Source organism: Ideonella azotifigens (assembly GCF_021043325.1).
GTDB lineage: Bacteria > Pseudomonadota > Gammaproteobacteria > Burkholderiales > Burkholderiaceae_C > Ideonella > Ideonella azotifigens.
Window position 1 is genome coordinate 170,256 of record NZ_JAJNKD010000006.1, and the last position, 55,233, is coordinate 225,488.

The following is a 55,233-nucleotide window of genomic DNA, read 5'->3' on the forward strand; positions in this document are numbered from 1 at the left end:
GGGCCTGGCGACCACCACGGTCTGGACCTGCGACCTGTCACACGACTACGTCAGCATCAACGCGGATTACCGCAGCTGATTGAGTCGGGCAGTCGTTGGACTTTTCAAGGTGAAATCGCGGTTTGCCGATTCACCTTGAAATCAGTCACGCTTGAGCTTGGCGCTCAGTAGGCTGCTGTCGCCGGCGTGTCCATCTCGCCGCGGTATTCCACCTTGCCGCGCAGCTTGGCCCGCGGGTGCACGTCCAGCAGGGCGTCGTAGATAGCGTCGCCGAGCAGGGTCGCGGAGCCGGTGATTTCCAGGGTCTTGCGGGCGATCACGGTGCCGCGCACGATGCCTTCGATCAGCACGTGGTCGGCTTCGATCTGCGTGGCTTCGACGACGCCTGTGGGGCCGACGTGCACGGTGCCGCCTTGCTGCAGCTGGATCGGGCCCTTGAGCGTGCCGTCGATGCGCAGTCCCAGGTCCTTCGTGGTGCTGAAGGTGCCTTCGAAGACGGCGCCTTCGGCGATCAGGCTGGAGATCGCGTTCAGCGGTTCCACCGGCACCAGGCGGGGCGTGAAGCTGGCGGTGTTCGGATTCTGGTCTGCGCCGTTCATGGCTCACTCACTTCTGCAAAGGTCGGGGATTCTGGCCACGGGCATTGTGCCCGCGGGGCTGGTAGAGGCTGCGTCCAAACGAAACCTGGGCGACTTGCCAGACGAGCGAAGGTTTGCTCGCTCAAGGCCAGTGCACTCCGTTCTTCCACCACAGCGTGAGCAGCACCGCAGCCGGCACGAAGCCCCACAGCAGCGCGCGGCGCAGCACGAATGCGGCCCAGCGCCAGGCAATGCGACGGCGTGCGATGGGCGCGGCGCGCTGCGAGGCGCGGGCCAGCGCGGCGCGGCGCAGCGCTTCGGGCGAGCGCAGCGCGGCCGGCGGGCCGGACTCGCCGCTGGGCGTCGGGTTGGACATGATGGGCGATGGTGCTCAGCGGCTCACGGCAGGTCGACCAGGCGTTCGACGCGTGCATTCAGCTCCGCGCCATTGACCTGCAGCTGACCGTAGCGCACCTGGCCGCTGACGACCGCGCTGGCGTGCAGCGTGACGCGTCCACTGGCCTGCAGCAGGCCGTCTGCATGGCCCAGCACCGACAGGCTGCGCGCCTGCAACTTGCCCTGCAGCCGGCCGCTCTCGGTGATGATGACGTGGCCTTCGCCCTGCGCCGGCGTGGCGTCCAGCCGGCCGCGCCAGACGCCCGCCACCGTCAACGAGCCGGCGATGCGGGCCTGGCCCTCGAACTCCCAGTCGGCGCCCAGCAGCGAGTGCTGGCCGGTTGGTCGGCTGTCGGGTGCCGGGTGCAGCACCTGGGCCGCGCTCAGCGTGGGCAGCGCGCGCATGTCGGGCAGCGCAGGCCCAAGCGGGATGCGCGGCAGGGAGTCAGAGTCGCTCATGCTGGAAGTGCTGGTGAAATTGAAGAGCGGCGCTCAGGCCGTGGTGTCGAGCACCGGCAGCGAGCGTTCGTGCTTGAGGGTGCGGAACGGGCCTTGCAGCACGCCGCCGTCGTAGAGTCGCAGCCGCGAGGCGCTGAGCGAGCCGGTGCAGATGCCGGTGCTGGCCACGTGCACCGTGCCCTGGCATTCGACCTGGGTGGTTGCGTCCGCCTCGTCGGCCACGCCGCCCAGGTGGCCCAGCACGTACAGGTCGCCGAGCACGCGGAACTTGCCCTGCAGTTGCCCGGTGTGCCAGATCACCAGCTTGCCGGCGATCTCGCCGCTGCCGCGCAGCGTGCCTTGCAGCAGCAGCCCGCCCTTGAACAGCAGCTCGCCGTTGAGCATCGTGCCTTCGGCCACGCGGTTGATGATGTTCATGGCCACCGGGTCGATGACCAGGCTGTCGTGGCCGCTGGGGAAACTGCTTTCCTGGAAGACGCTTGTCATGCTGTTCAGCTTTTCATCCACCAGATGCAGGCTCCGGCGACCGTGCCGCCAACGAGCAAGCTCCAGGCCACCAGCCCGGCGACCAGGACCTTGCGCCGCAGCGCGATCAAGCCTGGCAGCGCCAACGGCTGACCAGCCACGGCGCGTGTCGGGTCGCGGCTCAGCAGCGTGCGCCCGGCCAGGCCGATCAAGCGCGCCTTTTCGCCCAGGGCGCCAATGCGCACACCACGGTCCGAGACCTGGCGCACCGACGCGCTGCGCCCCATGTCCACCAGCGTGGGCAGGCCGACGATGTGCTCGGTGAAGAAGCGGTCGAAGTCGGCATCGGGCAAGGACATGGGCGCGATTATCGCCAAGCCGGTGCCGCCAAATTCAATCAACGCACTTCGCATTTGCTTGCGCAGATTCATTCGTTCCGCATCTGCATGTCGCTCGCGAGACTCGCCTTCCCACAAACAATCCAAGGGTCAGTGCAGTGCGGAAGTCAAAAGCAGTCCGGGGAACCCATCGCCGGTCGATGATCGGTTTGGCCATGGTCGGGGTTCTGGGCGCACTGGCCATCCTGCCAGGCTGCAACGATGATGACGACAACAGCGAGACGCTGAGCCTGCCCAAGCAGCCGAACGTGGTTTTCATCATGGCCGACGACCTGGGCTACTCCGACGTGCACGCCTTCGGCGGCGAGATCGAGACGCCCAACCTCGACGCACTGGCCGCCAGCGGCCGCCTGCTGACCAACCACCACACCGGCACCGTCTGCGCGATCACCCGCTCGATGCTGATCTCCGGCACCGACCACCACCTCGTTGGCGAAGGCACGATGGGCGCGCCCAGCGACGAGCGCAAGGGCCTGCCCGGCTATGAGGGCTACCTGAACGACCGCGCGCTGTCAGTCGCGCAGTTGCTGAAGGATGCGGGTTATCACACCTACATGGCCGGCAAGTGGCACCTGGGCTCGAACGTGGCCAATGTGGACGCACCGGTCGCCCTGGGCACCATCGGCCAGACGCCGGACCAATGGGGCTTCGAGAGCAGCTACGCCTTGCTGGGCGGCGCGGCCAACAACCACTTCGGCCATGAAGCGGCCGGCTCGAAGAACTACACCGAGAACGGCGCCTATGTGCAGCCCGGGCAACCTGGGCAGCCGGGCGGCGCCGGCGGCTCGCCCGAGGTCTTCTACTCGACGGACTTCTACACCCAGCGCCTGATCGGCTACATCGACGCCCACAAGGGCGACGGCAAGCCCTTCTTCGCCTACGCGGCCTACACCGCGCCGCACTGGCCGCTGCAAGTGCCCGAACCCTACCTCAGCAAGTACAAAGGCAAGTACGACGCAGGTTACGAAGCAGTGCGTGCCGCCCGCATCCAGCGCCAGAAGGACCTGGGCCTGATCCCCAAGGACTTCACGCCGTTTGCCGGTGAGGCGGAGACGCTCACGGTCTCGGCGCCCAGCGCCAACAACGGCACGGCCAGCGCCAGGTACATCAGCGCGGTGCACAGCGTGGCCGACGGCTACACCGACTACGGCCAGGGCCACTACAACAAGAAGTGGAGCAGCCTGAGCGACCTGGAGAAGAAGGCCCAGGCGCGCTACATGGAGATCTACGCCGGCATGGTCGACAACCTCGACCACAACATCGGCCTGCTGGTCCAGCACCTGAAGGACATCGGCCAGTACGAGAACACGGTGATCATCTTCCAGTCGGACAACGGCGCCGAAGGCTGGCCCATCGGCACCAACGCCGGCGGCGGCTTCCCCGCGAACGCCGCCAGCCTGGACCCCAAACCGGTCGACGAGGCCAATGCGGTCGAGCCTGTCTATTCGACGCTGGGCACCGACAACGGCCTGGCCGCTGCCAAGCGCCTGCAATACGGCCAGCGCTGGGCCGAGGTCAGCGCCACGCCGTTCCGCCAGACCAAGGGCTATATGGGCGAAGGCGGTGTCGGCACGCCGCTGATCGTGCACCTGCCTGGCCAGAAGAAGGCCGCGGCCAACAGCACTGTCTTCACCCACGTGACCGACATCACCGCCACCATCCTGGCCGCCGCCGGTGTCACGCCGCCCAGCACGCCCGCGCCGGCCGCGATCAACGTGCTGACCGGTGTCGACGCCAACAAGGGCAAGGTCGTCTACGACAACCGCTACGTCTACCCGGTGAGCGGCAAGTCGCTGGTTGACGTGCTGCTGGGCAAGAGTACGGCCTCGGTGCGCACCGATGCTTTTGGCGACGAGTCCTACGGCCGCGCCTACCTGACCAGTGCCGACGGCAAGTGGAAGGCCTTGTGGACCGAGCCGCCGTTTGGCCCGCTGGACGGCCACTGGGAGCTCTACGACCTGAGCGCCGACCGCGGAGAGAACAAGGACCTCTCGGTCACCAACCCGGCGCAGCTGGACCAACTGATCCAGCAGTGGAGCAGCTACATGGGCAACGTCGGCGGCGTGGAACCGCTGCGCCCCGCCGGCTATTACTGAGCAGGGCAGCCAGATGTTGTGGCGACAGGCCGGCGCCAGGCGCGCTGGCGCCGGCTTCGTGCTGGTGATGGCGGGCCTGCTGGCCTGGTACACGGCGGCGGCGCACAAGGCGCCGCTGGACAGCGCGCGTGGCGTGCCGCTGCCGGTGCTGGGCAGCGAGCAGGCTTGCGAGGCCTACCGCGGCCTGCCCCCCGGTTGGCGCCAGGATGCGCATGCCGGCATGGTGGCGCTGCCCGCAGGCCGCTTCCAGTTCGGCAGCACCCAGGGCTACCCGGACGAGCGGCCGGCGTCCGCAGCGCCGGTGCGCATGGCCGGCTTCTGGATTGACCAGACCGAGGTGACGGTGGCCCAGTTCGCGGCCTTTGTCGCGGCGACCGGCTATGTCACCGAGGCCGAACGCCAGGGCGGCGGCGTGGTGTTTTCGGTGCCCACGCCCGAGCAGTTGCAGCAACGGCCGCTGGCCTGGTGGCAATTCGTCGCCGGTGCGGACTGGCGCCATCCCGGCGGCCCTGGCAGCGACCAGGCCGGCCGCGACGCGCTGCCGGTCAGCTTCGTGACCCAGGCCGACGCACTGGCCTATGCGCACTGGCTGGGCCGTGACCTGCCGACCGAGGCCGAGTGGGAATACGCCGCCAAGGCCGGCCAGCAAGGCGACACGCTGGACGATGCGCCGCGTGACGCGACGGGCAAGCCAACAGCCAACTACTGGCAAGGCAGCTTCCCCATCCTGAACCTGCACGAGGACGGCCATGAAGGCCTGGCCCCGGTCGGCTGCTACCCGGCCAACGCCTGGGGCCTGCACGACACCATCGGCAACGTCTGGGAATGGACACGCGATGCCTACAGCGGGCCGCACCAGCCGCACATGAATGGCGATACGGCGGCGGTGGTGGGCGCGCAGCACACACCTGCCCAGCCAATGGTCATCAAGGGTGGTTCCTTTCTCTGCGCACCGGACTTCTGCGTGCGCTACCGGGCTTCGGCGCGCGAGTCGCAAGAGGCCGACCTGGCGACGGCGCACATCGGTTTCCGCACGGTGCTGCGCACGCCATGAGCCTCGACCGCCGGCTCTTTCTGAGCGCGAGCATGGCCTCGTTGGCGAGCGCCGCATGGCCTGCCGCGCCGCTGCGCATCGGTACCGTGCCCGGTCCGCAGGCCGAAGTGCTGGGCCTCGTGCGCGACCTCGCCCCGCAGGGCCTGCAACTGCAGCTGGAGGTGCGCGAACACGGCCGCGCGCTGAATGCCGACCTGGCACGCGGCGCGCTGGACGCCGTCAGCTTCGAAGACGGCGTGGCCTTTGCCGCCGACCCGCTGCGCGGCCAGCTGGCCAGTGCCTCCGCCACGCTGACGCTGCCGATGGCCCTCTACTCGCGCCGCTTGCGCAGCCTGCGCCAACTGGCCCAGGGCGACACGCTGGTGCTGCCACGCGATCAGGCAGGCCTCAGCCGAGGCTTGCTGCTGCTGCACAACCACGGCGTGATCACGCTGCGCGATGACAGCGGGCTGCACGCCAAGCTGGCTGACGTGGTCGTCAACCGGCTGGCATTGCGGCTGCAGACGCAGCCTGCCGCGAAGCTGTTTGCGGCGCTGGATCGCGCGGCGCTGGTGGTCATCGGCGCCGAAGACGCGATGGCCGCCGGGCTGCAGCCGGCCCGCGACAGCCTGGGCCTGGAAGACGCCCGCAGCCCCTATGCCGGCGTGCTCGCGGTGCGCCGGCAGGACAAGGATTCACCGTGGGTGGCGCAACTGGTCGCGGCTTATCACGCCGAACCGGTCAAGGCCTTCTTGCTGAGCCGCTACCAAGGTTCGGTGCGTCGCCCCTGGTGATCCGCGGTTGAGGCCACGATGACCCGCGTCGCGTTCCACTGCAGCGCCTGCGGCAAGTGCTGCAACACGCCGCCGGCGATGACGGTGCCGGAGTTGCTGGCGCACGAGGACTTGTTCATCGGCGCGTTGGCGCTGCACCCGGTGCGGCGCGTGCGCGCGGGTGACGCGCTGCCGGCCGGGCAGGCCCGCCACCGGGTTGATGCGGCAGATGCCGCTGCGATCTCCGTGCTCAACCAGGCGTTGCTGCACCCGGCCGCGCCCGGCACTGCGCTCAGTCACTGGCGCCTGGCCACGCAAGGGCTGGACTACGCCTCGCGCGGCGCCTGCCCTGCGCTGCAGGCGGACGGCCTGTGCCGCGTGCACGGCGAGCGCCAGCCCGGCGCCTGTCGGGCAGTGCCGCTGGAGCCGCTGTGGCCGGACAGATTGCAGCAGGTGGTGCTGCTGCAGCGGCGCGAAGAAGCCGGTTTCCTCGGCACCGACTGCCTGACGCTGGCCGATGAAGGCCCGCGCGAGGACTTGCTGTGCGACGGCCAGTCCTTGCCCCGCGACGCCGACCGCCGCGCGCTCGCCGACCAGCGCGCCGCCTTGCTGGCCGACCGGCTGCACTGGGGCGACGCGGTGTTCGCCGACCTGGGGCCGGCACTGGGCCGGCAAGGCGCGCCAGCGGCTGGCTACCTCACGCTGCCGATGGCGCCTGTGCTGATGGCGCTGGCCGCGGCTTCGCCGCGCTGCCGCGCGCGCTGCCAGCGCTATGCGCAGCGCCAGCGGGTGCTGATCGAAACGCAGGTGACGCTGGCGCTGGCCCGCCGCTGCAGCGAGGACCGCGCGACCACCGAGGAACTGCGCCGCTTCGTGCGGGCCTACGAGGCCTTCGGAGCCTGGGCCAGCCAGTCTCGGGACACGGCAGGTGTGAACGCTGCCGCCACCGAGGCTTACCTCGGGCTGGCGGTCTGAAGCGGGCCGCTGCTCACTGCCGGGCGACCGTCATGCCGCTGGCTTCCCATTCGGGCAGGCCGCCGCGGAACCAGTACACCGTTTTCATGCCCTTGCTGATCGCCGCGCGGCTGGCCTTGTACGACTTCCAGCATTCCGGGCCGTTGCAGGCGAAGATGGTGGGCTTGCTCAGGTCCAGCTTGGCCAGGCCGGAGAAGTCGTCCTGCTTGGCGTCGAAGGCAATGTCCTTCAGGCTTTTCTCGACATAGGGAATCAGCACCGCGCCGGGGATGTGCTTGGCGCCGTATTCCTTGTCGTTGCGGGCGTCCACCAGCACGGCGCCCTGGGCCACCAATTCCTGTACCTCATTGGCGTGCACCAGCGTTGCGCCGGGCAGCGACAGCGGCGTGAACACGCCCAGCTCGGCCACCGATTTGTATTCCCTCAGGTCGTCATGCACGGTGACCGGCTTGAGCCCCATGGCCGGCGCGCTGTTCGCAAACCAGGCCGTCATCTTGGTGCGCATCTCCGGCGGCAGCTCCTTCTTCACCACCACCGACAGGCCGCCGGGCACCGGCGTCGAGGTGGCCAGCACCTTGGCCATGCCGGGGTTGCCATTGGCCCATTCGTCCCAGTCGCTCTGGCGCACCACCGTCAGGTCGGACGCGCCGATGGCCAGCGCCGTCAGCCCTGCCTGCGGATAGCGCTCGTAGCGCACGTCGGACAGGTCCTTCAGCGACAGGCCGTTGGCATTCAGCATGCCGCGCGCCATGTAGGTGTAGATCGAATCCTGCTGCGGCAGGTAGATGCGGGCGCCGCGCGCGTTCTTGGCAGAGGCCAGGCTGTTGCGGCCTATCAGCAGGTACTGCTCGGCCCGGTCGGTCGAGCCAACCAGCTCGTAGCCATGCTGCAGCGCCGACGCCGCGACCTGCGGCGGCGCGACGAAGACGTCGTAGCCGGCGCTGCGCGTGGCGCGCATGACGTCGGCCAGGTCTTCGCTGGCGCTGACCGTCACGGGGCTGCCGACCAGCTTGCCCAGGCTGGTTGCCATGCCGGTGCGCGACAGCATCATGCCGTCCTTCTTCGACGTGGGCTCCAGGGCAATGATGGCCGTGAGTGCAGGGGATTCAGCGGCCCTGACGGCGCCCGACAGGGCCAGCACGCAGACCGCAACCAACGACAGGATCTTGTTCATTCTTGAGTCATTTCCAGTGTCATGAGGGACGGCCCGGACCGGACTTCGCGGCGTTCCGTTCAGGCCGTGGCGATGAAACTCATATCCATAGGCGGAAGGATGTTAAGCGTAAGTTCCGTGTCATATTTCACGGAACCTAGGGGGCCGTGCCGGGATGAGGCGTTGGCGCCACGCCGGGCCTTTCAGGCCCGCAGGCCCGCAGGCGCCGGGTGCACGAGCCGCGCGGCCGGCCTGCTAGCATCGCCGACCGCCCTTGCGCCAGGCCGTGACCCGGCTGCGTGGGGTCAGAGGCCGGCTGCGACAGCCCGCCGACAAAAAGACAGGTGAGGCGGCCCATGAGGTCCTGGTGGAACAACTTTCGCGAGCGCCTGCGACTCGCGCCCGACGACTTGCTGCGAGACCGGATCTACCGCCGGCTCTGGTCCTCGATCCTGATCAGCTCGCTGGGCGGCCAGGTCACGATGCTGGCCCTGCCGCTCACCGCCGCGGTGCTGCTGCACGCCACGCCGACCCAGATGGGCACGCTGACGACGATGGAGCTGTTGCCCTTCATCCTGTTTTCGCTGCCCTCGGGCGTGTGGCTGGACCGGGTGCGCAAGCTGCCGGTCTACATCGCGGGTGAACTGACGCTGGCGGCCGCCGTGGCCACCGTGCCCATCGCCTGGTGGCTGGGCTGGCTGGGCATGCCCTGGATGTACATGGTGGGGTTTTTCATCGGCCTGGTGCACACGACGGCGGGCTCGGCCTCGCAGATCGTGCTGACCCAGGTCGTGCCGCGTGAGCGCCTGGTCGAAGCGCATGCCAAGAACGCGCTGGCCAGCTCCGGTGCCGAAGTCGCGGGCCCGGGCGTGGCGGGGGCCTTGATCCGCGTGCTGGGCGCGCCGGTGGCCTTGCTGGTGGACGCTGTGCTGCTGGTCGGCTCGTCGTGGATCCTGCGGGGCCTGAAGGTCGAGGAGCAGCGCGGCAGCACGCCGCCTGGCCGCTTCTGGGCCGACCTGCGCGCCGGCCTGCAGTTCGTCTGGCGCCAGCGTTTGCTGATCACGCTGGCCAGCTGCGTGGGCCTGTGGCAGATGTGCCATCAGGCGGCGACGGTGGTGCAGATCCTGTTCGCCACCCGCACGCTGGGCATGAGCGAGCATGCGGTGGGGCTGAGCTACGTGGGCCTGGGCGTGGGCACGGTCACCGCCAGCCTGCTGGGCGGGCGCATCAGCCAGAAGCTGGGGCCGGGGCCTTGCCTGGTGACAGGTTTTGCCGGCACCGCGGCCGGCTGGCTGCTGCTGGCGGTGGCACCGGTCGGGCCCTGGGGCGTGGCGTGTTTCGCGCTGATGCTGAGCTGCTTTGGCGTCGGCGCGATCCTGATCTTCATCAACTTCATCTCGCTGCGCCAGGCCGTGACGCCCGAGCCGCTGCTGGGCCGCATGACCAGCACCATGCGCTGGCTGATCCTGCTGCCCGCAGCACCGGGCGCAATGATCGGCGGCTGGCTGGGCGAGCACATGGGTTTGCGCTGGTCGCTGGGCTTTGCCGGCATCGGCTGCTCGCTGCTGGCGCTGGTCGCCTGGCAGCTGCCCATCATCCGCGGCGTGCGGGAGCTGCCGCGGGCGGTGCATGTGTCAGGTACCGAGGTGGTGGAGGAGGGCACGGTCTGAGGCCGCGCCCCCTCGGTCACCTGTGCCTCAGGGCTGGATGCGAAACACCGTGCCGGAGGCCCCGGCCGGGCCGTGCCAAGTGGTGCCGTAGAGGCTGCCATCGGGCGCGGGGGTAAGCCGGTCGTAAGGGGCGTAGCCGGCCGGGCTGGTGGTGTCGAAGCTGTGCAGCTGGGTGAAGCTGCCGTCCAGCGCCACGCGGTAGACCGTGCCCACGTCGGCGCTGCCACCTGTGCCGCCGTGCAGCGTGACGCCGTACAGCGCGCCGTCCGCCCCTTGCGCCAGCCCCCCGTTGGGCCAGGCGCCGTCGCTCGCCGCGCCCGAGAAGGCATGCAGCAGCGTGAACTGGCCGGCCGGCGTGTAGCGGTAGACGGTGCCACCGCCCAGCGGCCCGCCCTGCGTGGTCACGCCGTAGAAGTTGCCGTCGGCCGCCAGCAGCAGTTCGCCGGTCGGGAACGCACCATGCGTGGCGCGCTGGAAGCCCAGCAGGCGCTGGTAGCCGCTGCCGTCCTGCCGGATGCGAAACAGCGTGCCTTCGTTGCCGGCGGTGTCCGAGCTGATGCCGCTGTTGGCGGTGCCGTAGAGCAGGCCGTCGGCGCCCAGCGTGAGGCCAGCGGTGGGGAAGACAGCGTCGCGCGGGCTGCGGAAGGTGATGACCTTGACCAGGCCGGCGCCGGCGCTGTAGCGGAACAGCGTGCCGCGGCCGCCCCGGCCGCCGCCCTGGTTGGTGATGCCGTAGAAGCTGCCGTCGGCGGTCTGCAGCAGCGGGCTGGGGAAGACGCCGGTGGCATCGGCGCTGAAGACGGCGTTGAGCTGGAAGCCGCTGCCATCGGTGCTGATGCTGTAGAGCGCACCGCTGCTGTTTTCGCCGCCGCCGCCGCTGGCGCTGCCCCAGATCCGGCCATCGCTGGCCAGCATGGGGCCGGGGCCTGGCTCGGAGGCGTCGGTCGCGCTGACGTAGCTGAACTCGTGCAGCAGGCTGAAAGCCCCGTCCGGTGCCAACCGGTAGAGGATGCCGGCGCGGTTGGCGCCGCCGCTGAAGCAGGTGCCGTAGAGGCTGCCGTCAGCGGTGCGCAGCAGCGAGCCTTGCGGCAGGTTGCACTGGCCGGCGTCGAAGCTGTGGGCCACGCTGAGCGTGGCGGCCGGCGCTGCGGCCGAGCACAGCACGGCGAGCATGGCCGCGCCGAATTTGAAGCAAGCGTGAGACATGGGGTTTCTCAAGGGACGATGCGGAAGATCGCGCCACCGGCGTATTCGTCGCTGGCTGAGTGGTTGGTGACGCCGTACAAGGCGCCATCAGCCCCCAGCGTCAACCCGCCGGTGGGCTCGAAGCCCACCGCATCGGTGGCGTTGAAACTGCGCACCAGGCTGAAGCTGCCGTCCAGTGCCATGCGGTAGACGGTGCCGCCGTTGCTGGTGCGGTTGGTGCCACCGAAGCGGCTGGTGCCGTAGAGCGCGCCATCGGCGCCCTGGGTCAGCGAGCTGTTGGCTTGTTCGGCATCGCCGGTGCCGCCGGTGAAGGTGTGCATCACCGTCAGCCCGTCGCTGCTGCGCCAGCGGTAGATCACGCCTTTGCCGGCCGCGCCGTCGGTGGTGTTGACGCCATAGACCGTGCCGTCGGCCAGCACCGTGACGCCATAGCGCGGCTGTGCGCCCGAGGTGGTGCGCTTGAACAGGGCCAGTTGCTGGAAGCCGCTGCCGTCGCGGTTCATGCGGAAAAGCTCGCCGTTGCCGCCGCGGTGCGGGTCGGCAGCGGCACCGTAAAGCATGCCGTCCGGGCCCAGGGTCAGGCCGTTGGTGGGGCTGATCGGGCCAAGCGCGGTGGTGTAGCGCGCCAGCGTGGTCTGCGTGCCGCTGCTGGTGCTGAAGCTGTACGCGGTGCCGTGGCTCTTGCCTCCGCCGCCTTCGTAGTTGTTGCCATAGAGCACGCCAGCGCTGTCGATCGCCAGGTTACCCTCCGGGCCGCTGCCTGTGGTCGGCGTGTCGAAGCTGAAAGCCAGCGCGAAAGTGCCGCCGGTGGTGAGTGAGTAGACCGTCCCGACGCCCAGTTCGCCGCCTTCGTGGGTGGCGCCCCACAGCTTGCCATCCGGCGCCATCACCAGGGTGCTGATGGGCAGCTTGCCGTCCTCCGACTGAAACGAATTGTCGAACTCGTGCAGGAGGATGAACTGGCCATCCGGGTTGAGCCGGTAGGCGATGCCGGAGCCATTCACGCCGCCGCCGTAGCAGGTGCCATACAGCGTGCCGTCTGGTTGCCGCAGCGGGTTGCCCAAGGGCTGGTTGCAGGTGCCTGGCACGAATGCGTGCAGGACCTCGATGGTGGCCGCCTGGGCCAGCGGCGCGGTGAGCACAGCGCACAGCGCGGCCACGGCTGTCAGGGGAGATGCGAGGCGGAGCGTTGGAGTCTTGGACATGTTGCCTTCCTGGGGCTTGGGTGCGGACGCCGAGGGCGTCTCAAGGAAGGCCGCGCAGGCAAGGCGGTTGCAGGGCGGCCGAAGGGGGCTGCTGCCGGCCTGAACAAGCGCGTGGCATTGGCGGTGAGTCAATGCGCAGGCTTGTGTTTGTCTCCTGGCGCATTTGGTTATGAGCTTGATGCTCGCAAGCTTGCGCCGCGCCCGCAAGCGCCCTGCGGCCTTCAGTCAGGGGATTGCGCGTCGGGATTCGTCAATCGGATTGACGATCTTTCGGGCCCAAACGGTCGACCGCATCCGTCACCAGGCTGTCCAGCCCCACAGCAAAAAGCTCGGACGCACGCGCCGCGTCGTTCACCGTGTAGACCATTGCCGCCCAGCCGGCTTCGTGCAGCTGCGCGACCAGGGCTGGCGTCATCAGCTTGTGGTTGATGATGACGGCGCAGCAGCCCAGCGCGCGGGCGGTGTCGGCCCAGCCGGCCCAGAGTTCATCCAGCAGCAGGCCACGCGGCAGGTGTGGAGCGGTTTGCATCGCACCTTCCAGCGCGGGCACCTCGAACGAGCTGAGCAGAAGCTGGCCCGGGTGCGCGGCCCACAGCTTGGTGGCCTCGGCGGCCACGGCGCGGCCGGTGGCCAGCTCGGTACCGGGGCTGGGCTTGATCTCCAGGTCCAGCCATGCGCCATGCGCCTGCAGCAGCGTGGCGACCTGGGCCAGCGTGGGCAGCGGCTCACCGGCGAAGGGCGCGCTGTGCCAGCTGCCGGCGTCCAGCGCCTGCAGTTGTGCCCAGGGCAGTTCGCCGGCCACGCCGCGGCCGTTGCTGGTGCGTTCCAGCGTGTCGTCGTGCAGCAGGAAGGCGGTTCCGTCAGAGGAAAGCTTGACGTCGCATTCGAAGGCCCGCCAGCCGCGCGCCAGGCCGTCGCGGAAGGCGGCCAGTGTGTTCTCGGGCGCCAGCTTGCCGGCACCGCGGTGGGCAATCCAGCGGGGGAAGGCGGGAAAACGGGGCAGGGCGGCTGGGTCTGCAGGGTGTGGCATGGGGCGCCAGCATGCCATGGCCAGGCAAGCAGCCATGCGCAAACGACGAAGGCTGGGGCGGTTTGCCGCGCCCGTGTCGCCCCTGCGGCTTCTGTTGGACTGCAATAATCCGGTTCCACGTGCCCCAGCCAGGCGCGGGGCGGCCCGCCGGTCGCTTCGCGATGCCTGCCCGCCATGAACGCGCCGCTCCCCCTTTCCTCAGTTCCTACCGTGCCTGCCGCGCATCATCCCGATGCGGCCGCCCCCCGCCTGCGCGAGATCCCGTACAACTACACCTCGCTGTCCGACCGGGAAATCGTCTTGCGCCTGCTGGGCGCCCGCGCCTGGGAGGTGCTCAACAGGCTGCGCGAAGAGCGCCGCACCGGCCGCTCCGCCCGCATGCTGTACGAGGTGCTGGGCGACATCTGGGTGGTGCAGCGCAACCCCTACCTGGAAGACGACCTGCTGGACAACGCCAAGCGGCGGGGCCTGCTGATCGCGGCCCTGCACCACCGGCTGACCGAGGTCGAAAAGCGCCGCACGCCGGACGCGGACGCGACGCGCGATGCCTTTGTCGGCGAACTGCTGGCGCAGGCGCGCGAGGCGGTGGACCGGTTCGCGCAGCGCTTCGACCATGTCGGCGCCTTGCGCATCCGCAGCCGCAAGCTGCTGGGCCGCCACACCGCCAAGGACAACATCAAGTTCGACGGCCTGTCGCGCGTGTCCCATGTGACCGACGCGACCGACTGGCGCGTCGAATATCCGTTCGTGGTGCTCACGCCGGACACCGAGGCCGAGATGGCCGGGCTGGTGGCCAGCTGCGTCGAACTGGGGCTGACCATCATCCCGCGCGGCGGTGGCACCGGCTACACCGGCGGCGCGGTGCCGCTGACCTGGAAGAGCGCGGTGATCAACACCGAGAAGCTCGAACAGATGACCGAGGTCGAGCTGGTGCCGCTGCCCGGGCTGGCGCAGCCGGTGGCCACCGTCTGGACCGGGGCCGGCGTGGTCACGCAGCGTGTGGCCGATGCGGCCGAACGCGCGGGCTATGTGTTCGCGGTCGACCCGACCTCGGCCGAGGCCTCCTGCGTGGGCGGCAACGTGGCGATGAACGCCGGCGGCAAGAAGGCCGTGCTGTGGGGCACCGCGCTGGACAACCTGGCCTCCTGGCGCATGGTCACGCCGGACGCCAAGTGGCTGGAAGTGATCCGCCTGGACCACAACCTCGGCAAGATCCATGACGTGCCGGTCGCGCGCTTCGAGCTGCGTTATTTCGAGGCCGACGGCAAGACGCCGATCCGCACCGAGCTACTGGAAATTCCCGGCCGCATCTTCCGCAAGGAAGGCCTGGGCAAGGACGTCACCGACAAGTTCCTGGCCGGCCTGCCCGGCATCCAGAAGGAAGGCTGCGACGGCCTGATCACCAGCGCACGCTGGATCGTGCACCGCATGCCGGCGCATGTGCGCACCGTCTGCCTGGAGTTCTTCGGCAACCCGATCCAGTGCGTGCCGTCCATCGTCGAGATCAAGGACTTCATGTTCGGCGAGATGGCGCGCCCTGGTGGTGCCATCCTGGCGGGCCTGGAGCACCTGGACGACCGCTACCTGAAGGCGGTGGGCTACGCGACCAAGAGCAAGCGCGGCGGCCTGCCGAAGATGGTGCTGGTCGGCGACATCGTTGGCGACGACGCGGATGCCGTGGCACGTGCCACCAGCGAAGTGATCCGCCTGGCCAATGGCCGCTCGGGCGAAGGCTTCGTCGCGGTGAGCGCCGATGCGCGCAAGAAGTTCTGGCTGGACCGCAAGCGCACGGCCGCCATCTCCAAGCACACCAACGCGTTCAAGGTGAACGAGGACGTGGTGATTCCGCTGGAGCGCATGGGCGAGTACACGCTGGGCATCGAGCGCATCAACATCGAGCTCAGCCTGCGCAACAAGATCGCGCTGGCCGACAAGCTCGAAGACTTCTTCGCAGCCGGCAACCTGCCGCTGGGCAAGACCGACGACGCCAGCGAGATCCCCAGCGCCGAGCTGCTGGAAGACCGCGTGCAGCAGGCACTGACGCTGATCCGCGAAGTGCGCGCGCAGTGGGCGCACTGGATGCAGAACCTGGACGCGCCGCAGGAAGGCGGCCGCTCGTTTTTCGACCAGCTGCAGGATCATTCGCTGCGCGCTTCGTGGAAGACGCAGATCTTCAAGCCATTGCAAGACGCCTTTGGCGGCGCGGCCTTTGGCGCCATCCTCGACGAATGCAAGCGCATCCACAAGGAAGTGCTGCGCGGCCGCACCTGGGTGGCCCTGCACATGCATGCTGGCGACGGCAATGTGCACACCAACATCCCCGTCAACTCCGACAACTACGAGATGCTGCAGACCGCGCATGAGGCGGTGGCCCGCATCATGGTGCTGGCGCGCAGCCTGGATGGCGTGATCTCGGGTGAGCATGGCATTGGCATCACCAAGCTGGAGTTCCTGACCGACGACGAGCTGGCCAACTTCACGGCCTACAAGCAGCGCGTGGACCCGGAAGGCCGCTTCAACAAGGGCAAGCTGCTGCGCGGCGATGCGCTGACGCGCCTGGGCGACGACGTGCACGCGGCCGACCTGTCGCATGCCTACACGCCCAGCTTCGGGCTAATGGGGCATGAGTCGTTGATCATGCAGCAGAGCGACATTGGCGAGATCGCCAACTCGGTCAAGGACTGCCTGCGCTGCGGCAAGTGCAAGCCGGTGTGCGCCACGCACGTGCCGCGCGCCAACCTGCTGTACAGCCCGCGCAACAAGATCCTCGCGACCTCGCTGCTGGTCGAGGCCTTCCTGTACGAGGAGCAGACGCGCCGCGGCGTGTCCATCAAGCACTGGGAAGAGTTCGAGGACGTGGCCGACCATTGCACCGTCTGCCACAAGTGCCTCACGCCTTGCCCGGTCAACATCGACTTCGGCGACGTTTCGATGAACATGCGCAACCTGCTGCGCAAGATGGGCCAGAAGACCTTCAGGCCGGGTAATGCCGCGGCCATGTTCATGCTCAATGCGACCAACCCGCAGACCATCAAGCTGGCCCGCGGCGCGATGGTGGGCGTGGGCATGAAGGCCCAGCGCCTGGCGCATGACGTGCTGAAGCTGGCGGCCCGCAAGCAGACGAATGCACCGCCGGCCTCGGTGGGCACGGCTCCGATCAAGGAGCAGGTGATCCACTTCATCAACAAGAAGATGCCGGGCAACCTGCCCAAGAAGACGGCGCGTGCGCTGCTGGACATCGAAAACGCCGACTACGTGCCCATCATCCGCAACCCGGTGACGACCACGCAGGAAACCGAGGCAGTGTTCTATTTCCCTGGCTGCGGCTCGGAGCGCCTGTTCAGCCAGGTGGGCCTGGCCACGCAGGCCATGCTCTGGCACGCCGGCGTGCAGACCGTGCTGCCGCCCGGCTACCTGTGCTGCGGCTACCCGCAGCGCGGCTCCGGCCAGTTCGACAAGGCCGAGAAGATCATCACCGACAACCGGGTGCTGTTCCACCGCGTGGCCAACACGCTGAACTACCTGGACATCAAGACCGTGGTGGTCTCCTGCGGCACCTGCTACGACCAACTGCAGGGCTACCAGTTCGACAAGATCTTCCCCGGCTGCCGCATCATCGACATCCACGAATTCCTGCTGGAAAAGGGCATCCGGCTGGACACCTCCACGGGCGCCGGCTACCTCTACCACGACCCCTGCCACAGCCCGATGAAGCTGCAGGAGCCGATGAAGACGGTCAAGGCCCTTGTCGGCAACCAGGTGGTCAAGAGCGACCGCTGCTGCGGCGAGAGCGGCACGCTGGGCGTGAGCCGGCCGGACATCTCGACCCAGGTGCGCTTCCGCAAGGAAGAGGAGATCCGCAAGGTCGAGACCCAGCTGCGGGCCGATGGCACCGTGACGGCGGACCAGAACCTGAAGATCCTGACCTCCTGCCCGAGCTGCCTGCAAGGCTTGAGCCGTTACGGCGACGACCTGAAGAGCGGCCTGCTGGAAGCCGACTACATCGTCGTCGAGATGGCCCGCAAGATTCTCGGCGAGGACTGGATGCCCAAATACGTGGCGCGCGCCAACGCCGGTGGCATCGAACGGGTGCTGGTGTGAGCGCGGCGACACCTGCGCTGTTCCGTCACCCCGGCTGCGCGCTATGCGAGCCGGCGGCTGCCGGCACCGCGCTGCGCATTGCCGAAGACGCGCGGCTGCACGTGATCCGCGTGCTGGACGCGCCGGACTTCCCGGCCTTCTACCGCGTGATCTGGCACAGCCATGTCGCTGAATTCAGTGGCCTCAATGCGGCCGACCGCCTGCACTGCATGGACGTGGTCGCTGCATTGGAGCAGGCCTTGATCGAGACGCTGGCGCCAACCAAGGTCAACCTCGCCGCCCTGGGCAACATGGTGCCGCACCTGCACTGGCACGTGATCGCCCGCTTCGACTGGGATGCGCAGTTCCCGCAGCCGATCTGGGGTGCGAAGCAGCGCGAGGTGGCGGATGCTGCCGCACGCCTGGCCGTGCCGCTGGCGACGCTGGACGAGCGCGTGCGCGCGGCAGTCGCGCCGCTGCTCGGCCGCTGATCAGCCCCGCTGGCCCATCTCGGCCAGCACGGCCAGCACCTGCCGCGTGGCGGCATCCAGCCGCTCGGGCACACGGTGGGCCACGCCGAGGTGGCGCGTCAGCGGCGGGTCCAGCGGGCGCAGCTGCATCACTTCGGGCAAGGGCAGCGGCGTGTCGGCGCTGCGTTCCAGCGGCAGCACCGCCGCGCCATAACCGGCGCTGACCAGGCTCTTCATCGCCTCGGTGTAGTTCAGCTCGATGCGGGCCCGCGGCGCCAACCCGGCCGCGCCGAACCAGCCGGCCACCAGGCCGTGCATCATGGTTGTCTTGTCGTTGGCGACCAGCGGCTGCGCGGCGAGCCAGGCTGGCGTGACGACTTCCGGCGCCGGCCAGCGCGGCGGCAGGAAAGCCATCATCGGGTCGCTGCGCCAGGGCTGCAGCAGCAACTCGGGCAGCTCGGCCTGCGGCAACGCCACGATGCCGATGTCCAGCGTGCGCGCCCCCAGCCTGTCCATCGTGTCCAGCGAGCCGAGGATGGCAACCTCCACGTCTATGCCTGGATGCCGCTCGTTCAGCACCGCCAGCACGCGCGGCAGCAAATGCACCAGCACGCCGGTGGACGTGCCCAGCCGCACCTTGCCTTCGCGGCCTTCGGCAAAGCGCCGCACCTGGTCGACCGCATCGTCCGCCTCCTTCAGCAACTGCCGGCCGCGCTCGATCAAGGCCGCACCCGCCGCGCTCATGCGCACCTGCTTGCCGCCGCGTTCCAGCAGCGGCGCGCCCAGCCTCGCCTCCAGTTCGCTGACATGCAGGCTCACGGTGGGCGCGGCCAGGTGCAGCGCCTGCGCCGCAGCGGCGAAGGTGCCCAGGTCGGCAATGGTCACCAGCGTGCGCAACTGGTCCAGGTTCAGGCTTCGCATCAGATTTCCTGAATGGTTTGCTCAGTTCTTTCAACTTTTCAAATCTTAAGCCCGCCGCGAGCATGGTGAGCCGGCCTTCAAAGGCTTTTCAACGGAGCTCACCATGTCCACGCAGGCTTCCCGCATTGCCACCCAACCGTCCTTGATCGAGGCCTTGCGGCAGCGTGTGGCCGCGCTCTGGCGCCGGGCCCGGCAGCGGGCGGAAGCCGCCCGGGCCCATGCGCTGCTGCGGCAGATGAGCGCACGCGATCTGGCCGATCTCGGCATCGGGGCAGACCAGGTCGACTGGTTCTGCCATGGCCAGGATCGCTGAAGGCCGGCTACCCGGTTCTCACCGCCGCTGCTGGGCGGCGCGCGATTGCCCTTGCATTACGGGTTTCCACTGGCAAGCAAACGTTTGCGCAAACGTTTGCTTTCGGTACGATGGCGTCCGCTGACGATCCTGCACTGCCGGACCCCCGGGCGGACGGGCGATCAGCCAGGCACACCAAACACCGACCAAGGAGACACCATGTCCTTCACTCGCCGCTCCCTCCACATTGCCGCGGCCCTGGCCGTCACCGGCCTGCTCGCATCGCCCGCGATGGCGCAGGACAAGCCCAAGGTCGCGCTGGTCATGAAGTCGCTGGCCAACGAGTTCTTCCGCACCATGGAAGACGGCGCCAAGGCGCACCAGAAGGCCCATGCCGGCGAGTACACGCTGGTGACCAACGGCATCAAGAACGAGACCGACACGGCCGCGCAGATCAAGATGGTCGAGCAGGCCGTGGCCCAGAAGGTCAGCGCCATCGTCATCGCGCCGGCCGACTCCAAGGCCCTGGTGCCGGCCATCAAGGCCGCGGTGGACAAGGGCATCCTGGTGGTCAACATCGACAACCGGCTGGACACCGACGCGCTGAAGGAAAAGAGCCTGAACGTGCCTTTCGTGGGCCCGGACAACCGCATGGGTGCCAAGCTGGTGGGTGACTTCCTGGCCAAGTCGCTGAAGGCGGGCGACAAGGTCGGCATCGTCGAAGGCGTGTCCACCACCTTCAATGCACAGCAGCGCACGCTGGGCTTCCAGGACGCGATGAAGGCCGCCAACATCACCGTGGTCGGCGTGCAGTCCGGCCAGTGGGAGATCGAGAAGGGCAACACCGTGGCCGCAGGCATGCTGCGCGAGCACCCGGACCTCACCGCGCTGCTGGCCGGCAACGACAGCATGGCGCTGGGCGTGGTGGCGGCCGTGAAGGCCGCGGGCAAGACCGGCAAGGTGCAGGTCGTCGGCTACGACAACATCACCGCGGTCAAGCCGATGCTGGCCGACGGCCGCATGCTGGCCACGGCCGACCAGTACGCCGCCAAGCAGGCGGTGTTCGGCATCGAGCTGGCGCTGAAGGCGCTGGCCGCCAAGACGCCCCAGGCCCAGTTGCCCGCCGAGGCCAAGACCGAAGTGGTGCTGGTCACCAAGGGCAGCAAGTAAGCCAGCATTCCCTGCCATGTCCCAAGCGCCATCCACCATCGCCCCACTGCTCGAGATCGACGGCGTCGGCAAGGCCTACGGCGGCACACCGGTGCTGCACGCCTTGAGCCTCTCGCTGCACGCTGGCGAGGTGCTGGCGCTGACCGGCGAAAACGGCGCCGGCAAGAGCACCTTGTCCAAGCTGATCTGCGGGCTGGAGCGGCCCACGCTGGGCAGTCTGCGCCTGGCCGGCCAGCCCTATGCGCCGGCCACGCGGCAGGAGGCCGAGCGCCTGGGCGTGCGCATGGTGATGCAGGAGCTGGGCCTGGTCAGCACGCTGACCGTGGCCGAAAACCTGTTTCTCGGCCGCATGCCCAGCCGCGCCGGCTGGCTGCGCCGAGGCGCGCTGCATGCGGCGGCCAGGCAGCAGCTGGCCAAGATCGGGCTGGACGACATCGACCCGGCCACGCCGGTCTCGCGCCTGGGCATTGGCCAGCAGCAGATGGTGGAGATCGCCCGCAACCTGCAGGACGACACCCGCGTGCTGGTGCTGGACGAGCCGACGGCGATGCTCACGCCGCGCGAGACCAGCCGGCTGTTCGAGCAGATCGCGCGGCTCACCGCGCGTGGCGTTGCCATCGTCTACGTTTCTCACCGGCTCGAGGAACTGCGCCGCATTGCCGACCGTGTCGCCGTGCTGCGCGATGGCCGGTTGGTGGACTTGCGGGCCATGGCCGGCCTCAGCGAGGCCGACCTGGTGCAGCGCATGGTGGGCCGCTCGGTCAGCGAACTGGAGCACCGGCCGCGCCGCAGGGCTGGCGCTGTGCTGCTGCGCGCCGAAGGCCTGGGCCGCGGCACGGTGGTGCAGGGCGTGAGCCTGGAAGTGCGCGCCGGCGAGGTGTTCGGCATTGCCGGGCTGGTCGGCTCCGGCCGCACCGAGCTGCTGCGGCTGCTGTTTGGCGCCGACCGCGCGGATAGCGGCACGCTGGTGCTGAATGACGATGCGGGCGAGGTCCAGCGCCGCATTCCGCGCGGCTTTGCGTCGCCGGTGCAGGCGATTGCGGCCGGCATTGGCCTGGTCGCCGAAGACCGCAAGTCGCAAGGCCTGCTGCTGTCGCAGTCGATCCGCATCAACGCGACGCTGTCGGACCTGGCTGCCGTCTCGCGCGGTGGCTGGCTGCGCAGTGCGCACGAACACACGCTGGTGCGCGGCTTCATCGAGCGGCTGCGTGTGCGCTGCCGCGGCAGCGAGCAGCCGGTGGGCCAGCTCTCCGGTGGCAACCAGCAGAAGGTGGTGTTCGCCCGCTGGCTGCATCGCAGCACCCGTGTGCTGCTGCTGGACGAACCGACGCGTGGCGTGGACGTGGGCGCCCGTGCCGACCTTTACGCCGAGCTGGACCAGATGGCCTGCGACGGGCGCGGGCTGCTGATGGTCTCGTCCGACCTGCGCGAACTGATGGCCATGGCCGACCGCATCGGCGTGATGAGCGCCGGGCGCCTGGTGGCCGTGTTCGAACGTGGCGAATGGACCGAATCCTTGCTGCTCTCGGCCGCTTTCTCCAAGTCTTCCGAGCCCGGCAAGGCCGTGGCCACAGAATCCTCTGCTTCATGAACACCTCTGTGACTTCCCAAGCCGCCGCCGCCCCTGTCTGGCGCACCCAGCTGGGCACCTTCATCGGCCTGGCCGCGGTGCTGGTCGGCATGGTGGCGCTGTTCTCCTGGCTGTCCGAATACTTCTGGAGCCGCGAGACCTTTGTCACCATTGCCAACGAGATCCCGGCGCTGGCGGTGATGGCGGTGGGCATGACCTTCGTGCTGATCATTGCCGGCATCGACCTGTCGGTGGGCTCGGTGATGGCGCTGTCGGCCGCCACCTCGGCCGCCGCCATCCTGCAATGGCACTGGAGCGTGCCGGCGGCTGCCGTGCTGGCGCTGGCCACCGGGCTGCTGTGCGGCGCGGTCACCGGCGCGGTGTCGGTCGCCTGGCGGCTGCCGTCCTTCATCGTCTCGCTGGGCATGCTGGAAGCGGTGCGTGGCAGCGCCTACCTGGTGACGGACTCGCGCACGCAGTACGTGGGCGATGCGATTTCCTGGCTGGCCGCGCCCGTGCTCGACGGCGTGTCCTCGGCCTTCGTGCTGGCGGTGCTGATCGTCATCGTCGCTCAGCTGGTGCTGTCGCGCACGGTGTTCGGCCGCAGCATGGTCGGCATCGGCACCAACGAAGAGGCGATGCGACTGGCTGGCGTGGACCCGCGGCCGATCCGCATCGCGGTGTTCGCGCTGATCGGCCTTTTGGCGGGTCTGGCGGGGCTGATGCAGTCGGCCCGGCTGGAAGCGGCGGACCCGAATGCCGGCACAGGCGTGGAGCTGCAGGTCATTGCCGCGGTGGTGATCGGCGGCACCAGCCTGATGGGCGGGCGCGGCTCGGTCATCACCACCGCCTTTGGCGTGCTGATCATCGCGGTGCTGGAGGCAGGGCTGGCGCAGGTCGGCGCCAGCGAACCGAGCAAGCGCATCATCACCGGCGCGGTGATCGTGGCCGCCGTCATCGTCGACACGCTGCGGCAGCGCCGCGGTGCTGCCTGAACGGCCATGGCGACCATCAAGGACGTCGCCCGCCAGGCCCAGGTCTCGGTGACCACGGTGTCGCACGTCGTCAACGGCACGCGGCATGTCAGCCCCGAGAGCCGCGAGCGCGTGGAAGCAGCGATCCGCGAGCAGGGCTACGTGCCCAGCGCCATTGCGCGCAGCCTGAAGAGCAACAACACGCGCACGCTGGGCATGCTGATCCCGAACAGCTCGAACCCGTATTTCGCCGAGGTGGTGCACAGCGTGGAAGACCGCTGCTTTGGTGCCGGCTACAACCTGATCCTCTGCAACACCAAGGACGAGGCAAACCGCCAGGGCAGCTACCTGCAGGTGCTGGCCGAACGCCGCATCGACGGGCTGATCGTCGTCTCCACCGGCCGCGATGCGTCGCTGGCCCAGCAGCTCGCCGGGCTGTCCATTCCCACCGTGCTGGTGGACCGCGAGATCGAGGTCGGCGAGCAGCCTTGCGACCTGGTCGAGACGGCGCATCGCCAGGGCGGGTTGCTGGCCACGCAGCACCTGCTGGACCTGGGCCACCGGCGCATTGCCTGCATTGGCGGGCCCGAGGGCCTGGTGTCCAGCGAGCAGCGCATTGCCGGCTGGCGCGAGGCGCTGGCGCAGGCCGGCCTGGCCGCGCCCGAACTGCTCACGCACGGCCAGTTCACCAGCCAGGGCGGCTTCGAGGCCATGCAGGCGCTGCTGGCGCTGACGGCGCCGCCGAGCGCAGTGTTCGTCTGCAACGACCTGATGGCAATGGGCGCGCTGTGCGCCGCGCACGAGCGGCACCTGCGCGTGCCGGAGGCGCTGTCCATCGTCGGCTTCGACGACATCGAACTCGCCGCCTTCACCAGCCCGCCGCTGACCACCGTCTCGCAGCCCAAGCAGCGCATCGGCGCGCTGGCGGTGGACATGCTGCTGGAGCGCATCCACGGCAAGCGGCGCGAGCCGCGCAAGGTGCTGCTGCAGCCCGAGCTGCGGCTGCGCGGCTCGACGGCGGCCTTTCAGAATTCGGAATCCTTGACTGCATGAATGACGCTTTGACGAATCGACCTCGCATCGTGGTGGTCGGTAGCTTGAACATGGACCTGGTGCTGCGCGTGGCGCGGGCACCCGAGGCCGGTGAAACCGTGATGGCCGAGTCGCTGCACCACCTGCCCGGTGGCAAGGGTGGCAACCAGGCGGTGGCCTGCGCGCGGCTGGGGGGCGAGGTGCAGCTGTTCGGCCGCCTGGGCAACGACGGCCATGGCCAGGCGCTGCGCGCCGCGCTGCAGTCCGACGGCATCGATGTGATCGGTGTGCAGACCGATGCACAGGCGCCCACCGGCGTGGCCACCATCCTGGTCGACGACGCGGCGCAGAACCGCATCGTCGTCGCCGCCGGCGCCAACGGCCGCTTTGCGCTGGACGCGCCGGCGCTGTCGCTCGCCCTGTCGCAGGCCGACTGCCTGGTCGCGCAGCTGGAAGTGCCGCTGGCCGAAGTGTTGGCTGCGGCGCGGCTGGCGCAGGCCGCCGGCTGCCGCGTGCTGCTGAACCCGTCGCCGGTGCAGGCCTTGCCGGAGGCGATCTGGTCGCTGGTGGACACGCTGGTGGTCAACGAGACCGAAGCTGCGGCGCTGGGCGGCGGCGAGGTGGGCACGCTTGCCGAAGCTGCGCTGGCGGCGCAAAAGCTGCTCGGTCGCGGGCCAGCGCGCGTGGTGGTCACGCTGGGCGCAGCCGGGGCCGTGGCTGCGGACAGCGCCGGCTGCCGGCACCACCCCGGCATGGCCGTGCAGGCGGTGGACACCACCGCCGCGGGCGACACCTTCATGGGTGCGCTGGCCGTCGCGCTGGGCCAGGGCCAGTCGCTGGACGCTGCCGTGCAGCGCGGCATCCGCGCCGCGGCGCTGTGCGTCACCCGGGCAGGTGCCCAGCCTTCCATTCCCACCGCGGCCGAGGTCGATGCCTCGCCGCTGCCTTCGCCCTGGAGCCCACTGTGAAACGCACCGCCTTGCTGCATGCCGAGCTGTCCCACGCCATTGCCAGCCTGGGCCACGGCGACATGCTGGTGATCGGCGATGTCGGCCTGCCGATCCCGCCCGGCCCGCGCCGCATCGACCTGGCCTTGACGCCTGGCATCCCGGCCGTGGCCGACGTGTTGAAAGCGGTGCTGAGCGAGATGCAGCTCGAGCGTGCGGTGATCGCCAGCGAGGCCGTGGAGCGCGCGGGCGGCGACCTGCCGGCCTGGTGTGTCTTGCCCGTGAAGCCGGAAACGGTGACGCACGCGCACTTCAAGCAGCTGTGCCGGGAGGCGCGCGTGATGGTGCGCACGGGCGAATGCACGCCGTATGCCAACGTGCTGCTGATCGCTGGCGTGACGTTCTGACATTGGCTGGCGGCTAAACTGCCGGCTGTGTCTGCACCTACTCCCACCGCCCTCACATTGCACCAGGCCTCGCGCCAGCTGGAAATCAGCTTCGACGACGGCCAGGTCTTCCACATTCCGTTCGAGCTGATGCGCGTGATGTCGCCGTCAGCCGAGGTGCAGGGCCACGGCCCGGGCCAGGAGACGGTGCAGACCGGCAAGCGCGAGGTTGGCATCAGCGGCGTGGCGCCGGTCGGCCATTACGGCATTCAGCCCCAGTTCGACGATGGCCATGAATCGGGCATCTTCACCTGGGCCTACCTTTACGAGATGGGTTCGCAGCAGACTGCCTTCTGGGCCCGCTACGAGGCGCAGTTGAAGGCCAATGGCGTGGACCGCGACAGGCCGATGCCGCCCAAGCCTGGCAGCGCCTGCGCGTCGCATTGAACCGAGCTAACGAGAGTCCGCAAATGTCAGAAACCCACTTCGGCTTCCGCAAGGTCGACGAGGCCGAGAAGGCCGGCAAGGTCAAGGGCGTGTTCGATTCGGTCGCGTCCAAGTACGACGTGATGAACGACCTGATGTCCATGGGCATGCATCGCGCCTGGAAGGCCTACACGATTGCCGTGGCCAACCTGAAGCCGGGCGACAGCGCGCTGGACATTGCCGGCGGCACCGGCGACCTGGCTCGCGCGTTTGCCCGCCAGGTCGGCCCGACCGGCCTGGTGCTGCACACCGACATCAACGAAGCCATGCTGCGCACCGGCCGCGACCGGCTGCTGGACGAAGGCCTGGCGCTGCCGACGACGCTGTGCGACGCCGAGAAGCTGCCGTTCAAGCCCGGCACATTCGATCTCGTCAGCGTGGCCTTCGGCCTGCGCAACATGACGCACAAGGACCAGGCGCTGGCCGAGATGAACCGGGTGCTCAAGCCGGGCGGCCGGCTGCTGGTGCTGGAGTTCTCCAAGGTCGCCAAGCCGCTGCAAAAGCCGTATGACTGGTACTCCTTCAACATCCTGCCCAAGCTGGGCCAGTGGGTGGCCGGCGACGCGGAAAGCTACCGCTACCTGGCCGAGTCCATCCGCATGCACCCGGACCAGGCGACGCTGAAGGCGATGATGAAAACCGCCGGCTTCGGCCACGTGGACGTGCACAACATGACCGGCGGGCTGGTTGCCCTGCACGTCGGCATCAAGTGCTGAACTGAATGCCCACCATCCTGCTCACCGGTGCCACCGGCTACATCGCGTCCCACACCTGGCTGGCCTTGCTTGCCGCAGGTTATGACGTGGTCGGGCTGGACGACTTTTCCAACAGTTCGCCCGAGGTGCTGAAACGGCTGGCCGAGCTGTCCGGCCGCGAGCTGGTGTTTGTGCAGGCGGACGTGAACGACCGCGCGGCGCTGGACGCCGTGTTCGCCGCGCACGAGATCGCGGCGGTGATGCACTTCGCCGCTTTCAAGGCTGTGGGCGAATCGACCGCGCAGCCGCTGAAGTACTACGCGAACAACCTGGGTGGGTTGGTCAACATGCTGCAGGCCATGGGCCGGGCGGGCGTGAAGACCTTTGTGTTCAGCTCCAGCGCCACCGTCTATGGCGAGCCGCAGTTCCTGCCCTACACCGAGGCGCATCCGCTGGCGGCCATGAACGTTTACGGCCGCACCAAGCTGATGGGCGAGCAGATCCTGCGTGACCTGGAAGCCGCCGAGCCGGACTGGCGCATTGGCTGGCTGCGCTACTTCAACCCGGTGGGCGCGCACGAGAGCGGCCGCATTGGCGAGGACCCACAAGGCATCCCGAACAACCTGATGCCGTTCGTGCAGCAGGTGGCCGTGGGCCGGCGCGAATTCCTGTCGGTCTTCGGCGGCGACTACGACACGCCGGATGGCACCGGCGTGCGCGACTACCTGCATGTGATGGACCTGGCCGAAGGCCATGTCGCCGCGCTGCGCTACCTGCTGGAGAAGCAGGCCTCGGTGACGGTCAACCTGGGCACCGGCGTGGGCTATAGCGTGCTGGACCTGGTCAATGCCTTCAGCCGCGCGGCCGGCAAGCCCATCCCGTACAAGATCGTGGACCGCCGGCCGGGCGACCTGCCCAGCTACTACGCCGACGCCACGCTGGCCAAGTCGCTGCTGGGCTGGGAAGCCACACGCAGCCTGGATGACATGTGTGCCCACAGCTGGCGCTGGGCGTCTGGCAACCCTCGCGGATACGCCGCTTAAAAGGGGCGCGCTGGCGGATCGCGCGACCCCATGGCGCGCTGTCGATAGGCGCGCTTACCTACAATCCGCCGATGCCTGATCCCCTGACCGCCTTGAGCGACCTGGTGCTGCCCGCAGCCACCGCCCGATTTGTCTTGCTGGCCAACCATGTGCTGAGCGTTGCGCCGGTGGCGCCGGCCCGCCTGAAGGCGCATGCCGGCCGCGTGCTGCGGGTCGAGGTCGAGAACTGGCGCGGCCCCTTGCCGCCACCGCCGGCCCTGACGCTGCGGGTCAGCCCGGCCGGCTTGCTGGAAACGCTGGAAGAGGGCACCGAAGTGGCCGTGCCCGATCTGCGCCTGCGGGTCGACGCTTCGCAGCCGTTTGCCGCTGCCACCAGGCTGGCGCAGGGCGAGCTGCCGCCGCTGCAGATCGAAGGCGACGTGGCCTTTGCGGCCGACGTGAACTGGGTGATTGCCAACGTGCGTTGGGACATTGCCGCCGACCTTGAAAAAGTGGTTGGCGCTACGCTGGCCGAAGGCCTGTCGCGCGCCGGCACGCAGGTGCTGGGTGCCGCCCGCCAGGTGGTGAACGGCGTGGCCAGCGTGCTGCGCCGGCCCTGAGCGGCGGGCACGTCCAGATGCGGTATTTCGCCCGGCTGGTTTTCATCGTCGTCACGCTGCTGCGGCATGGCGTGGACGAACTGGTGCTGTCCGGCTTTCGCCATCGCTGGATCCGCAGCCTGTCGTGGGTCGTCACGCTGGGCCGCAATTTCGACCAACCGCGCGGTCAGCGTCTGAGGCTGGCGCTGGAATCGCTGGGCCCGATCTTCATCAAGTTCGGCCAGGTGCTCTCGACCCGGCCGGACCTGGTGCCGCCGGACATCACGCGCGAACTCTCGCTGCTGCAGGATCGCGTGCCGCCGTTCCCGGCCTCGCAGGCGCGGGCCTTTGTCGAGGCCGCGCTGGGAAAGCCGATCGAGGCGATCTTCAGCCACTTCGAGGCCGAGCCGGTGGCCAGTGCGTCCATCGCGCAGGTGCACTTCGCCACGCTGCACGACGGTCGCGAGGTCGCGGTCAAGGTGCTGCGCCCGGGCATGCGCGCGGTGATCGACGACGACCTGGCGCTGCTGCACACGCTGGCGCGCTGGGTCGAGCGCTTGTCGGCCGACGGCAAGCGGCTGCGGCCGCGCGAGGTGGTGGCCGAGTTCGACATGTACTTGCATGACGAACTGGACCTGGTCAATGAGGCTGCAAATGCCGCGCAACTGCGCCGCAACATGGCCGATCTGCCGCTGATCATGGTGCCCGAGATGCACTGGGACTGGTGCACCTCCACCGTGATCGTGATGGAGCGCATGCATGGCGTGCCCATCAGCCAGATCGCGCGGCTGCGCGAGGCCGGCGTGGACATCAGGAAGCTGGCGCGCGATGGCGTGACCATCTTCTTCACCCAGGTCTTTCGCGATGGCTTCTTCCATGCGGACATGCACCCCGGCAACATCCAGGTCAGCCTGGCGCCTGCCACCTTCGGCCGCTACGTGGCGCTGGACTTCGGCATCGTCGGCACGCTGACCGAGACCGACAAGGAATACCTGGCGCAGAACTTCATCGCGTTCTTCCGGCGCGACTACAAGCGTGTGGCCGAACTGCACGTCGAGTCCGGCTGGGTGCCGCCGGGTACGCGCATCGAGCAACTGGAGCAGGCCATCCGCGCGACCTGCGAGCCGCAGTTCGACCGGCCGCTGAAGGAGATCTCGCTGGGCCAGGTGCTGATGCGGCTGTTCCAGACCTCGCGCCGCTTCAATGTCGAGATCCAGCCGCAACTCGTGCTGCTGCAGAAGACGCTGCTGAATGTCGAAGGCCTGGGCCGCGAACTGGATCCGGACCTGGACCTGTGGTCCACCGCCAAGCCCTTTCTCGAACGCTGGATGAACGAGCAGGTCGGCTGGCGCGCGATCTGGCGCCGGCTGAAGGACGAGGCACCGCTGTACGCCAAGCTGCTGCCCGAACTGCCTCGCCTGCTGCACCACCGCCTGGCTGCGCCGCAGCAGCAGGACGCACCGCTGCTGGCCGCATTGCTGCGCGAGCAGCGCCGCACCAACCGGCTGCTGTCCATGCTGGCGTGGAGTGGCGCGGGTTTCCTGGGCGGCGTGGTGCTGGCCCGCTGGCTGCTGCACTACGGCTTCTATTGAGCGGCGCTTCGCCTTCTTGAGTGCCGCGCGTCAGCCTTGCCTGACATGAGGACCCGCTGACGGCCTACCCCCAAGAGCGGTGGGGCGATGTGCAATGCATGCATCACCACTCATCTCAAGGGATGCCCAGATGCTCGGCACCATCCTCCTCGTTGTCCTGATCCTGCTGCTGCTCGGCGCACTCCCGACCTGGCCGCACAGCCGAGGCTGGGGCTACTACCCCAGCGGCGGCCTGGGCCTGGTCGTCGTCATCCTGATCGTGCTGTTGCTGATGGGCAGGATATAGCGCTCGATTGGCTCTGACCGCGCCAATGAAAAACGCCACCCCAAGGGTGGCGTTTTTTCATTGCTGAAGGAGGCGGCTTACTTGCCAGCCTTGAAGCGCGTGAACAGCCGGGTCTGCACGCGGCGGATGTCCTGCGGCACGCTGTCGGGCGCGGTCATCTTGGCCATGTCGGTGGGGCTGAGGAACACGCTGGGGTTGTCGGCCACGTCCTTCTTGACGAACTTCAGCGAGGCCTTGTTCGGGTTCGCGTAAAAGACCTGGTTGGTCAGCGAAGCGTGCACTTCCGGGCGCAGGATGTAGTTGATGAAGGCCTGGGCATTCTTCGGGTGCGGCGCGTCGGCCGGGATGGCCATCGAGTCGAAGAACAGCGTCGAGCCCTTGGGGGGGATCAGCGCCTGCAGGTTGACCTTGTTCTTGGCCTCGATCGCGCGCGACTTGGCAATGTTGATGTCGCCCGAGTAGCCCATCACCACGCACAGCGCGCCCTGGGACATTTCCTCGATGTAACCCGAGGACGAGAAGCGCGTCACATAGGGGCGGATCTTCATCAGCATGTCGCCCGCGGCCTTGTAGTCGTCGGCCGTGCGGCTGTAGCCAGGCTTGCCCACGTACAGCATCGCCACCGGCAGCACTTCCGAGGCCGAGTCCAGGAAGTTGATGCCACAGCTCTTGAGCTTGCTGGCGTACTGCGGGTCGAACACCAGCGACCACGGGTTCTCCGGCATCGGCGTGCTGCCCAGCGCAGCCTTGACCTTGTCGACGTTGATGCCCACCGTCACGAAGCCCCACAGCCAGTCGACCAGGTACTGGTTGCCGGGATCCACGCTTTCCATCTGCTTGAGCAGGGCCGGGTCCAGGTTGGACCAGTTGGGCAGCAGGCTGCGGTCCAGCTTGCGGAACAGGCCGGCCTCGATCTGCTGCTTGGCGAAGTGCGCGCTGGGCACGACGATGTCGTAGCCGGTCTTGCCGGTGACCAGCTTGGCGTGCAGGATCTCGTTGTTGTCGTAGTTGTCGTAGCGGACCTTGATGCCGGTTTCCTTCTCGAAATTGGCAATCGTGTCCGGTGCGATGTAGTCGGACCAGTTGTAGATGTTCAGGACCTTGGGTTCATCTGCGGCTTGCGCAGCCGGCAAGGCCGCCAGGCCGCTGCAGAGGACAGCCAGCGCCGCCGGCCACAAGCGGTTCCACACCATGCGCTTCACATCGTTCTCCTCGGGTGTCGGGTTCAGGGAATTCGGGGGTCAGGGGCGACGCGCGCAGACGGCACGGCCGCGGTCCATTCAATTCTAGGATGGCGGCCACGCTCCGTATAATCGCGGGTTTTCGCTTTCTGAATCAAAGATTTAGCCATGCCGATCTACGCCTATCGCTGCGCAGCCTGTGGCCATTCGCGTGACGTCCTGCAAAAGATGTCCGACGCCCAGTTGACGGTATGCCCGGTCTGCGGCGCCGAGCAGTTCCAGAAGCAGGTCACTGCGGCCGGTTTCCAGCTCAAGGGCTCGGGCTGGTACGCCACCGATTTCCGCGGTGGGAACAGCGGCGCACCGGCGCCTGCGGTCGCTGGCACGCCAGCCGCGCCAGCGGCCGGCGGGGCTTCATCCGGCAGTTCCTCCTCCAGTGGCGGCGAATCTTCCAGCGGCGGTGGCACGTCGGCCAGCGCTTCGTCTTCGTCCACCCCCTGCGGCGGCTCCTGCGCCTGCCACTGAGACCATCACTTCGTGAAAAAGTACCTCCTCGCCGGCCTGCTGACCTGGCTGCCCATTGCCGTCACCATCTGGGTGCTGCTGTGGGTGCAAGGCCTGCTGGACGGCATGTTCAAGGGCGTGCTGCGTCCCGTGCAGGCGCTGGTCTCGAAGGATGCGGCAGATGGCCTGGCCGGCTTCAGCCAGTTGCCTGGCGTGGGCGCGCTGGTGATGGTGCTGCTGCTGCTGCTGACCGGCATGTTCGTCGCGAACATCTTCGGCCAGTGGTGGCTGCGCCAGTGGGACATGCTGATGGGCCGCATCCCCATCGTCAAGTCCATCTACAGCTCGGTCAAGCAGGTCTCCGACACGCTGTTCTCCAGCAGCGGCAATGCCTTCCGCGAAGCCGTGCTGGTGCAGTACCCGCATGCCGAATCCTGGACCATCGCCTTTGTCACCGGCCGCCCCGGCGGCGAGGTGGCCGAGCACCTGGCCGGCGAACATGTCAGCCTCTACGTGCCGACCACGCCGAACCCGACCTCCGGCTTCTTCCTGATCATGCCGCGCGCCTCGGTGCGTCCGCTCAGCATGAGCGTGGACGAAGCCTTGAAGTACATCATCTCGATGGGCGTGGTTGCGCCCCCGGCCGGCCTGCTGCCGTTGCCGGAGGGGGCCGACCCCAATCGGGTGGGCTGAACGCGCCGACACGCCCCGCGTTCAGTCCTGAGGGTTGATCACCCCACCCAGGCCACCCCAAGCTTTTCCCTCCTGGTCCCCCGGCGCATCTCGCGCCGCGGTAGACCGCTCCCCCGAATACCGACGCACAGGAGTGCACTCATGAGAACCGAATACTGCGGCAAGGTCAGCGAAGCGCTGATGGGCCAGACCGTGACGCTGATGGGCTGGGCGCATCGCCGCCGCGACCATGGTGGCGTGATCTTCATCGAACTGCGTGACCGCGAAGGCCATGTGCAGATCGTCTGCGACCCGGACCGCCCGGAGATGTTCAAGACGGCAGAACTGGTGCGCAACGAGTTCTGCCTGAAGGTCGTGGGCCTGGTGCGGGCACGCCCGGCCGACAAGGAAAACACCAACCTGGCCAGCGGCAAGATCGAAGTGCTGTGCCACGAGCTGGAAGTGCTGAACGCTTCCGTCACGCCGCCTTTCCAGCTGGACGACGAGAACCTCAGCGAGACCGTGCGCCTGACGCACCGCGTGCTGGACCTGCGCCGCCCGCAGATGCAGAAGAACCTGATGCTGCGCTACCGCGTGGCGATGGAAGTGCGCAAGTTCCTGGACGCCAACGGCTTCGTCGACATCGAGACCCCGATGCTGACCAAGTCCACGCCCGAAGGCGCGCGTGACTACCTCGTGCCCAGCCGTGTGCACGACGGCCACTTCTTCGCGCTGCCGCAGTCGCCGCAGCTGTTCAAGCAGCTGCTGATGGTGGCCGGTTTCGACCGCTACTACCAGATCACCAAGTGTTTCCGCGACGAAGACCTGCGCGCCGACCGCCAGCCCGAATTCACGCAGATCGACATCGAGACCTCGTTCCTGGACGAGGAAGAGATCCGCGGCATGTTCGAGGGCATGATCCGCACCGTCTTCCGCAACGCGATGAATGTGGAGCTGCCGGTCTACCCGGTGATGACCTACGCCGACGCGATGTTCAAGTACGGCTCGGACAAACCGGACCTGCGCGTCAAGCTGCAGTTCACCGAGTTGACCGAGGTCATGAAGGACGTGGACTTCAAGGTCTTCTCGACACCGGCCACGACCAAGGGCGGCCGCGTGGTGGCGCTGAAGGTGCCGGGCGGCGGCGAGATGAGCCGTGGCGAGATTGACGGCTACACCGAGTTCGTCAAGATCTATGGCGCCAAGGGCCTGGCCTGGATCAAGGTCAACGACGTGGCCAAGGGCCGCGAAGGCCTGCAGTCGCCGGTGGTGAAGAACCTGCACGACGCCGCCATCGCCGAGATCCTGGCGCGCACCGGTGCGTGCAACGGCGACCTGATCTTCTTCGGCGCCGACAAGGCCAAGGTGGTCAACGACGCCATCGGCGCCTTGCGCGTGAAGATCGGCCACAGCGACTTCGGCCGCAGCAAGGGCTTGTTCGAGGACAAGTGGGCACCGCTGTGGGTGGTCGACTTCCCGATGTTCGAGTACGACGAAGGCGAAGGCCGCTGGAACGCGACCCATCACCCGTTCACCTCGCCGAAGGACGGCCATGAGAACCTGATGGACACCGACCCGGGCGCCTGCATCGCCAAGGCCTACGACATGGTGCTCAACGGCTGGGAACTGGGCGGCGGTTCGGTGCGGATCCACCGCGCCGAGATCCAGAGCAAGGTCTTCAGCGCGCTGAACATCAGCAAGGAAGACGCCCAGGTCAAGTTCGGCTTCCTGCTGGATGCGCTGCAGTACGGCGCGCCCCCGCACGGCGGCCTGGCCTTCGGCCTGGACCGGCTGATCACGCTGATGACCAAGGCCGAATCGATCCGCGACGTGATCGCCTTCCCCAAGACCCAGCGCGCGCAGGACTTGCTGACCGGCGCCCCGTCACTGGTCGACGAAAAGCAGCTGCGCGAACTGCACATCCGGCTGCGCAATGCGCAAGCGGCGGTCTGAACAGGCGCGTCGCCAGTTCGATCAAAAAAGGGCCTTCGGGTCCTTTTTTTCGTCTGTGGCGCCCGGTTGAAGGATGCGCCGCGTGTCCCGCGTCTTCGAGATGTGTCCGTGAGGAATCCGTGAGGGCCTGGCCGCCGCGTCTTGGGCTCTCGGCCAGGACACTGGCGGGGCCCGGTCGCGACAGGCCGGCCCGCTCCCAGGTTTCAGGGAGTGGCACCCACTGCTTCAAGGAGATTCTTCATGCCAAAGACATTCCGGCTGGCCTTCTGCGGATGCGCCGCCGCGCTCGCGCTGATCGTGTCGGCCCCGGTCATCGCCCAGACCTCCGAGGTGATGCTGCAAAACGCCACCACTTACAGCATCGGCAACACAGTCTATTTTTACGGCCTGCCCACCCGCGTCGCGGCGGACGGAACGGTCAAGTACTGGGACGGCCAGATCGTGCTTCAGGCCGATGACACCAATGGCAAGCCGAACAAGGCGAGCATGTCCGGCGTGGTGAAGTCCCCCAACGTCAAGAAGTCGGAGTTTGTGCCGGGGACCTATGCCTTCGGCGGTGCGACCTGCAAGCTGGTGGCCTCGCCTTTTGCGGGGCGCACCGAGTACGAGCTGGACTGCGCAGACAGCAGTGGCAGGACCTACATCGGCGTTTTCTACAGCGGTCCGGTCAGCGGCAATCCGTACGAAACGAAGCTCAAGGCCGCCAAGCTGGACCTGGTCGCCGGTGTGGATGAATATGCTTGGGGGGCCACCAGCTACACCGGCAACTTGAATTGGTTCACTTGCTTCAATGACGGCGAATTGCTTTCTGCCCGCCAGAACGGCAACACGCTGACCCTGATCAACTGGGGCTACGACAACGTCGAAGACTGCCGGGTCAACCTGATAAAGCAGTGACCGCCGGGTTCTCGGGCCGCCGCGGAACAGGCTTGCGCGACCCGGCGCGCAGGAGCGCCTGCTGCAAGGGCGCCTGGAACCAGTCAGCAGTGCCATTGGCCTTCATGCCGGCCAGTGCCGCTTCCAGCAGCGGGCTGGCTTCGGCCGGGCGCCCCAGTAGGGCGAGCGCACGGCCTTGTTCGCCCTGCAGTTTGAAGGCCCAATCCGCTGCCGGCGCTGTCTGGGCAATGGCATCGGCCTTCAGGGCCTCCAGGATCGGCAGGGCAAGGGCCGGCCGGCCGAGTTCGTTCAGGGCCTGCCCGCGGTAGAAGTCAATGCCTGACACCATGGCGTGATCCTCGTGTTGGAAGGTCTGCACGGCCCAGGCCCGCAACTCGTCGAGCATTGCCAGTGCCTGCCGGGCATGCCCAGTCCGCAGGTTGGTCACGGCGAGATTCATGGCCGAGATGCGCGTGGCCTGGTGGTCGGCTCCCATGGTGCGCAGCAAGGAGTCGTAGGTCGCCTGACTCTCCTTGCGGGCCTCTTCGAACCGACCCATGACGGACAGCACGCCGGCCATGGAGATCCGCGCCGTGTTCACCGTGTATTCGTCCGGGCCCAATACCGCGGCAATGCGGTCCCGCACCAGTCCCAGATCTGACAACACATGGTCCGCGTCTGCGTCTGCATCCGACATGCTGGCGTTGACCAGCGCCAGGCGAGCCCTTTCGAAGGCCACCGTGCCAATGCTCTCCGGTGAGAAGGGCGGCTTCAGAACGACGGTCAGCAGTTCCTTGGCGCGGTCGTACCGGTTGGCTCGGTAGTAGCCGTCGCCGAGGTCCCTGCGCAGGCCTGCGCGGTCCGCCAAGTCGCCGGGATGCAGTTGTTCCTGCAGGGCCAGCGCTTGTTCGCCGAAGGGCAGTGCAGCCTTGGTTTCGTGGGTGAATGACAGCAGGGTGAAGCGTGTGCGGGCCAGTTGGAGTGCGACCTCGGTCGAGCCCTGCGCGGCTTGTGGACCGGCGTCCCGCTCGGCTTCTTCCAGCCAGCGCCGAGCTTCGTCGAACTTGGAGTCGCGGGTGAGGGTCCGCGCCAGTGCCAGCCGGGCCAGCATGCCTTCCTCCTTGGCCTGACTCGCCTCCAGCAAGGTCCAGGCCCGTTGGAACTCGGCTTCGGCTTGTGGAAATGCACTGATGTTCAGATTCATCTGGCCCAGTTGCATGCGAACCGAGGCCTCTACCGCGTCCTGACCTTTGAATCTTGCGCTCGCTCTCGCCGATGCCTTTTGAAGCAATTCGGGAACGGACAGGGACAGGCGCGCGCCGCGCTCCGAAATGTCAGCCGACTGGAGCAAGTCCTTGTTCAGGAAATCGTTGATCGCCTGGGCGCGTTCGGTTTGCTGCTGCGCCAGGGTCAGGGCCTGTTGGCTGCGTTGGAAAAACCACAGGCTGACGGCCAGCCCCAGGAACAGGCTGGCCATCACGGCGGCGATCAAGGGCCGGCGCGCACGGCTGCGGGCCAGCTCCTGTTCCGCGGCGGCGGTGACCAAGGCAGCGGCCCGCGCGGCCTCGCGCTCCAGCCGCCGGTCGGCCAGGCGGGCCAACCGGCCCACCCACTCCGCCACGCTGGCGCAGCGTTGTGCAGCCTGGCCATGGGTAGCGGCGGCAATGTCGTCCCTCAGCAGTGGATCGGCGATGTCCGTCTCCCAGCCCGTCGACAAGGGCCTGCGGAAGTCGCCCACCAGCCACTGGTAGAGCATCAGGCCGAGTGCGTAGAGATCCGACTGAACCGTGGGCACCTCGCCGGCAAGCAGCTCGGGGGCCAGGTACATCAGGGTGCCCCGGCCTGAATCGAGGCTCACTCGCTCCGTGAGTGTCAGGCCCATGGCGGTCACCCCCAGCGCTTGAAGCGTGCCGGGATCCAGCAGCCGGCCACTGCCGAAATCCGTCAGCCGGATCTGCCAGCCGGAGTCGCCGCGCGGTTCAATCAGCACATTGGCCGGCTTGATGTCCTTGTGCAGCACGCCCACGGAATGGGCAACTGCCACGCTCTGCGCCACCTGTAGAAACAGGGCGACGCGCTGGTCGGTGTTCATCGCCTTGGCGGCCGGGTCGGTGGTGGCCCAGTTCAGGAAGTTTTCTCCGCAATGTTCACTCTGCAGCCAATACGGCGCATCGGAAAAATTGGCGGCGAGAATCTCGACCCTGTCCGGGCGTCTGCCCAGGCTCTGCCGCAAGACCTTGGCCAGCGTGAATTCGCGCTTGAGCGCGCTAAGGCCATCGCCACTATTGCAGAACTTGAAGACGCTTGGCTGCCTGCTGGATTCGTGCTCGGCCAGCCATACACTGCTGTTGCGGCTTTCCGCCAGCAATGATTTCAACCTGTAGTCCTCTGCGCCCGCTACCTTTTGGCCAGGTTTGAGCATGAGAGGCGCATCACCTCGGTGCGCCTGGGCCACCCGCTCAATCGGTCCCTCCAGCAAATACCCAACGCCCGGCACGGTTCGCACCAGGGCACCGGTCGCCTCCCCGAGCGCCCGGCGCAGTTTGGAAACTGCGTTGGCCAACGCGTTGTCCGACAAGTTGGCCTCATTGCGCTGCCACAACGAGGCGAGCAGTTCTGCCTTGGTGAGCACCACACCCGGACTGTGCAGCAGGGCGGCCAACAATTCCAGCGGTCGTCGCTCCACAGCAATGGGCTCACCGTCAACACGCAGCAGCGACTCTGATTCGTCGAACTCAGCCTGCCCGAAGCGATAGCTGAACAGCGTGGAGGCAGGGTGCTGGGGCGTCGTCATGATGAATGGAGTGGTGAGCGGGTCTTCGGTGCAAAGCGCGCGGGTGATTGCTCCGGGCCGACCGCGATGGCTTCAGCATTCAAGCTTATGCGATATGAACGGCTGCCCATGCCGGCCGGCACGCGCCCGGATCCGCAAAGGAGTGGGCCTCGCCGGTACTTGTCGGGTGCCAGAGGCTGCGCCGTGAGCGATCCGTGAGGACCGCTGCCGCGCGAAAGCTGTTGCGGTTGGTTACGCTGGGCTTGCTCGCGATCAGAGGCTCTACAGCGCTTTTTCCGACGGCGCCGACACTCTGATCTCTTTCAGAAGCATGCCGAGCTGAAGCGGGCGCTGTGCCCTGTGCGGGCCGAATTTCTCTGTCTGATTCTTGATTGGGTTGATGATGAAACTTCCCCGAACCACTGGACCTTCCAGGACAAGCTTGGCACTCGCACTGGCATCGCTGGTACTCGCTGCGTGCAACACGAACCCGCCCTTGGGCAACAGCACCGCCGGAAACTCCGGCCTGCCTGCCCAGGCCGCAGCCGCGGCAGTCGCAAGCGAAACCGGCCCTGGAGGCTGCAAATACCTGAAGCCGAAAGCTGAAAATCCTCGCACCGACGCGGCCATCAAAGGCGGCGCAGTCGGTGCCATCATCGGTGGGATTCTCGGCTCAAGCACTGCGAATTCGCATCGCACCCAAGCTGCGGTCAACGGCGCCCTGGCCGGCGCATTTGTCGGTGCCCTGGCTGGGTCTCAAATCGCGATTTCGGAGCAGGCTGACGGGTCAGTTAAACTGAATATCCCCGGCAAAGTCCTGTTTGCAACGGGCAGCAGCGACCTCAGTCCCTCGTTTGCCGGTACCCTGGAGAAAGTGGGTGACACGCTGCGTCAATATTGCGGCGTCAATGCCCGTATCGTGGGTCATACCGACAATGTCGGCAAGCCGGACAGCAATAAGGTGCTGTCTCTGCGCCGGGCCACTTCTGTTCAATCCAGCCTGGCGTCATACCTGTCTCAGCGCGGCATCACCGATCGTCGCCTTGAGGTGTTTGGCATGGGTGCCGATGCGCCGGTGGACGACAACAGTACCGAGATGGGGCGTGCCGCAAATCGCCGGGTTGAGATCGTGATCGTACCGCCGGCCGGGTGAGCACGATGAACCATTCACTGGTCTTTGATTCGATCCTGCCCGGCGCGGCGCTCACCACGAACTGCCCTGTGGGGCTCGTCTTGCCATGTCAAGGCAAAGTGGGCGCCTCGTCCACCTCGGCCCACAAGGCTTCCGGCGTGATCGACAGGTCGACGCTGGCCAGTGCCAGCGGCTGCGCGGGCTCGAAGGGGTGCAGCACCCACAGCCCATCCGCGCCTGGGCGGTAGACATCGGTGCGGCGGCTGTCCAGGTCCACCAGCACATATTCCTTCAGGCTGGCCAGCTGCCGGTAGTGGGCGAACATGCCACCCCGGTCAAAGGCGGCGGTGCCGGGCGAGAGCACTTCCACCACCAGCACCGGCTCGCGCTTCACCAGCGCGCTGGCGCGGTCGGCTTCGCTGCACGTCACCAGCACATCCGGGTAGAAGAAGCTCTGGCTGGCGGCCACTTCCAGCTTCATGTCCGCCATGTAGGTGCGGCAGGGGGAGCCGGCCAGGTGCTGGCGCAGCGCCATCGCCAAATTCAGGCTGACGGTGACATGCCGGTCTTCGGCGCCGGCCATGGCATACGGCTCGCCGTTGATCAGCTCATGGCGCTCGGCCTGGGCGGTTTCCCAGGTCAGATAGTCTTCGCGGGTCAAGCGGGTGGGTGTTGCGGGTTGGCCCATTGGATGGCTCCGTGACGCCAGATGGCCTTGGATGATGACACGGGACAGGCCGGGCTGGCAGCGAGATCAGAGGAAGGGGCGCAGCAATGCGGCCTTGCCCTGTCGTAGAACCTCGCCGTATGTGCTGGCCAGGCCCGGAAAGCGCGGCGGGTCTTCCCAGTCGCGCGCTGCCGTCAGCTGCACCTCCACGGCCTGCTGTGCCTCCAGCGTGTTGTCGCCCAGGTTGACCAGGAATTCGCTGCCGGTCAGGGCCAGCCGCGGCAGGCCGGCGGGGACCGGGCCGGCGTAGGGGCGTGACGCACCCAGCGAACTGAGTTCGATGACCAGCAGCTTGTCCACGCCGTAGCGGGTTTTCAGGCCACGAAAGTCATGCCTGGCGTGGTCTGTGCCAGGTCCCGAAAACGCGGGCAGTTGCGCCAGGTCCAGCGGCGCCGCGATCACCCGCACCCGCAGTCCCTTGGCTTCCAGCGCCCTGGCGATCTCGGTCTTCACCTGCTCGAGCTCGCTGGCGTCCAGCGTCTGCACCTGGTTGGCCAGGGCCTGGTGTTCGGTGAGGGCGGTGGCGAGGCAGGACGCGCAGTCCGCGCCGGGGAAATGGGCTTGCACCGGCGGCAACGGGGTCATCACGATGCCGATGGTGCGGGTGTCGGGTGCCTCGAACACCCAGCGGCTGGCAGTGGGCTGGCTCGGTGTGCTGCTGCAGCTCGCCAGCAGGGACAGCGCGAAGGTCGAAGCGGCGAGGACGTGGAGTTTCATGGCAATGCAGCGGCGGATCGGCGCTCGGGCCGGGGTGGGGCGCATGCTAGAAGGCTTCGATGACACTTCTCCCGTGCCGGGTGGTCCTTCGTTGGTGCGATGGATGTAGGCATCGTCCGGCACGGGAAACCGAGCGTCCGCGCTAGCATGTGGCATGACCCAAGCAGTCGATGAAGCGGTGGCGGCCCGGCCGGCGAAGATCCCGGAATCGGTGCTGGTGGTGATTCACACTCCGGCGCTGGACGTGTTGCTGATGGAGCGGGCTGATGCGCCTGGTTTCTGGCAGAGCGTGACCGGTTCCAAGGACAGCCTGGATGAGCCGCTGGCGCTGACCTGCGCGCGCGAGGTGGCGGAGGAAACCGGCATCGTGATCGGCGCTGCCGGCGTGCCGGCCAGTGCGCTGCGCGACTGGGGACTGGCCAATGTCTACGAGATATACCCGCGCTGGCGCCATCGCTATGCCGAAGGCGTGACGCACAACACCGAGCATGTGTTCGGCCTCTGCGTGCCGGACGGCACGGCTGTGCAACTGGCGCCGCGCGAGCACACGGCTTGTGTCTGGCTGCCGTGGCGCGAGGCGGCGGATCGCTGCTTCTCGCCATCGAACGCGGAAGCCATCCTGCAGCTCCCGAACTTTCTGCTGAATTCCCACGAGACCCGATGACGCCACCGCTGCAAGCCCATTCCTTCCGCTCGTCCGCTTTCGCCAGCAGCTACCTGCCCGGCAGCACGATGGTGGGGCCGCTGCGCGTGGCGACCTACAACATCCACAAGGGTGTGCGTGGCATGGGGCCGACCAAGCGGCTGGAGATCCACAACCTCGGGCTGGGCATCGAGTCGCTGGACGCGGACCTGGTGTTCCTGCAGGAGGTGCGCCTGTTCCACGCCCGCGAGTCGCGGCAATTCCAGCGCACCCATGGCGGCTGGCCGGAGCAGGGGCAGGCCGAGTTCCTGGCACCCGAAGGATACGGGGCCGCTTATCACACCAACTGCGTGACCCGCCACGGCGAGCATGGCAACGCGTTGCTGTCGCGCTGGCCCATGGGCAGCATCGGCCACCATGATGTGTCGGACCACCGTTTCGAGCAGCGCGGCCTGCTGCACGTGCCGGTGAAGTGGCATGGCATGGAGGTGCATGCGGTGGTCGCGCACTTCGGGCTGATCCATTCCAGCCGGCTGCGCCAGGTGCAGCGGCTGGCGGCCTTCATCGAGCAGACGGTGCCGGCCGGTGCGCCGCTGCTGGTGGCCGGTGACTTCAACGACTGGGGCGAGCGGCTGGACGGGCCGATGCAGGCCATGGGCCTGCAGCGCGCCACCCCGCCGCAGGCCACGAACACGCCGACTTTCCCGTCACGCGTGCCGGTGTTCGCGCTGGACCGGGTCTACATGCGCGGCTTTCGCTGCGTGCGCACCACCGTGCCGCGCGGCAGTGCCTGGGCCCGCATGTCGGACCACCTGCCGCTGCTGGTGGAACTGGAGCCCGCCTGATGGCCGTGCAGCCGGCCGCGTCGGTCTCCGATGACGAGCCTGCGTCCGACGGCTTCCAGTTTCCCGGTGCCTGGTACACCCAGTCCAGGCCGGTCTTTCTCAGTGGCAACGAGGCGGCGCTGCTGCGCGGCGGCGACGAGTTGTTTCCCGCCATGGTCCGGGCCATCGAGCAGGCGCTGCACGAGGTCTGGCTGGCGACCTACATCTTCCATGACGACCCCGCTTCCGAGGCCGTGGCCAAGGCGCTGATCGCTGCGGCCCGGCGCGGTGTGCGGGTCAGGGTGGTGGTCGACGGCTTTGGCAGCAGCCACAGCCTGACGACAGTCAAGCGCTGGTTCGGCGACAAAGGCGTGGACCTGGCGGTGTTCCGGCCGCTGACACGCTGGTGGAACTGGCTGCAGCCCGGTCAGCTGCGGCGGCTGCATCAAAAGCTGTGCGTGGTCGATGGCACGCGCGCGTTTGTTGGCGGCATCAATGTGATCGACGACCGCAACGACCTGCACCACGGTTTCAGCGATGCGCCGCGGCTGGACTTCGCGGTGGCGCTGCACGGCCCGGTGGTCGCGCCCATCGAGCAGACCGTGCGTGCGGTATGGACCCGCGCCACCTTCGGCCGCGACTGGCGCAAGGAAACGCTGCAGCTCGCCCGCAGCGCCGAGCCGGTGCGGGCCGCGCGCAAGCTGCTGCGGCGCATGCACCTGCTGCCGGCCACGCCGCCACCCTTGGCCGACGACACACCGGTGGTCGCCGCCTTCGTGGTGCGCGACAACCTGCGCCAGCGCCGCACCATCGAGCGCTGCATGATCGATGCGATCCGCATGGCGAATGTCCGCGTCCAGCTGGTGACGCCGTACTTCTATCCCGGCCGCAGTTTCAGGCGTGCGCTGATCAAGGCTGCGCGGCGGGGCGTTCAGGTGCGCCTGCTGCTGCAGGGCAAGCTGGACTACCGGCTGGCCGGCCTGGCGGCCAGGGTCATGTACGACGAACTGCTGACCGCAGGCGTCGAAGTCTACGAATACATCCCGGCCTTCCTGCATGCCAAGGCGGCCGTGGCCGACGATGAATGGGCCACGGTCGGCAGCTCCAATGTGGACCCGCTGTCGCTGCTGCTGAACCTGGAAGCCAACATCGTCGTGCGCAACACCGGCTTTGCCGCCGCACTGAGCGAGGAACTGGACCAGGCCATGGCCGTGTCCAGCCGCATCCTGGTCGCCCCGCTGCGCACCGGCCTCGGCGCGATGCTGGGCCGCGGGCTGGTGGCCTGGCTGGCGCATTGGTATTTGCGCCTGGCGGGCTCCAGCGAGAAGTACTGATTTGGCCGGGGTGCCTCAGTGGCTGGAGTTCTTGGCCGAGTTGCTGCTGATGGTCAGCGCACGTATGAGGAGCAGCATCGGCACGACCACAACAGCAACGAAGACGCCGGTTGCCATGCCCATGGTCTTCCCACCGGAGACCTCCACGCGCTGGATGTCCTTGATGTCCTCGTCGCGCAGTCTGATGGCCGTGTCCTGTCCTTCGACCTTGCCTTCGATCACGCCGCGCTGCACCTCGGTGAGTTTCAGTTCCAGGGTCCGGCCGTCGGTGGTCGCGATGGTGACTTTGTCGCCCAGATGCAGGTCATCCATGCGGCCGTAAATCGACGGCTTGTCAGCCTGGTTCAACGCAACGGGCCGCACCGTCGTGCAGGCCACAAGGCTGGCAGAAAGCAATACCAGGCCCAGGCGCCTGAGCTGGCGCCGCACGGAAGCATCGTGCATCTGAAACTCTCCCTGAAGATCTTTATGCGCCACGGTGTGGCATGGGCTGTTCGGCCCCGTGCCGAAAGCGCGTGAAGTATCGCCCAGACCCCGGCGACGCTGCCATCCACAGGATAGGGAGGTGTCGGATCGCCGGCTCAGCCGGTGCTCAGTCGCCCCTCGTGCGGCGGGGGTCCGAACCGGTTGTCGCCCTTCATGCCCGGCAGCAGGCCGTTGACCACCAGCAGCCACAGGAAGCCGACCACGGGGATCAGGGCCACCAGCACCCACCAGGCGCTGCGGTCGCGGTCGTGCCAGCGCTTGGCAGAGACGGCGAAAGCGGGCCAGGCCAGCAGCAGGTTGACCAGGCCCTCGACCCGTTCACCGTGGAAGCCGGCAATGTTCAGCAGCGCGCCCAACACGATGCCCAGCGCGGCCAACCCCAGCATGCCGCCCCAGAAGCCGCGGCGCGAAATGCGGCCTTTTGGACTGAAGAACAGCTTGCCGGGCGGCATGGCCTCGGCAATCGGCGGCATGGCCTCGGCGGCGAGCAGATCCTGGCGGATTTGCTTGCCACCGGGCAGGTCCGCGCGACGGGTTTCGGGCAGGCCGTAGGCGCCGAGCGGCGAGGCGTAGGGGGCGGAGCTGCTGGACATGCGGCAAGTATTCCACGCTTGCCGGCGGTGCAGGCTCCGTCGCGCTGCCTCGCAGGTGGTGTGACGGGCCCTCGCAACGCAGAATCGGGTGGTCTGTTGCGCCCATCGCGCAGCGAAGTGCCGTAGCGAGTTCGCTGGAGACCTGCATGAGATCCGGATCGCCCAATGATGCAGACACGGCCGCCGTGGCTGCCGCCTGCTGGCAAGCCGCCGCAGAGCCCATGGCCGTGGTGGATGAGCATGGCCGGCTGTTGCAGGCCAACCAGGCCTTCGCGCGGGCGGTGGCCCAGCCCGCCGAAGCCTTGCCTGGCCAGGCCCTGGCCGATTGGGTCGCAGAGCCCGCCCATGCCCTCGATTCGCTGCTGGCCATGCCTGGCAGCGCAACGCCGCCAGGTGCCGGCGTGGCTGGCCTGCGCATGCGCGGCCCTGCCGGCCCGGTGTTGACCGGCCCGCTGCAAACAGGGCCCTGGGTGGCGCGCGAGGGCGGCTGGATGCGCTGCCTCTGCTGGCCTGGCGGCAGTGCGGCGGCCGATTGGGCGGTGCTGCAGCAAAGCGAACAGCATTTCCGCCTGTTCGCCCAGGCGACCGGTGACGCGATCTGGCTCAGCCGGCCGGGTGAGCGACGCACGCTGTATGTCAGCCCGGCGTTCTGGCGCATGTGGGGCCAGGAATGCCGGCCGGATCTGTCGGACTGCCATGCCGTGTGGCTGGCTGGCATTCACCCCGAGGACAGGGGCCAGGTGGCGGCCGAGTTCGTGGCCGCCGCGGCAACCGGCCAATACGAGACCGAGTATCGGGTGCAGCGGCCGGACGGCTCGATGATCTGGGTGCGCGACCATGCCTACCCGGTGCGCGATGCCACCGGCCGCATGACCCACATGGCCGGGCTGATCGAGGACATCACCGCGGCGCACGAGGCCCAGCAGCAGCAGCGCAAGCGCCTGGCCGCCGAGGCACAGCTGCTTCGCCTGGTGGCCACCGCGCCGGGGGTGCTGATGACCTACCGCCGCGCCGCGGACGGCGCGGTCGACGTGCAGTTGGCCAACGCCAAGGTGGCCGAGGCTTACGGCCTGAACGCCGACGCGAGCGGCGGCGTGCGTGACCCGCACGAGGTCATCGTGCCCGAGGACCGAGCGCGCCTGCGCCAATCCATGGAAAGCTCGGCGCGCAGCATGGCGCCTTGCCGTGACGAGTTTCGCGTGCACCATCCCGTGCGCGGCCTGTTGTGGATCGAGATGCACCTCACGCCGGTGGCCGAGGCGGATGGCGTGATTGCCTGGCACGGCTTCCTGCACGAGGTCACCGCGCGCAAGCAGGTCGAGGAGCAGATCCTGCGCACCAACGCCGAGCTGGAAGCCCGCGTGGCCGAGCGCACCGCCGAACTGGAAGCGCGGCACCGCGAGATGGAGGCGTTTTCGTATTCCGTCTCGCACGACCTGAAGGCCCCGCTGCGTGGCATCGACGGCTACAGCCGGCTGCTGCTGACCGACCATGCCGAGCAGCTGGACGAGGAGGGCCGGTTTTTCGTCGACACCATCCGCAAGGCGACCGTGCACATGGGCCAGCTGATCGACGACCTGCTGGCCTACTCGCGTGTCGAACGCAGCCGGCCGATGCTGGGCAGCATCGACCCGGCCGCGGTCATCAACCGCCTGGTGGGCGAATACCAGCGCGAGCTGGACCAGGGCCAGGTCACGCTGGAACGGGAATTGAGCTGCAGCCAGGCCACCGGCGAGCGCGAGGGCCTGACGATGGCGCTGCGCAACCTGCTGGACAACGCGCTGAAGTTCACCCAGGGCCGGCCCGAGCGCCGCATCTGGCTGCGCTGCACCGAGCACGAGGGGCGCTGCCGCATCGAGGTGCGGGACAACGGCACCGGCTTCGACATGCGATACGCCGAGCGCATCTTCGAGATCTTCCAGCGCCTGCACCGCGCCGAGGACTATCCCGGCACCGGCGTGGGCCTGGCCATCGTGCGCAAGGCCATCGAGCGCATGCGGGGCCGCGTCTGGGCCGAGAGCGTGCCTGGCGTTGGTGCGCACTTTTTCATCGAGCTGCCGCTCTGATGCCGGTGCCCACCCTGCTGGCGAGCAGGGCTTGGCTGTATTCTCAGGTTTTCCAACCTGGGCCCTGGGGCCGGAGCATGGGCAATGAGCGGTAACCGGCCTATCTTGCTGGTCGAAGACAACCCGATGGATGTCGACCTGACGCGCCGGGCCTTTGCCAAGCGGCACATTGCCAACCCTTTGGCCGTTGCCCGGGACGGTGAGGAGGCACTTGATTGGTTGCCGCGCTGGGAAGCCGGCGAGCCGCTGCCCGTGGTCATCCTGCTGGACCTGAAATTGCCGCGGGTCTCCGGCTTGGAGGTCTTGCGGCAGTTCAAGGCCCATCCGCTGTGTTCGCGCATCCCGGTGGTCGTGCTGACCACCTCGCGCGAAGACGCCGACGTGGCCACGGCCTACGGCCTGGGCGTCAACTCGTACATCGTCAAACCGGTCGAATTCGAGAAATTCATCGAGGTCGCGGCGCAGATCGACTTGTACTGGTGTGTGCTGAACCAGAACGTGCCCAGCCACTGAAGCCGCCCGGTCGCGCATGAAGGTCCTTTACGTCGAAGACAACGCGCAGGACGCCGACCTGACGCACCGCAGCCTGGCCCGCAGCGCGCCGCACCTGCAGCTCACCACCGCCGGTGACCTGGCCGGCGCCCGCAGCCTGCTGGATGCGGGTGAACTGCCGGACCTGCTGCTGCTCGACATGCGCCTGCCCGACGGCAATGGCCTGGAGCTGCTGCAGCACGTGCGCGAGCGCAATCTGCCGCTGACCGTCGTGATGCTGACCGGCTCGGGTGACGAGGCGACCGTGGTCGCCGCGCTGCGCGGCGGGGCCGACGACTACATCGTCAAGCAGGGCGCCTACCTGGACCGCCTGCCGCTGCTGCTGCAGATCGCCTGGACCCGCTTCCGCTTTGCCAGCGAGCAGCGCGCACGGCCCATCCGCGTGTTGTACGCCGAGCGCACCGCCACCGACGTGGACCTGCTGGCCCGCCACCTGATGCGCTTCGCGCCGCACATCCTGGTCTCGGCCGTCAGCACCGGCGAGCAGGTCATTGCGCGCCTGGATGCGGGTGGTCCCGAGATGCCGCAGGTGCTGCTGCTGGACTTCCAGCTGCCGGGCATGAACGCGCTGGAACTGGTCAAGCTGCTGCGCCAGGAGCGGGACCTGGACCTGCCCATCCTCATCATCACCGGCCACGGCGACGAAGACAGCGCGATCCAGACCCTCAAGCTCGGCGCCACCGACTACCTGGTCAAGCAGGACGACATGCTGCGCCGCCTGCCCATGGCCATCGAGAGCGCGCATTTCCGCGTGCAACTCGAGCGCGAGCGTGGCGCGCTGCGCGACAGCGAGGCCCGCTTCCACCAGATGGCCAACGCCATCGGCGACACCTTCTGGCTGGCCGACCCGCAGCGCCACAGTGTGCTCTACGTCAGCCCCGGCTTCGAGCGCATCTGGGGCGAGCCACCCACCGTGCTGCAGCAGAACTGGATGGCCTGGCAGCGCGCGGTGCATCCGAACGACCTCGGCATGGTCACGAAGGCGCTGGCCGCCGCGGTGGACGGGCACTTTTCGCTCGAATGCCGCATCCAGCGGCCAGACGGCCAGTTGCGCCACATCGCGATGCGCGGCTACCCGGCCAACGACGAATCCGGCCAGCCCTTCCGCCGCGCCGGCGTGGTGCAGGACATCACCGAGCGCAAGGCCCAGGAAGCGCGCATCCAGCACCTGGCGTACCACGACGCATTGACCGGCCTGCCCAACCGCAGCCTGCTGATGGACCGCCTCGCGCTGACCTTGGCCCATGCGCAACGGCAGCGCGGCCAGATGGCGCTGTTGTTCCTGGACCTGGACCGCTTCAAGACCATCAACGACACGCTGGGCCACCTGGTCGGCGACGAGATGCTCAAGTGCGTGGCCGAGCGGCTGCGCGCGGTGCTGCGCGACGACGACACCGTGGCCCGTCTCGGCGGCGACGAGTTTGTCATCGTGCTGCCGGACATTGAAGACGTGGCCGATCCTGCCCACGTCGCCGAGAAGCTGATGGCCTCGCTGTCGCGCCCGTTCCAGATCGATGGCCACGAACTGCACGTCACCTGCAGCCTGGGCGTGAGCCTGTTCCCGCGCGACGGCGAAGACGCCGAAACGCTGCTGAAATTCGCCGACACGGCGCTCTACAAGGCCAAGGGCGCCGGCCGCAACGACTACCGCTTCTTCAGCCCTGAGATGGATGCCCGCGCGCACGACAAGCTGCGCCTGGAGAACGACCTGCGCCGCGCCATCGAGCGCCACGAGCTGCTGCTGCACTACCAGCCGCAGATGGACTTGCTGACAGGCAAGGTGCGCGGCGTCGAAGCGTTGGTGCGCTGGCTGCACCCGCGCCTGGGCCTGATTGCGCCGAATGACTTCATTCCGCTCGCCGAGGAAACCGGCCTGATCCTGGAGATTGGCGACTGGGTGCTGAACACCGCCTGCCAGCAGCTGCGCCGCTGGCGCGAGCAAGGCCAGACGGACCTGGTGCTGGCCGTCAACCTCTCGGCGCGCCAGCTGCAGCGCCCAGGGCTGGACCTCGGCGTGGCCCGCACCTTGGCCGCCAGCGGCGTGCCGGCGCATTGCCTGGAGCTGGAGATCACCGAGTCCAGCGTGATGCAGGATCCTGAGCAGGCGCTGGCGCTGCTGCGCCGGCTGCACCAGATGGGCGTGCTGTTCGCCATCGACGACTTCGGCACCGGCTACACCAACTTCGCCTACCTCAAGCAGCTGCCGCTGCAGGCCCTGAAGATCGACCGCAGCTTCATCCAGGGCCTCTCGCAAGCCGGTGGCGACGACGCCGCCATCGCCGAAGCCATCATCGCGATGTCCCGCAAGATGAACCTGCGCGTGATCGCCGAAGGCGTCGAGACCGAAGAACAGCGGCTTCGCCTGCAGTCCCTGGGCTGCGATGGCATCCAGGGCTACCTGCTGGCCCGGCCGATGCCCGCCGAGGCCTTGATGGCCTGGCTGGCCGGCCACGCGGCCCATCACGCGTCCGCAAGCGACATGGCCGACACGGAGCCCGCGTCCCTTTGAAGCCCCATCGGGCTGACGGTGCTCCAATCGGCCATGCTCCGAATTGGCTTGATCTCCGACACCCACGGCTTGCTGCGCCCTGAGGCGCTGTCCTTCCTGCGCGGCAGCGACCACATCGTGCACGCGGGCGACATCTGCGAGCCGTCAGTGCTGGAGCAGCTCGCCACCATCGCGCCGGTCACCGCCGTGCGTGGCAACAACGACCGCGGCGCCTGGGCGGAAGCCTTGCGCGCCATCGAATACCTGCAGTTCGGTGGCGTCACCATCGCCGTGGTGCACGACCTGGCCGACCTCGACGTCGATCCGCCGGCCGCCGGTCTGCGCGCCGTGATTTCTGGTCACTCCCACCGACCGTCCATGACCGAGCGCGATGGTGTGCTCTACCTGAACCCCGGCAGCGCCGGCCCGCGCCGCTTCAAGCTTCCTGTCTCGGTGGGCGAACTGCAGATCAGCGGGGACGCCGTCAGCGGCAAGCTGGTCGAACTCATGAGCTGATCGCTGCAGCGTCGCCCACCCGCCGCCTGCCTCAGCTCCACAGCTCCTCCATCGCGCTGACAAAGCCCGAGGTGATGGCGTCGCTGCCGGGCATTTGCTGTTCGCGCAGCTTCCATTGGCCGGCGACCATCACGTCGCGCCAGGGCAGGGTGGGGCTGGAGAAGATCAGGGCGTCGAGGCTGCGGGCGGCGGGGATGCCGGCGAGGCTGGTGTCGCGTGGGTCGGCGACCAGCAGGTCGGCACGGGCGCCGGGGGTGAGGCCCCAGAGCGGGAAGCCTGCGGCCATGCGGCCGCCGTCCAGCACGCCGCGCCACAGCCGCTCCGCGGTGGACGGCTGGCCGCGTTCGGGGGCCGCGGCCACGTTGCGCTGGCGCAGGCCCAGGCGCTGGCCGTATTCCAGCCAGCGCAGTTCCTCGCGCCAGCAGCGGCTGACGTGGCTGTCCGAGCCCAGCGAGATCGGCACCTCGGCCTGCAGCCAGCCGGGCAGGTCGGTCAGGCCGTCGCCCAGGTTGCCTTCGGTGCTGGGGCAGATCACCACGGCCGAGCCGCTGTAGGCCACGGTCATGATCTCGGCCTGGTTGATGTGCGTGGCATGCACCAGCTGCCAGCGCGCGTCCAGCAGGCCTTCGCTGGCCAGGTACTCGACCGGGCGGCGGCCGGTGGCCTGGAGGCAGTCCTGCACCTCGGCCGTCTGTTCGGCCACATGGATGTGCACCGGGCCGACGGTCTGCTCGGCCATCCTGGCGAGGGTGTGCAGCGAGGCCGGCCGCGCGGCGCGCAGCGAGTGGACGGCCAGCCCGGCGTTCAGGCAGGCATGGGTGCGCTCCTGCACCGACTGGTGCGCGTTCAGCACGCCCTCGGCATGCAGGCGGAAGCGCTGCTGGTCCGGCCGCAGCATCGGCTGGTCGAAGCCGGCGCGCTCGTACAGCACCGGCAGCACCGTCAGGCCGATGCCGACGTCGGCGGCCGCGTCGATCAGCGACTGGGTCATTGCCATCGGCGCGCCATAGGGCTTGCCGCCCGGCGCGTGATGCAGGTAGTGGAACTCGCAGACCTGCGTGTAGCCGCCGCGCAGCAGCTCGGCATAGAGCTGGGTGGCGACCGCGCGCAGCTGGTCCGGCGTGATCTTGCCGGCCACGCGGTACATGCGGTCGCGCCAGCTCCAGAAGTTGTCGGCCGCGGCTTCGCGGCGCTCGGCCAAGCCGGCAAATGCGCGCTGGAAGGCATGGCTGTGGCCATTGACCAAGCCGGGCAGCGTGAGGCCGGCCAGGCGCTCGGCGTCCGGCGGGCAGGGCTGGCCGGGGACCACGCGCGACCAGCGGCCGTGCGCGTCCACCTCCAGCAGCACTTCCTCGCGCCAGCCTTCGGGCAGCCAGGCGCGTGGGGCCCAGAAGCGGCGAACGGTGGGGCTTGTGGCGCCGCCGCTCATGCCTGGCCTGCCTCGGCTTGCGGCTGCCAGGCCAGCAGCGTGTCCATCATCTGGCGCAGCAGCGGCATGGCGCCTGCGGCGCGCTCTGGCGACCAGCTGAACGGCGGCTGTTCGTCCATGTAGCAGCACCAGCACATTTCCAGCTGCACCGCATGCCAGCCACGCGCGGGCTGGCCATAGTGGCGTGTGATGTAGCCGCCCTTGAAGCGGCCGTCGACCACTTGCGTGAAGTCCTGCTGCGCGGCCAGCAGCTGGCCCAGCGCGTCGCGCATCGAAGGGGCGCAGCTGGCGCCATTGGCGGTGCCGAGGTTCAGGTCCGGCAGCCGGCCCTCGAACAGCCAGGGCAGCTGCGAGCGGATGCTGTGGCCGTCGAACAGCACGGCGTGGCCATGCTCGGCCTTCAGTCGCGTGAGTTCGCCGGCGAGCGCGTCGTGGTAGGGCTGCCAATAGGTGCCGCGGCGTTGCTGCACTTCGGCCGCGTCAGGTGCCTGGCCTTCGAGGTACAGCGGCTCGCCGGTGAAAAAGCGCGTGGGGCACAGCTCGGTGTTGTTGGCGCCGGGATACATCGGCGTGTTGTCGGGCGGCCGGTTCAGGTCGATCACGTAGCGCGAGTGGCGCGGCACGATGAGGCTGGCGCCCAGGTCGCGCACGAAGTCGTAGAGCTTGTCCAGGTGCCAGTCGGTGTCTTCGACGGTGGCGGCATGGGGATGCATGCGGGCCAGCAGTTCGGCCGGAATGTGCTGGCCTGCATGCGGCACGCTGACCAGCAAGGGGCGCGTGCCGCGGTGCAGGGTGTAAATCTCGTCCATCAGGTCTCCGACATCGGGCCGAACTGCCGGGGCGGTGCTCGGCACTGTTTTCAAAACTCGGGGGCAGGGGCGATTCGCGCCAGGTCGGCCGCATCGGGCACGCCCGCATGGACCCGCAACTGGCAAGGCTTGTGCCCGAACTGGTAGGCCAGCTCGTTGGGATGGTCCACGGCCCAGTGCACGAAATCGGCCTGCCGGCCGGTGCTCAGCTGGCCATGGCTGTGGCCCAGGCCCAGCGCCTGCGCGGCATGGCGCGTCATGCCGGCCAGGGCTTCCTCGGGCGTCATGCGGAACAGCGTGCAGGCCATGTTCAGCATCAGCAGCGGCGACAGCGTGGGCGACGAGCCGGGGTTGTGGTCGGTGGCAATCGCCATCGGCACGCCGGCTTCGCGCAATGCGCCCACCGGCGGCAGCTGTTTCTCGCGCAGGAAATAGAAGGCGCCAGGCAGCAGCATGGCCACCGTGCCGCTGGCCGCGAGTGCCTGCACGCCGGCAGGGCTGAGGTATTCGAGGTGGTCGCAGCTTAAAGCGCGGTACTGCGCGGCCATCTCGCTGCCGCCGCAGTCGCTGAGCTGCTCGGCGTGCAACTTGACCGGCAGGCCCAGCGCGCGCGCCGCGTCAAACACGCGCTGCATCTGGCTGGCCGAGAAGGCAATGTTTTCGCAGAAGCCGTCGACCGCGTCGACCAGCCCTTCCGCGTGCCATCGCGGCAGCCAGTCGAGGATGGCGGCGATGTAGGCGTCCGGCCGGCCTTCGAACTCGGGTGGCAGCGCGTGCGCGGCCAGCGCGCTGGTGCGCACCGTCAGCGGCAGGCGCTCGCCCACGCGGCGGGCCACACGCAGGCAGCGCGCCTCGTGGTGTTCGCTCAGGCCGTAGCCACTCTTGATTTCCAGCGTGGTCACGCCTTCGCTCATCAGCGCCTGGGCGCGCTTGAGCGCGCTGCGCAGCAGCTCTTCGTCGGTCGCAGCACGGGTGGCGGCCACGGTGGAGCGGATGCCACCGCCGGCGCGGGAAATCTCCTCGTAGGTGGCGCCCTGCAGCCGCAGCTCGAATTCGCGCGCCCGGTGGCCGCCGTAGACCAGGTGGGTGTGGGCGTCGATCAGCCCGGGCGTGAGCACGCCGCCGGGCAATTCGATCTCGTCGTCCGCACGCAGCCTGGCCGGCAGCTCGGTTGCTGCGCCAACCCAGGCAATGCGCGCGCCTTCGGTCAGCAGCGCACCGTCTTCGATCCAGCCCCAGGGCTTGCCGGGGGCCATCGTGGCCAGGCTGGCACCCCGCCACAGGGTGCGGGGGGCGTCGGCTCGGGAAGGCAGGAAATCGGCGGGCATTCGGTCAATTCTCCAGGGCGATCCACCAGGCGCGTGGCGGGCGTGCGGCAGGCTTGAGTTGCCAGCCTTCGGTCAGCGCTGCGGGATCCTGGCCAATGGTCGATTCATCGGCCCATCCGGCAGCTTGCCATGCCAGGCTCATGGCCGGCAGGGCGAGGGTGTCAGCAGGTGTGAGCAGGGTGCAGGCCTCGGCGCAGAACAGCCCACGCCAGCGCAGTGTGCGCTGACCCGCTTCGGCTTGCCACGGGGCATCTGCCGGCCACAGGCGTCCACTGGCGGGCGCCTTCAGCATCAGGTTCAGGTCGCGCGTGGCGCCGCCCAGCAGCGTGCAGCCGGGCGGCTCACCGCCGTCGAAAGCATGCGGGTTGTCGCCGGGGCGCAGGTCGATTTGCTGGCCGCCGTGGTCCAGCCGCACGCCGTCGCCACTCAGCACCACGAACCAGCGTGCAATGCCGGGGAAGGCGGAAAACGGGCCATCGCGCTCGATGTCGGCCACGCTCAGGCGGAGTTGCCAGTCGGTGGCATCGGGCCACGCGGCGAGCTCGCGCGTCACCCCCCCACCATTGCGCCAGGGCTGTGCCGGCACGTCGTCGAAGTGCACCACCTGCAAGCGGGGAGGCGCGCAGGGAAACGCCGGGCCGTGTGCTGTCGTCATGGCGCGAACTGGCCGGTAAGCTGGTAGAGACGACCTGGGTGCACCAGGCGCGCCAGCGTGATGGCCGCGTCGCGCGTGAAGGTGCGGCGCACCATGATCAGGCAGGCGTCGGTGGCGGCCAGGTTCAGCAGGCGGGCTTCCTGCGCGGTGGCATGGCCGGCCTCGATCGAATACTGGGCCCGCCACAGCGCGGTGACCTCGAACAGGTATTGCGTGGGCGTGGTGTGCTGGAAGTCCTGAGCGAGGTAGTGGGGCGCGCAGGCCGGGTTCACATAGCGGTCCTCGCACTGCAGCGGCACGCCGTTTTCCAGGTGCACGATCAGGCTGTGGAACACCGTGTCGCCCTCGTGCAGGCCCAGCTGCGCGGCCAGTGCAGCGCCTGCCGGCTCGGGCTCCTGCAGGTGCACGATGGCCTCGTGCCGGTGGCCTCGCTCGGCAATCTCGTCCTGCAGGTTGCGAAGCGTCAGCGTGGCCGAGACCTTGTGCAGTTGCGCGGCAAACGTGCCCACGCCCTGCACGCGCTCGATCAGGCCCTCGTTTTGCAACTCCTTCAGCGCCCGGTTCACCGTCATGCGGCTCACGCCAAAGCGGGCCACCAGCTCGGCCTCGGAAGGCATCAGCACGCCCGGTGCCCAGTCGCCAGCGGCCAGGCGGTCCTTCAGGTACTGCTTGACCTGGGCATATGGCGCCAGGCCGGTTCGGGACAAAGTGGACATGGCTGCATGCTACTTGCGCCGTCTTGTCTAGACAAGTAGGATGCACCCATTCGTTCATCCTTGTTTGACGTCATCCGTCCATTGCTGGAGCTGCCATGCCCGACCTGAGCTCGCCTTCCGCTGCCACCATCGCCGGGCCCCGCCCCGTCAAGGCCCCCACCGGCACCACGCTGCACTGCCAGAACTGGCTGATCGAAGCGGCCTACCGCATGGTGCAGAACAACCTGGACCCGGAAGTGGCCGAGAACCCGGACGCGCTGGTGGTCTACGGCGGCATTGGCAAGGCGGCGCGCGACTGGG

At 68.1% G+C, this 55,233-nt stretch carries 55 protein-coding genes (2 of these 55 running past the window's edge); 34 read left to right on the top strand and 21 right to left on the bottom strand.

The window, feature by feature from the left end; genetic code table 11:
• A protein-coding gene (gene argJ / locus LRH25_RS15135) for a bifunctional glutamate N-acetyltransferase/amino-acid acetyltransferase ArgJ (RefSeq protein ID WP_141288218.1) crosses the window boundary here: on the top strand, window positions 1–79 show its final stretch. It extends 1,160 nt beyond the left edge of the window; 79 of the gene's 1,239 nt are visible here — the last part of the coding sequence; the start codon falls outside the window, past its left edge; its stop codon occupies window positions 77–79.
• 85 nt (window positions 80–164) lie between these two features.
• On the opposite strand, the gene LRH25_RS15140 is transcribed toward argJ, so the two are convergent.
• The 5 genes from LRH25_RS15140 to LRH25_RS15160 form a co-directional block, all read right to left on the bottom strand.
• Entirely contained in the window at window positions 165–599 is a 435-nt protein-coding gene (locus LRH25_RS15140) for a bactofilin family protein (protein WP_141288217.1), read from the bottom strand.
• Window positions 600–720: 121 nt separating this feature from the next.
• A complete protein-coding gene (locus LRH25_RS15145) occupies window positions 721–954 on the bottom strand; it encodes a hypothetical protein (protein WP_231011501.1) in 234 nt (77 codons plus the stop codon).
• Window positions 955–977: 23 nt separating this feature from the next.
• Window positions 978–1,433, bottom strand: a complete 456-nt coding sequence (locus tag LRH25_RS15150) for a bactofilin family protein (protein WP_231011503.1) — start codon at window positions 1,431–1,433, stop codon at window positions 978–980.
• A gap of 33 nt (window positions 1,434–1,466) precedes the next feature.
• Window positions 1,467–1,919, bottom strand: a complete 453-nt coding sequence (locus LRH25_RS15155) for a bactofilin family protein (protein ID WP_141290592.1) — start codon at window positions 1,917–1,919, stop codon at window positions 1,467–1,469.
• Between the two features lie 5 nt (window positions 1,920–1,924).
• Entirely contained in the window at window positions 1,925–2,257 is a 333-nt protein-coding gene (locus LRH25_RS15160) for a hypothetical protein (protein WP_141290594.1), read from the bottom strand.
• A 137-nt stretch (window positions 2,258–2,394) separates the two neighbouring features.
• Between LRH25_RS15160 and LRH25_RS15165 the strand changes: the two genes are divergently transcribed.
• The 4 genes from LRH25_RS15165 to LRH25_RS15180 all read left to right on the top strand — a co-directional run bounded on the left by LRH25_RS15165 (window position 2,395) and on the right by LRH25_RS15180 (window position 7,173).
• Entirely contained in the window at window positions 2,395–4,392 is a 1,998-nt protein-coding gene (locus LRH25_RS15165; protein WP_375140617.1) for an arylsulfatase, read from the top strand.
• A gap of 67 nt (window positions 4,393–4,459) precedes the next feature.
• A complete protein-coding gene (locus tag LRH25_RS15170; RefSeq protein ID WP_231011598.1) occupies window positions 4,460–5,446 on the top strand; it encodes an SUMF1/EgtB/PvdO family nonheme iron enzyme in 987 nt (328 codons plus the stop codon).
• Entirely contained in the window at window positions 5,443–6,219 is a 777-nt protein-coding gene (locus LRH25_RS15175) for a MetQ/NlpA family ABC transporter substrate-binding protein (protein ID WP_231011510.1), read from the top strand. Before LRH25_RS15170 ends, LRH25_RS15175 begins: the two co-directional genes overlap by 4 nt.
• An 18-nt stretch (window positions 6,220–6,237) precedes the next feature.
• Complete coding sequence (locus tag LRH25_RS15180; RefSeq protein WP_231011511.1) at window positions 6,238–7,173, top strand: YkgJ family cysteine cluster protein; 936 nt, start codon at window positions 6,238–6,240, stop codon at window positions 7,171–7,173.
• A gap of 13 nt (window positions 7,174–7,186) precedes the next feature.
• On the opposite strand, the gene LRH25_RS15185 is transcribed toward LRH25_RS15180, so the two are convergent.
• A complete protein-coding gene (locus LRH25_RS15185; protein ID WP_141290524.1) occupies window positions 7,187–8,347 on the bottom strand; it encodes a rhodanese-like domain-containing protein in 1,161 nt (386 codons plus the stop codon).
• A gap of 335 nt (window positions 8,348–8,682) precedes the next feature.
• Here LRH25_RS15185 and LRH25_RS15190 point away from each other — a divergent pair, with 335 nt between their 5' ends.
• Window positions 8,683–9,996: an MFS transporter gene (locus LRH25_RS15190; protein WP_141290526.1), complete on the top strand. Its 1,314-nt coding sequence runs from the start codon at window positions 8,683–8,685 to the stop codon at window positions 9,994–9,996.
• 27 nt (window positions 9,997–10,023) lie between these two features.
• Here the strand turns inward: LRH25_RS15190 and LRH25_RS15195 are convergent, their stop codons facing one another.
• The 3 genes from LRH25_RS15195 to ugpQ form a co-directional block, all read right to left on the bottom strand.
• Window positions 10,024–11,202, bottom strand: coding sequence for a choice-of-anchor tandem repeat GloVer-containing protein (locus tag LRH25_RS15195; RefSeq protein ID WP_231011512.1), 1,179 nt, complete (start codon window positions 11,200–11,202; stop codon window positions 10,024–10,026).
• Between the two features lie 8 nt (window positions 11,203–11,210).
• Window positions 11,211–12,407, bottom strand: coding sequence for a choice-of-anchor tandem repeat GloVer-containing protein (locus LRH25_RS15200; protein ID WP_141288340.1), 1,197 nt, complete (start codon window positions 12,405–12,407; stop codon window positions 11,211–11,213).
• A 250-nt stretch (window positions 12,408–12,657) separates the two neighbouring features.
• On the bottom strand, window positions 12,658–13,437 hold the full coding sequence (ugpQ, locus tag LRH25_RS15205) for a glycerophosphodiester phosphodiesterase (protein WP_141288339.1): 780 nt from the start codon (window positions 13,435–13,437) through the stop codon (window positions 12,658–12,660).
• Window positions 13,438–13,611: 174 nt separating this feature from the next.
• Between ugpQ and LRH25_RS15210 the strand changes: the two genes are divergently transcribed.
• The gene (locus LRH25_RS15210; protein WP_141288338.1) at window positions 13,612–17,538 is read left to right on the top strand and encodes a DUF3683 domain-containing protein; all 3,927 of its coding nucleotides are present in this window, start codon (window positions 13,612–13,614) and stop codon (window positions 17,536–17,538) included.
• Window positions 17,535–18,008 carry an HIT family protein gene (locus LRH25_RS15215; RefSeq protein ID WP_375142172.1) on the top strand — a complete coding sequence of 158 codons (474 nt, stop codon included), beginning with the start codon at window positions 17,535–17,537 and terminating at the stop codon, window positions 18,006–18,008. Before LRH25_RS15210 ends, LRH25_RS15215 begins: the two co-directional genes overlap by 4 nt.
• On the opposite strand, the gene LRH25_RS15220 is transcribed toward LRH25_RS15215, so the two are convergent.
• Complete coding sequence (locus LRH25_RS15220) at window positions 18,009–18,908, bottom strand: LysR family transcriptional regulator (protein WP_231011513.1); 900 nt, start codon at window positions 18,906–18,908, stop codon at window positions 18,009–18,011.
• 103 nt (window positions 18,909–19,011) lie between these two features.
• Here LRH25_RS15220 and LRH25_RS15225 point away from each other — a divergent pair, with 103 nt between their 5' ends.
• From LRH25_RS15225 to LRH25_RS15285, 13 genes are all read left to right on the top strand, one after another.
• On the top strand, window positions 19,012–19,221 hold the full coding sequence (locus tag LRH25_RS15225) for a hypothetical protein (RefSeq protein ID WP_141290893.1): 210 nt from the start codon (window positions 19,012–19,014) through the stop codon (window positions 19,219–19,221).
• Between the two features lie 198 nt (window positions 19,222–19,419).
• Window positions 19,420–20,370 carry a sugar ABC transporter substrate-binding protein gene (locus LRH25_RS15230; protein ID WP_141290895.1) on the top strand — a complete coding sequence of 317 codons (951 nt, stop codon included), beginning with the start codon at window positions 19,420–19,422 and terminating at the stop codon, window positions 20,368–20,370.
• Window positions 20,371–20,386: 16 nt separating this feature from the next.
• A complete protein-coding gene (locus tag LRH25_RS15235) occupies window positions 20,387–21,961 on the top strand; it encodes a sugar ABC transporter ATP-binding protein (protein ID WP_231011514.1) in 1,575 nt (524 codons plus the stop codon).
• On the top strand, window positions 21,958–22,935 hold the full coding sequence (locus LRH25_RS15240) for an ABC transporter permease (RefSeq protein WP_141291316.1): 978 nt from the start codon (window positions 21,958–21,960) through the stop codon (window positions 22,933–22,935). Before LRH25_RS15235 ends, LRH25_RS15240 begins: the two co-directional genes overlap by 4 nt.
• A 6-nt stretch (window positions 22,936–22,941) precedes the next feature.
• On the top strand, window positions 22,942–23,967 hold the full coding sequence (locus LRH25_RS15245) for a LacI family DNA-binding transcriptional regulator (RefSeq protein ID WP_231011515.1): 1,026 nt from the start codon (window positions 22,942–22,944) through the stop codon (window positions 23,965–23,967).
• Window positions 23,964–24,914, top strand: a complete 951-nt coding sequence (gene rbsK / locus LRH25_RS15250) for a ribokinase (RefSeq protein ID WP_343996048.1) — start codon at window positions 23,964–23,966, stop codon at window positions 24,912–24,914. Before LRH25_RS15245 ends, rbsK begins: the two co-directional genes overlap by 4 nt.
• Window positions 24,911–25,300 carry a D-ribose pyranase gene (rbsD, locus tag LRH25_RS15255; RefSeq protein WP_141287228.1) on the top strand — a complete coding sequence of 130 codons (390 nt, stop codon included), beginning with the start codon at window positions 24,911–24,913 and terminating at the stop codon, window positions 25,298–25,300. Before rbsK ends, rbsD begins: the two co-directional genes overlap by 4 nt.
• 27 nt (window positions 25,301–25,327) lie before the next feature.
• Window positions 25,328–25,726, top strand: a complete 399-nt coding sequence (locus LRH25_RS15260) for a gamma-butyrobetaine hydroxylase family protein (RefSeq protein ID WP_231011516.1) — start codon at window positions 25,328–25,330, stop codon at window positions 25,724–25,726.
• Between the two features lie 23 nt (window positions 25,727–25,749).
• On the top strand, window positions 25,750–26,481 hold the full coding sequence (gene ubiE / locus LRH25_RS15265; RefSeq protein WP_141287230.1) for a bifunctional demethylmenaquinone methyltransferase/2-methoxy-6-polyprenyl-1,4-benzoquinol methylase UbiE: 732 nt from the start codon (window positions 25,750–25,752) through the stop codon (window positions 26,479–26,481).
• 5 nt (window positions 26,482–26,486) lie between these two features.
• Window positions 26,487–27,503 carry a UDP-glucose 4-epimerase GalE gene (gene galE / locus LRH25_RS15270; RefSeq protein WP_141287231.1) on the top strand — a complete coding sequence of 339 codons (1,017 nt, stop codon included), beginning with the start codon at window positions 26,487–26,489 and terminating at the stop codon, window positions 27,501–27,503.
• 71 nt (window positions 27,504–27,574) lie between these two features.
• Window positions 27,575–28,102 (top strand): hypothetical protein, encoded by a 528-nt coding sequence (locus LRH25_RS15275; protein WP_141287232.1) that lies wholly within the window; start codon window positions 27,575–27,577, stop codon window positions 28,100–28,102.
• Between the two features lie 17 nt (window positions 28,103–28,119).
• Window positions 28,120–29,673: a ubiquinone biosynthesis regulatory protein kinase UbiB gene (ubiB, locus tag LRH25_RS15280; RefSeq protein ID WP_141287233.1), complete on the top strand. Its 1,554-nt coding sequence runs from the start codon at window positions 28,120–28,122 to the stop codon at window positions 29,671–29,673.
• Between the two features lie 130 nt (window positions 29,674–29,803).
• A complete protein-coding gene (locus LRH25_RS15285; RefSeq protein WP_141287234.1) occupies window positions 29,804–29,959 on the top strand; it encodes a DUF3309 family protein in 156 nt (51 codons plus the stop codon).
• A gap of 77 nt (window positions 29,960–30,036) precedes the next feature.
• Here the strand turns inward: LRH25_RS15285 and LRH25_RS15290 are convergent, their stop codons facing one another.
• Window positions 30,037–31,152 carry a polyamine ABC transporter substrate-binding protein gene (locus LRH25_RS15290; RefSeq protein ID WP_141287240.1) on the bottom strand — a complete coding sequence of 372 codons (1,116 nt, stop codon included), beginning with the start codon at window positions 31,150–31,152 and terminating at the stop codon, window positions 30,037–30,039.
• 156 nt (window positions 31,153–31,308) lie between these two features.
• On the opposite strand from LRH25_RS15290, the gene LRH25_RS15295 reads away from it, so the two are divergent.
• From LRH25_RS15295 to LRH25_RS15310, 4 genes are all read left to right on the top strand, one after another.
• Window positions 31,309–31,665, top strand: a complete 357-nt coding sequence (locus LRH25_RS15295) for an FmdB family zinc ribbon protein (protein ID WP_141287235.1) — start codon at window positions 31,309–31,311, stop codon at window positions 31,663–31,665.
• 12 nt (window positions 31,666–31,677) lie between these two features.
• Window positions 31,678–32,337, top strand: coding sequence for a DUF502 domain-containing protein (locus tag LRH25_RS15300; protein WP_141287236.1), 660 nt, complete (start codon window positions 31,678–31,680; stop codon window positions 32,335–32,337).
• A 141-nt stretch (window positions 32,338–32,478) separates the two neighbouring features.
• Window positions 32,479–34,269: an aspartate--tRNA ligase gene (gene aspS, locus LRH25_RS15305; RefSeq protein WP_141287237.1), complete on the top strand. Its 1,791-nt coding sequence runs from the start codon at window positions 32,479–32,481 to the stop codon at window positions 34,267–34,269.
• A 240-nt stretch (window positions 34,270–34,509) separates the two neighbouring features.
• Window positions 34,510–35,166, top strand: coding sequence for a hypothetical protein (locus tag LRH25_RS15310; protein WP_141287238.1), 657 nt, complete (start codon window positions 34,510–34,512; stop codon window positions 35,164–35,166).
• Here LRH25_RS15310 and LRH25_RS15315 read toward each other — a convergent pair.
• The gene (locus LRH25_RS15315; RefSeq protein ID WP_231011518.1) at window positions 35,147–37,939 is read right to left on the bottom strand and encodes a protein kinase domain-containing protein; all 2,793 of its coding nucleotides are present in this window, start codon (window positions 37,937–37,939) and stop codon (window positions 35,147–35,149) included. The two genes, LRH25_RS15310 and LRH25_RS15315, sit on opposite strands and share 20 nt — an antisense overlap.
• A gap of 421 nt (window positions 37,940–38,360) precedes the next feature.
• Here LRH25_RS15315 and LRH25_RS15320 point away from each other — a divergent pair, with 421 nt between their 5' ends.
• The gene (locus LRH25_RS15320) at window positions 38,361–39,071 is read left to right on the top strand and encodes an OmpA family protein (protein WP_231011520.1); all 711 of its coding nucleotides are present in this window, start codon (window positions 38,361–38,363) and stop codon (window positions 39,069–39,071) included.
• Between the two features lie 88 nt (window positions 39,072–39,159).
• On the opposite strand, the gene LRH25_RS15325 is transcribed toward LRH25_RS15320, so the two are convergent.
• Window positions 39,160–39,738, bottom strand: coding sequence for a Uma2 family endonuclease (locus LRH25_RS15325; protein WP_141289273.1), 579 nt, complete (start codon window positions 39,736–39,738; stop codon window positions 39,160–39,162).
• Window positions 39,739–39,804: 66 nt separating this feature from the next.
• Window positions 39,805–40,494, bottom strand: coding sequence for a hypothetical protein (locus LRH25_RS15330; RefSeq protein ID WP_141289274.1), 690 nt, complete (start codon window positions 40,492–40,494; stop codon window positions 39,805–39,807).
• Between the two features lie 154 nt (window positions 40,495–40,648).
• On the opposite strand from LRH25_RS15330, the gene nudB reads away from it, so the two are divergent.
• From nudB to clsB, 3 genes are all read left to right on the top strand, one after another.
• On the top strand, window positions 40,649–41,158 hold the full coding sequence (gene nudB, locus LRH25_RS15335; protein WP_141289275.1) for a dihydroneopterin triphosphate diphosphatase: 510 nt from the start codon (window positions 40,649–40,651) through the stop codon (window positions 41,156–41,158).
• Between the two features lie 68 nt (window positions 41,159–41,226).
• Window positions 41,227–41,982 carry an endonuclease/exonuclease/phosphatase family protein gene (locus LRH25_RS15340; RefSeq protein ID WP_231011604.1) on the top strand — a complete coding sequence of 252 codons (756 nt, stop codon included), beginning with the start codon at window positions 41,227–41,229 and terminating at the stop codon, window positions 41,980–41,982.
• A complete protein-coding gene (gene clsB / locus LRH25_RS15345) occupies window positions 41,982–43,295 on the top strand; it encodes a cardiolipin synthase ClsB (RefSeq protein ID WP_231011522.1) in 1,314 nt (437 codons plus the stop codon). The genes LRH25_RS15340 and clsB overlap by 1 nt, the downstream gene beginning before the upstream one ends.
• A gap of 15 nt (window positions 43,296–43,310) precedes the next feature.
• Here the strand turns inward: clsB and LRH25_RS15350 are convergent, their stop codons facing one another.
• Both LRH25_RS15350 and LRH25_RS15355 read right to left on the bottom strand, forming a co-directional pair.
• Window positions 43,311–43,739, bottom strand: coding sequence for a hypothetical protein (locus LRH25_RS15350; protein WP_141291485.1), 429 nt, complete (start codon window positions 43,737–43,739; stop codon window positions 43,311–43,313).
• Between the two features lie 137 nt (window positions 43,740–43,876).
• Window positions 43,877–44,374 carry a DUF805 domain-containing protein gene (locus tag LRH25_RS15355; protein WP_141291487.1) on the bottom strand — a complete coding sequence of 166 codons (498 nt, stop codon included), beginning with the start codon at window positions 44,372–44,374 and terminating at the stop codon, window positions 43,877–43,879.
• A 146-nt stretch (window positions 44,375–44,520) separates the two neighbouring features.
• On the opposite strand from LRH25_RS15355, the gene LRH25_RS15360 reads away from it, so the two are divergent.
• The 4 genes from LRH25_RS15360 to LRH25_RS15375 all read left to right on the top strand — a co-directional run bounded on the left by LRH25_RS15360 (window position 44,521) and on the right by LRH25_RS15375 (window position 49,996).
• Window positions 44,521–46,440 (top strand): PAS domain-containing sensor histidine kinase, encoded by a 1,920-nt coding sequence (locus LRH25_RS15360; RefSeq protein WP_231011523.1) that lies wholly within the window; start codon window positions 44,521–44,523, stop codon window positions 46,438–46,440.
• A gap of 84 nt (window positions 46,441–46,524) precedes the next feature.
• Complete coding sequence (locus LRH25_RS15365; RefSeq protein WP_141289469.1) at window positions 46,525–46,953, top strand: response regulator; 429 nt, start codon at window positions 46,525–46,527, stop codon at window positions 46,951–46,953.
• A 16-nt stretch (window positions 46,954–46,969) separates the two neighbouring features.
• Window positions 46,970–49,501, top strand: a complete 2,532-nt coding sequence (locus tag LRH25_RS15370; protein WP_141289470.1) for a two-component system response regulator — start codon at window positions 46,970–46,972, stop codon at window positions 49,499–49,501.
• Between the two features lie 33 nt (window positions 49,502–49,534).
• Entirely contained in the window at window positions 49,535–49,996 is a 462-nt protein-coding gene (locus LRH25_RS15375) for a metallophosphoesterase family protein (protein WP_141289471.1), read from the top strand.
• A 31-nt stretch (window positions 49,997–50,027) separates the two neighbouring features.
• On the opposite strand, the gene LRH25_RS15380 is transcribed toward LRH25_RS15375, so the two are convergent.
• The 5 genes from LRH25_RS15380 to hutC are packed head-to-tail and all read right to left on the bottom strand — an operon-like array spanning window position 50,028 to window position 54,933.
• Entirely contained in the window at window positions 50,028–51,425 is a 1,398-nt protein-coding gene (locus tag LRH25_RS15380; protein WP_231011525.1) for a formimidoylglutamate deiminase, read from the bottom strand.
• Complete coding sequence (gene hutG / locus LRH25_RS15385) at window positions 51,422–52,234, bottom strand: N-formylglutamate deformylase (protein WP_141291831.1); 813 nt, start codon at window positions 52,232–52,234, stop codon at window positions 51,422–51,424. Before hutG ends, LRH25_RS15380 begins: the two co-directional genes overlap by 4 nt.
• 50 nt (window positions 52,235–52,284) lie before the next feature.
• Window positions 52,285–53,562: an imidazolonepropionase gene (gene hutI, locus LRH25_RS15390; RefSeq protein WP_231011527.1), complete on the bottom strand. Its 1,278-nt coding sequence runs from the start codon at window positions 53,560–53,562 to the stop codon at window positions 52,285–52,287.
• A gap of 4 nt (window positions 53,563–53,566) precedes the next feature.
• A complete protein-coding gene (locus LRH25_RS15395) occupies window positions 53,567–54,217 on the bottom strand; it encodes a HutD/Ves family protein (protein WP_141288544.1) in 651 nt (216 codons plus the stop codon).
• Window positions 54,214–54,933: a histidine utilization transcriptional repressor HutC gene (gene hutC / locus LRH25_RS15400; RefSeq protein WP_141288543.1), complete on the bottom strand. Its 720-nt coding sequence runs from the start codon at window positions 54,931–54,933 to the stop codon at window positions 54,214–54,216. Before hutC ends, LRH25_RS15395 begins: the two co-directional genes overlap by 4 nt.
• Before the next feature lie 95 nt (window positions 54,934–55,028).
• Here hutC and hutU point away from each other — a divergent pair, with 95 nt between their 5' ends.
• Window positions 55,029–55,233, top strand: the 5' portion of a protein-coding gene (gene hutU, locus LRH25_RS15405) for a urocanate hydratase (RefSeq protein WP_141288542.1). The gene runs 1,502 nt beyond the window's last position; 205 of the gene's 1,707 nt are visible here — the first part of the coding sequence; it begins with the start codon at window positions 55,029–55,031; the stop codon falls past the right edge of the window.

Excerpts from the sequence above, each read along its gene's own strand:
- nudB (WP_141289275.1), top strand. The coding sequence starts at position 40,649 with ATGACCCAAGCAGTCGATGAAGCGGTGGCGGCCCGGCCGGCGAAGATC.
- LRH25_RS15340 (WP_231011604.1), top strand. The coding sequence starts at position 41,227 with ATGGTGGGGCCGCTGCGCGTGGCGACCTACAACATCCACAAGGGTGTG.
- LRH25_RS15315 (WP_231011518.1), bottom strand. The coding sequence starts at position 37,939 with ATGACGACGCCCCAGCACCCTGCCTCCACGCTGTTCAGCTATCGCTTC.
- LRH25_RS15190 (WP_141290526.1), top strand. The coding sequence starts at position 8,683 with ATGAGGTCCTGGTGGAACAACTTTCGCGAGCGCCTGCGACTCGCGCCC.
- ubiE (WP_141287230.1), top strand. The coding sequence starts at position 25,750 with ATGTCAGAAACCCACTTCGGCTTCCGCAAGGTCGACGAGGCCGAGAAG.
- LRH25_RS15160 (WP_141290594.1), bottom strand. The coding sequence starts at position 2,257 with ATGTCCTTGCCCGATGCCGACTTCGACCGCTTCTTCACCGAGCACATC.
- LRH25_RS15240 (WP_141291316.1), top strand. The coding sequence starts at position 21,958 with ATGAACACCTCTGTGACTTCCCAAGCCGCCGCCGCCCCTGTCTGGCGC.
- LRH25_RS15175 (WP_231011510.1), top strand. The coding sequence starts at position 5,443 with ATGAGCCTCGACCGCCGGCTCTTTCTGAGCGCGAGCATGGCCTCGTTG.
- LRH25_RS15155 (WP_141290592.1), bottom strand. The coding sequence starts at position 1,919 with ATGACAAGCGTCTTCCAGGAAAGCAGTTTCCCCAGCGGCCACGACAGC.
- galE (WP_141287231.1), top strand. The coding sequence starts at position 26,487 with ATGCCCACCATCCTGCTCACCGGTGCCACCGGCTACATCGCGTCCCAC.
- LRH25_RS15275 (WP_141287232.1), top strand. The coding sequence starts at position 27,575 with ATGCCTGATCCCCTGACCGCCTTGAGCGACCTGGTGCTGCCCGCAGCC.
- aspS (WP_141287237.1), top strand. The coding sequence starts at position 32,479 with ATGAGAACCGAATACTGCGGCAAGGTCAGCGAAGCGCTGATGGGCCAG.
- LRH25_RS15370 (WP_141289470.1), top strand. The coding sequence starts at position 46,970 with ATGAAGGTCCTTTACGTCGAAGACAACGCGCAGGACGCCGACCTGACG.
- LRH25_RS15350 (WP_141291485.1), bottom strand. The coding sequence starts at position 43,739 with ATGCACGATGCTTCCGTGCGGCGCCAGCTCAGGCGCCTGGGCCTGGTA.
- LRH25_RS15285 (WP_141287234.1), top strand. The coding sequence starts at position 29,804 with ATGCTCGGCACCATCCTCCTCGTTGTCCTGATCCTGCTGCTGCTCGGC.
- LRH25_RS15395 (WP_141288544.1), bottom strand. The coding sequence starts at position 54,217 with ATGACGACAGCACACGGCCCGGCGTTTCCCTGCGCGCCTCCCCGCTTG.
- LRH25_RS15290 (WP_141287240.1), bottom strand. The coding sequence starts at position 31,152 with ATGGTGTGGAACCGCTTGTGGCCGGCGGCGCTGGCTGTCCTCTGCAGC.
- ubiB (WP_141287233.1), top strand. The coding sequence starts at position 28,120 with ATGCGGTATTTCGCCCGGCTGGTTTTCATCGTCGTCACGCTGCTGCGG.
- hutC (WP_141288543.1), bottom strand. The coding sequence starts at position 54,933 with ATGTCCACTTTGTCCCGAACCGGCCTGGCGCCATATGCCCAGGTCAAG.
- LRH25_RS15180 (WP_231011511.1), top strand. The coding sequence starts at position 6,238 with ATGACCCGCGTCGCGTTCCACTGCAGCGCCTGCGGCAAGTGCTGCAAC.
- hutI (WP_231011527.1), bottom strand. The coding sequence starts at position 53,562 with ATGCCCGCCGATTTCCTGCCTTCCCGAGCCGACGCCCCCCGCACCCTG.
- LRH25_RS15380 (WP_231011525.1), bottom strand. The coding sequence starts at position 51,425 with ATGAGCGGCGGCGCCACAAGCCCCACCGTTCGCCGCTTCTGGGCCCCA.
- LRH25_RS15325 (WP_141289273.1), bottom strand. The coding sequence starts at position 39,738 with ATGGGCCAACCCGCAACACCCACCCGCTTGACCCGCGAAGACTATCTG.
- LRH25_RS15375 (WP_141289471.1), top strand. The coding sequence starts at position 49,535 with ATGCTCCGAATTGGCTTGATCTCCGACACCCACGGCTTGCTGCGCCCT.
- ugpQ (WP_141288339.1), bottom strand. The coding sequence starts at position 13,437 with ATGCCACACCCTGCAGACCCAGCCGCCCTGCCCCGTTTTCCCGCCTTC.
- LRH25_RS15235 (WP_231011514.1), top strand. The coding sequence starts at position 20,387 with ATGTCCCAAGCGCCATCCACCATCGCCCCACTGCTCGAGATCGACGGC.
- LRH25_RS15200 (WP_141288340.1), bottom strand. The coding sequence starts at position 12,407 with ATGTCCAAGACTCCAACGCTCCGCCTCGCATCTCCCCTGACAGCCGTG.
- LRH25_RS15355 (WP_141291487.1), bottom strand. The coding sequence starts at position 44,374 with ATGTCCAGCAGCTCCGCCCCCTACGCCTCGCCGCTCGGCGCCTACGGC.
- LRH25_RS15225 (WP_141290893.1), top strand. The coding sequence starts at position 19,012 with ATGTCCACGCAGGCTTCCCGCATTGCCACCCAACCGTCCTTGATCGAG.
- LRH25_RS15195 (WP_231011512.1), bottom strand. The coding sequence starts at position 11,202 with ATGTCTCACGCTTGCTTCAAATTCGGCGCGGCCATGCTCGCCGTGCTG.
- LRH25_RS15140 (WP_141288217.1), bottom strand. The coding sequence starts at position 599 with ATGAACGGCGCAGACCAGAATCCGAACACCGCCAGCTTCACGCCCCGC.
- LRH25_RS15210 (WP_141288338.1), top strand. The coding sequence starts at position 13,612 with ATGAACGCGCCGCTCCCCCTTTCCTCAGTTCCTACCGTGCCTGCCGCG.
- LRH25_RS15330 (WP_141289274.1), bottom strand. The coding sequence starts at position 40,494 with ATGAAACTCCACGTCCTCGCCGCTTCGACCTTCGCGCTGTCCCTGCTG.
- LRH25_RS15185 (WP_141290524.1), bottom strand. The coding sequence starts at position 8,347 with ATGAACAAGATCCTGTCGTTGGTTGCGGTCTGCGTGCTGGCCCTGTCG.
- LRH25_RS15360 (WP_231011523.1), top strand. The coding sequence starts at position 44,521 with ATGAGATCCGGATCGCCCAATGATGCAGACACGGCCGCCGTGGCTGCC.
- LRH25_RS15220 (WP_231011513.1), bottom strand. The coding sequence starts at position 18,908 with ATGCGAAGCCTGAACCTGGACCAGTTGCGCACGCTGGTGACCATTGCC.
- LRH25_RS15170 (WP_231011598.1), top strand. The coding sequence starts at position 4,460 with ATGGCGGGCCTGCTGGCCTGGTACACGGCGGCGGCGCACAAGGCGCCG.
- LRH25_RS15295 (WP_141287235.1), top strand. The coding sequence starts at position 31,309 with ATGCCGATCTACGCCTATCGCTGCGCAGCCTGTGGCCATTCGCGTGAC.
- LRH25_RS15145 (WP_231011501.1), bottom strand. The coding sequence starts at position 954 with ATGTCCAACCCGACGCCCAGCGGCGAGTCCGGCCCGCCGGCCGCGCTG.
- rbsK (WP_343996048.1), top strand. The coding sequence starts at position 23,964 with ATGAATGACGCTTTGACGAATCGACCTCGCATCGTGGTGGTCGGTAGC.
- LRH25_RS15365 (WP_141289469.1), top strand. The coding sequence starts at position 46,525 with ATGAGCGGTAACCGGCCTATCTTGCTGGTCGAAGACAACCCGATGGAT.
- LRH25_RS15230 (WP_141290895.1), top strand. The coding sequence starts at position 19,420 with ATGTCCTTCACTCGCCGCTCCCTCCACATTGCCGCGGCCCTGGCCGTC.
- LRH25_RS15245 (WP_231011515.1), top strand. The coding sequence starts at position 22,942 with ATGGCGACCATCAAGGACGTCGCCCGCCAGGCCCAGGTCTCGGTGACC.
- clsB (WP_231011522.1), top strand. The coding sequence starts at position 41,982 with ATGGCCGTGCAGCCGGCCGCGTCGGTCTCCGATGACGAGCCTGCGTCC.
- LRH25_RS15150 (WP_231011503.1), bottom strand. The coding sequence starts at position 1,433 with ATGAGCGACTCTGACTCCCTGCCGCGCATCCCGCTTGGGCCTGCGCTG.
- hutG (WP_141291831.1), bottom strand. The coding sequence starts at position 52,234 with ATGGACGAGATTTACACCCTGCACCGCGGCACGCGCCCCTTGCTGGTC.
- LRH25_RS15310 (WP_141287238.1), top strand. The coding sequence starts at position 34,510 with ATGCCAAAGACATTCCGGCTGGCCTTCTGCGGATGCGCCGCCGCGCTC.